The sequence below is a fragment of the Synechococcus sp. BIOS-E4-1 genome (genome assembly GCF_014279995.1).
GTDB lineage: Bacteria > Cyanobacteriota > Cyanobacteriia > PCC-6307 > Cyanobiaceae > Synechococcus_C.
In genome coordinates this window covers 55956-113626 of record NZ_CP047935.1, presented here as the reverse complement: position 1 = coordinate 113626, position 57671 = coordinate 55956, and the positions used below count along the sequence as shown (strand labels likewise).

The 57671-nt window shown below is 58.1% G+C and carries 45 protein-coding genes, 1 tRNA gene and 1 pseudogene (1 of these 47 only partly in view); 21 read left to right on the top strand and 26 right to left on the bottom strand.

Annotated elements, in window-relative coordinates:
- From cysE to SynBIOSE41_RS00505, 6 genes and pseudogenes are all read left to right on the top strand, one after another.
- Positions 1-481 (top strand): annotated as a pseudogene (gene cysE / locus SynBIOSE41_RS00530) (serine O-acetyltransferase) (its annotated part extends 275 nt beyond the left edge of the window); the annotation flags it as partial.
- Positions 478-1323, top strand: coding sequence for an ABC transporter permease (locus tag SynBIOSE41_RS00525; RefSeq protein WP_186539228.1), 846 nt, complete (start codon positions 478-480; stop codon positions 1321-1323). The pseudogene cysE and the gene SynBIOSE41_RS00525, both read left to right, overlap by 4 nt.
- A complete protein-coding gene (locus SynBIOSE41_RS00520) occupies positions 1265-2620 on the top strand; it encodes an ABC transporter ATP-binding protein (protein WP_222930561.1) in 1356 nt (451 codons plus the stop codon). The genes SynBIOSE41_RS00525 and SynBIOSE41_RS00520 overlap by 59 nt, the downstream gene beginning before the upstream one ends.
- Complete coding sequence (locus SynBIOSE41_RS00515; RefSeq protein ID WP_186539226.1) at positions 2620-3810, top strand: rhamnan synthesis F family protein; 1191 nt, start codon at positions 2620-2622, stop codon at positions 3808-3810. Before SynBIOSE41_RS00520 ends, SynBIOSE41_RS00515 begins: the two co-directional genes overlap by 1 nt.
- 327 nt (positions 3811-4137) lie before the next feature.
- Entirely contained in the window at positions 4138-4293 is a 156-nt protein-coding gene (locus SynBIOSE41_RS00510) for a hypothetical protein (RefSeq protein ID WP_186539225.1), read from the top strand.
- A gap of 218 nt (positions 4294-4511) precedes the next feature.
- A complete protein-coding gene (locus tag SynBIOSE41_RS00505; RefSeq protein WP_186539224.1) occupies positions 4512-5690 on the top strand; it encodes a calcium-binding protein in 1179 nt (392 codons plus the stop codon).
- Positions 5691-6732: 1042 nt separating this feature from the next.
- Here SynBIOSE41_RS00505 and SynBIOSE41_RS00500 read toward each other — a convergent pair.
- Positions 6733-7647 (bottom strand): hypothetical protein, encoded by a 915-nt coding sequence (locus SynBIOSE41_RS00500; protein ID WP_186539223.1) that lies wholly within the window; start codon positions 7645-7647, stop codon positions 6733-6735.
- Between the two features lie 68 nt (positions 7648-7715).
- Here SynBIOSE41_RS00500 and SynBIOSE41_RS00495 point away from each other — a divergent pair, with 68 nt between their 5' ends.
- Positions 7716-8951, top strand: a complete 1236-nt coding sequence (locus SynBIOSE41_RS00495) for a glycosyltransferase family 4 protein (protein ID WP_370594162.1) — start codon at positions 7716-7718, stop codon at positions 8949-8951.
- A 123-nt stretch (positions 8952-9074) separates the two neighbouring features.
- Here SynBIOSE41_RS00495 and SynBIOSE41_RS00490 read toward each other — a convergent pair whose 3' ends face one another.
- Both SynBIOSE41_RS00490 and SynBIOSE41_RS00485 read right to left on the bottom strand, forming a co-directional pair.
- On the bottom strand, positions 9075-9725 hold the full coding sequence (locus tag SynBIOSE41_RS00490; RefSeq protein ID WP_186539221.1) for a class I SAM-dependent methyltransferase: 651 nt from the start codon (positions 9723-9725) through the stop codon (positions 9075-9077).
- 64 nt (positions 9726-9789) lie between these two features.
- Positions 9790-10539: a sulfotransferase gene (locus tag SynBIOSE41_RS00485; protein WP_186539220.1), complete on the bottom strand. Its 750-nt coding sequence runs from the start codon at positions 10537-10539 to the stop codon at positions 9790-9792.
- Between the two features lie 31 nt (positions 10540-10570).
- Here SynBIOSE41_RS00485 and SynBIOSE41_RS00480 point away from each other — a divergent pair, with 31 nt between their 5' ends.
- The 3 genes from SynBIOSE41_RS00480 to SynBIOSE41_RS00470 are packed head-to-tail and all read left to right on the top strand — an operon-like array spanning position 10571 to position 16010.
- Entirely contained in the window at positions 10571-11167 is a 597-nt protein-coding gene (locus SynBIOSE41_RS00480) for a hypothetical protein (RefSeq protein ID WP_186539219.1), read from the top strand.
- Complete coding sequence (locus SynBIOSE41_RS00475; RefSeq protein WP_186539218.1) at positions 11164-13680, top strand: glycosyltransferase; 2517 nt, start codon at positions 11164-11166, stop codon at positions 13678-13680. Before SynBIOSE41_RS00480 ends, SynBIOSE41_RS00475 begins: the two co-directional genes overlap by 4 nt.
- Positions 13644-16010, top strand: a complete 2367-nt coding sequence (locus tag SynBIOSE41_RS00470; protein WP_186539217.1) for a rhamnan synthesis F family protein — start codon at positions 13644-13646, stop codon at positions 16008-16010. Before SynBIOSE41_RS00475 ends, SynBIOSE41_RS00470 begins: the two co-directional genes overlap by 37 nt.
- On the opposite strand, the gene SynBIOSE41_RS00465 is transcribed toward SynBIOSE41_RS00470, so the two are convergent.
- The 12 genes from SynBIOSE41_RS00465 to SynBIOSE41_RS00410 form a co-directional block, all read right to left on the bottom strand.
- The gene (locus SynBIOSE41_RS00465; protein ID WP_186539216.1) at positions 16000-16923 is read right to left on the bottom strand and encodes an NAD-dependent epimerase/dehydratase family protein; all 924 of its coding nucleotides are present in this window, start codon (positions 16921-16923) and stop codon (positions 16000-16002) included. The genes SynBIOSE41_RS00470 and SynBIOSE41_RS00465 overlap by 11 nt on opposite strands.
- A 3-nt stretch (positions 16924-16926) precedes the next feature.
- Positions 16927-18204: a glycosyltransferase gene (locus SynBIOSE41_RS00460; RefSeq protein WP_186539215.1), complete on the bottom strand. Its 1278-nt coding sequence runs from the start codon at positions 18202-18204 to the stop codon at positions 16927-16929.
- Positions 18204-19145: a glycosyltransferase family 2 protein gene (locus SynBIOSE41_RS00455; protein ID WP_222930560.1), complete on the bottom strand. Its 942-nt coding sequence runs from the start codon at positions 19143-19145 to the stop codon at positions 18204-18206. Before SynBIOSE41_RS00455 ends, SynBIOSE41_RS00460 begins: the two co-directional genes overlap by 1 nt.
- 17 nt (positions 19146-19162) lie before the next feature.
- Complete coding sequence (locus SynBIOSE41_RS00450; protein WP_255475881.1) at positions 19163-19870, bottom strand: glycosyltransferase family 2 protein; 708 nt, start codon at positions 19868-19870, stop codon at positions 19163-19165.
- 89 nt (positions 19871-19959) lie between these two features.
- A complete protein-coding gene (gene rfbB, locus SynBIOSE41_RS00445; RefSeq protein ID WP_186539212.1) occupies positions 19960-21066 on the bottom strand; it encodes a dTDP-glucose 4,6-dehydratase in 1107 nt (368 codons plus the stop codon).
- Positions 21067-21536: 470 nt separating this feature from the next.
- Positions 21537-22451, bottom strand: a complete 915-nt coding sequence (gene rfbA / locus SynBIOSE41_RS00440; protein WP_186539211.1) for a glucose-1-phosphate thymidylyltransferase RfbA — start codon at positions 22449-22451, stop codon at positions 21537-21539.
- 364 nt (positions 22452-22815) lie between these two features.
- Positions 22816-24012: a M64 family metallopeptidase gene (locus SynBIOSE41_RS00435; RefSeq protein ID WP_186539210.1), complete on the bottom strand. Its 1197-nt coding sequence runs from the start codon at positions 24010-24012 to the stop codon at positions 22816-22818.
- A gap of 94 nt (positions 24013-24106) precedes the next feature.
- Positions 24107-25456, bottom strand: coding sequence for a sugar transferase (locus tag SynBIOSE41_RS00430; protein WP_186539209.1), 1350 nt, complete (start codon positions 25454-25456; stop codon positions 24107-24109).
- Positions 25449-26360: a dTDP-4-dehydrorhamnose reductase gene (gene rfbD, locus SynBIOSE41_RS00425; RefSeq protein WP_186539208.1), complete on the bottom strand. Its 912-nt coding sequence runs from the start codon at positions 26358-26360 to the stop codon at positions 25449-25451. Before rfbD ends, SynBIOSE41_RS00430 begins: the two co-directional genes overlap by 8 nt.
- Positions 26357-26974: a dTDP-4-dehydrorhamnose 3,5-epimerase gene (rfbC, locus tag SynBIOSE41_RS00420; protein WP_186539207.1), complete on the bottom strand. Its 618-nt coding sequence runs from the start codon at positions 26972-26974 to the stop codon at positions 26357-26359. The genes rfbD and rfbC overlap by 4 nt, the downstream gene beginning before the upstream one ends.
- Before the next feature lie 125 nt (positions 26975-27099).
- A complete protein-coding gene (gene secA / locus SynBIOSE41_RS00415) occupies positions 27100-29955 on the bottom strand; it encodes a preprotein translocase subunit SecA (RefSeq protein ID WP_186539206.1) in 2856 nt (951 codons plus the stop codon).
- A gap of 11 nt (positions 29956-29966) precedes the next feature.
- Positions 29967-31193, bottom strand: a complete 1227-nt coding sequence (locus SynBIOSE41_RS00410; protein ID WP_186539205.1) for a glycosyltransferase family 4 protein — start codon at positions 31191-31193, stop codon at positions 29967-29969.
- A gap of 97 nt (positions 31194-31290) precedes the next feature.
- Here SynBIOSE41_RS00410 and SynBIOSE41_RS00405 point away from each other — a divergent pair, with 97 nt between their 5' ends.
- A complete protein-coding gene (locus tag SynBIOSE41_RS00405; RefSeq protein ID WP_186539204.1) occupies positions 31291-31746 on the top strand; it encodes a GNAT family N-acetyltransferase in 456 nt (151 codons plus the stop codon).
- A 7-nt stretch (positions 31747-31753) separates the two neighbouring features.
- Here SynBIOSE41_RS00405 and SynBIOSE41_RS00400 read toward each other — a convergent pair.
- From SynBIOSE41_RS00400 to psbZ, 3 genes are all read right to left on the bottom strand, one after another.
- A tRNA-Gly gene (locus SynBIOSE41_RS00400) sits at positions 31754-31825 on the bottom strand.
- A gap of 73 nt (positions 31826-31898) precedes the next feature.
- Entirely contained in the window at positions 31899-32381 is a 483-nt protein-coding gene (gene ribH / locus SynBIOSE41_RS00395) for a 6,7-dimethyl-8-ribityllumazine synthase (protein ID WP_186539203.1), read from the bottom strand.
- A gap of 77 nt (positions 32382-32458) precedes the next feature.
- The gene (gene psbZ, locus SynBIOSE41_RS00390) at positions 32459-32647 is read right to left on the bottom strand and encodes a photosystem II reaction center protein PsbZ (protein ID WP_011932021.1); all 189 of its coding nucleotides are present in this window, start codon (positions 32645-32647) and stop codon (positions 32459-32461) included.
- A 134-nt stretch (positions 32648-32781) separates the two neighbouring features.
- Here psbZ and mutS point away from each other — a divergent pair, with 134 nt between their 5' ends.
- Positions 32782-35520 carry a DNA mismatch repair protein MutS gene (gene mutS / locus SynBIOSE41_RS00385; RefSeq protein WP_186539202.1) on the top strand — a complete coding sequence of 913 codons (2739 nt, stop codon included), beginning with the start codon at positions 32782-32784 and terminating at the stop codon, positions 35518-35520.
- Here mutS and SynBIOSE41_RS00380 read toward each other — a convergent pair.
- Complete coding sequence (locus SynBIOSE41_RS00380) at positions 35505-36140, bottom strand: precorrin-8X methylmutase (RefSeq protein WP_186540622.1); 636 nt, start codon at positions 36138-36140, stop codon at positions 35505-35507. The genes mutS and SynBIOSE41_RS00380 overlap by 16 nt on opposite strands.
- 69 nt (positions 36141-36209) lie before the next feature.
- Here SynBIOSE41_RS00380 and holA point away from each other — a divergent pair, with 69 nt between their 5' ends.
- Together holA and SynBIOSE41_RS00370 are read left to right on the top strand one after the other, a co-directional pair.
- Positions 36210-37199 (top strand): DNA polymerase III subunit delta, encoded by a 990-nt coding sequence (gene holA / locus SynBIOSE41_RS00375; protein ID WP_066908478.1) that lies wholly within the window; start codon positions 36210-36212, stop codon positions 37197-37199.
- A gap of 30 nt (positions 37200-37229) precedes the next feature.
- The gene (locus tag SynBIOSE41_RS00370) at positions 37230-39032 is read left to right on the top strand and encodes an aspartate kinase (RefSeq protein ID WP_186539201.1); all 1803 of its coding nucleotides are present in this window, start codon (positions 37230-37232) and stop codon (positions 39030-39032) included.
- Positions 39033-39050: 18 nt separating this feature from the next.
- Here SynBIOSE41_RS00370 and uvrB read toward each other — a convergent pair whose 3' ends face one another.
- Together uvrB and SynBIOSE41_RS00360 are read right to left on the bottom strand one after the other, a co-directional pair.
- Positions 39051-41087: an excinuclease ABC subunit UvrB gene (gene uvrB, locus SynBIOSE41_RS00365; RefSeq protein ID WP_186539200.1), complete on the bottom strand. Its 2037-nt coding sequence runs from the start codon at positions 41085-41087 to the stop codon at positions 39051-39053.
- A gap of 73 nt (positions 41088-41160) precedes the next feature.
- Positions 41161-41934, bottom strand: coding sequence for a DUF561 domain-containing protein (locus SynBIOSE41_RS00360; RefSeq protein WP_186539199.1), 774 nt, complete (start codon positions 41932-41934; stop codon positions 41161-41163).
- Between the two features lie 73 nt (positions 41935-42007).
- Here SynBIOSE41_RS00360 and tilS point away from each other — a divergent pair, with 73 nt between their 5' ends.
- Both tilS and SynBIOSE41_RS00350 read left to right on the top strand, forming a co-directional pair.
- Positions 42008-43027 (top strand): tRNA lysidine(34) synthetase TilS, encoded by a 1020-nt coding sequence (gene tilS / locus SynBIOSE41_RS00355; RefSeq protein WP_186539198.1) that lies wholly within the window; start codon positions 42008-42010, stop codon positions 43025-43027.
- A 6-nt stretch (positions 43028-43033) separates the two neighbouring features.
- Positions 43034-44044, top strand: a complete 1011-nt coding sequence (locus SynBIOSE41_RS00350) for a hypothetical protein (protein ID WP_186539197.1) — start codon at positions 43034-43036, stop codon at positions 44042-44044.
- Here the strand turns inward: SynBIOSE41_RS00350 and SynBIOSE41_RS00345 are convergent.
- The 3 genes from SynBIOSE41_RS00345 to SynBIOSE41_RS00335 form a co-directional block, all read right to left on the bottom strand.
- Positions 44030-46090 (bottom strand): ribonuclease J, encoded by a 2061-nt coding sequence (locus tag SynBIOSE41_RS00345; protein ID WP_186539196.1) that lies wholly within the window; start codon positions 46088-46090, stop codon positions 44030-44032. The two genes, SynBIOSE41_RS00350 and SynBIOSE41_RS00345, sit on opposite strands and share 15 nt — an antisense overlap.
- A gap of 68 nt (positions 46091-46158) precedes the next feature.
- Positions 46159-47067: a 4-hydroxy-tetrahydrodipicolinate synthase gene (gene dapA, locus SynBIOSE41_RS00340; RefSeq protein WP_186539195.1), complete on the bottom strand. Its 909-nt coding sequence runs from the start codon at positions 47065-47067 to the stop codon at positions 46159-46161.
- A 5-nt stretch (positions 47068-47072) separates the two neighbouring features.
- Positions 47073-48104, bottom strand: coding sequence for an aspartate-semialdehyde dehydrogenase (locus SynBIOSE41_RS00335; protein ID WP_186539194.1), 1032 nt, complete (start codon positions 48102-48104; stop codon positions 47073-47075).
- A 166-nt stretch (positions 48105-48270) separates the two neighbouring features.
- Between SynBIOSE41_RS00335 and tig the strand changes: the two genes are divergently transcribed.
- From tig to SynBIOSE41_RS00310, 5 genes are all read left to right on the top strand, one after another.
- The gene (gene tig / locus SynBIOSE41_RS00330; RefSeq protein ID WP_186539193.1) at positions 48271-49716 is read left to right on the top strand and encodes a trigger factor; all 1446 of its coding nucleotides are present in this window, start codon (positions 48271-48273) and stop codon (positions 49714-49716) included.
- A gap of 41 nt (positions 49717-49757) precedes the next feature.
- Complete coding sequence (clpP, locus tag SynBIOSE41_RS00325) at positions 49758-50447, top strand: ATP-dependent Clp endopeptidase proteolytic subunit ClpP (RefSeq protein WP_066908872.1); 690 nt, start codon at positions 49758-49760, stop codon at positions 50445-50447.
- Between the two features lie 88 nt (positions 50448-50535).
- Positions 50536-51891 (top strand): ATP-dependent protease ATP-binding subunit ClpX, encoded by a 1356-nt coding sequence (gene clpX / locus SynBIOSE41_RS00320; protein WP_186539192.1) that lies wholly within the window; start codon positions 50536-50538, stop codon positions 51889-51891.
- A 125-nt stretch (positions 51892-52016) separates the two neighbouring features.
- Entirely contained in the window at positions 52017-52721 is a 705-nt protein-coding gene (locus SynBIOSE41_RS00315) for a lecithin retinol acyltransferase family protein (RefSeq protein WP_186539191.1), read from the top strand.
- A gap of 23 nt (positions 52722-52744) precedes the next feature.
- Positions 52745-54685 (top strand): DNA polymerase III subunit gamma/tau, encoded by a 1941-nt coding sequence (locus SynBIOSE41_RS00310; protein ID WP_186539190.1) that lies wholly within the window; start codon positions 52745-52747, stop codon positions 54683-54685.
- On the opposite strand, the gene SynBIOSE41_RS00305 is transcribed toward SynBIOSE41_RS00310, so the two are convergent.
- Together SynBIOSE41_RS00305 and SynBIOSE41_RS00300 are read right to left on the bottom strand one after the other, a co-directional pair.
- Positions 54682-56055: a glycosyltransferase family 2 protein gene (locus SynBIOSE41_RS00305; RefSeq protein WP_186539189.1), complete on the bottom strand. Its 1374-nt coding sequence runs from the start codon at positions 56053-56055 to the stop codon at positions 54682-54684. The genes SynBIOSE41_RS00310 and SynBIOSE41_RS00305 overlap by 4 nt on opposite strands.
- A 7-nt stretch (positions 56056-56062) precedes the next feature.
- Positions 56063-57670, bottom strand: a complete 1608-nt coding sequence (locus tag SynBIOSE41_RS00300; protein ID WP_186539188.1) for a SpoIID/LytB domain-containing protein — start codon at positions 57668-57670, stop codon at positions 56063-56065.
- Position 57671 lies beyond the last annotated feature (1 nt).

Genomic DNA, 57671 nt, shown 5'->3' with positions numbered 1-57671 from the left:
CGGTGAAACAGCGGAAGTGGGAAACCGCTGCCTGCTCTACCAGGGAGTCACCCTTGGAGGCACCGGAAAAGCAAGCGGCAAACGTCATCCCACACTGTGCAGCAATGTGGTGATTGGCGCGGGCGCCAAAGTGCTTGGTGCCATCACGGTGGGCAGCAATACAAGGGTCGGAGCTGGCTCTGTGGTGGTGCGTGATGTGGAAGCGAACTGCACGGTGGTCGGCATCCCCGGACGCGTGATTCATCAAAGCGGCGTGCGCATCAATCCTTTGGCCCACTCAGCACTGCCAGACGCCGAGGCCAACGTGATCCGCAATCTGATGGAACGGATCGATCAACTGGAAAACCAGGTGAGCACGCTCCAGGCATGCCTGAAAGCCATCTCAACGGGTCGGCCGATCAGTGAGGTGCAACCTGGAGAATCCCAGAATCTCAAGGACCGAGAGATCCTTGAATTTCTTGGTGATCGTGAGGACACATGAGCCAAGCAGAACACATCCGGTCCAAGTCACGGCATCCACGCGGCCTGAGTTTTGCCAGGAGTCTTCTGCATCATCGAGAATTATGGCTGCGCCTAAGTGAGCGCGAAATCGCTGGCCGTTATCGCGGTTCAATTCTCGGCTGGGGATGGAGTCTGTTGACTCCATTGATGATGTTGGCGGTGTACACCTTTGTGTTCTCCACCGTGTTCAAAGCACGCTGGGGCGATCTGGAACAAGCAGGATCATTCGGGTTTGCCATCAATTTGTTTGCCGGGCTGATCACATTCAGCCTCTTTGCCGAATGCGCCACACAGGCACCAACACTGATTCTCAAGAATGTGAATTACGTCACCAAAGTGATTTTTCCCTTGGAATCACTGGGTGCCGTATCAGTCGCCGCCGCTCTCTTTCACGCGTTTACCAGCACCCTGGTACTCATTATTTTCGAGCTCATCGCTGTTCGAGAGGTGCCGCTCACCATCGTGCTGCTTCCGATTGTCTGGTTGCCCTTTGTGCTTGGTTGTTTGTCGATGAGCTGGTTGTTATCAGCACTAGGAGTTTTTCTGCGCGACCTGGAGCAACTGATGGGTGTCGCCGTCAGCATGCTGATGTTTCTCAGCGCTGTGTTTTACCCGCTGTCAGCCCTGCCTCCCAGATTGCAAACATTGATGGGACTGAACCCACTCGTTGTGGTGATCGAACAAAGCAGGCGCGTTTTGGTGCAGGGAGACATGCCGAGCCTGAGTTATGTCTTGTTTGGCTCAGTGCTGATGCTGGGGGTCTGTGAATTCAGCTACAGATTCTTCTGCAAAGCTCGCCGGGGGTTTGCCGATGTGCTCTGATCTGGCCCTTGAAGTGGAAGAGCTCGGCAAGCTCTATCCCATCTATGAGCATCCTCGCGATCGACTGCTGCAAGCGATCTGGGGAAAGCGAAAACAGCTGTATCGTCCATTTTGGGCCTTGGAGCACGTGAGTTTTCAGCTCAAACGCGGGCAAACTCTCGGTGTTGTTGGGCGCAATGGATCTGGCAAAAGCACATTGCTCCAGTTGATCTGTGGCACGCTCACGCCAACAACGGGCAGGGTGTGGGTTGAAGGCCGCATCGGAGCTCTGCTTGAGCTGGGTAGTGGCTTCAATCCAGAATTCACGGGCCTGGAGAATGTTTACCTCAACGGCACCCTGTTAGGGCTCACAAAAAGCGAGATCAATGCACGGCTGGACACGATTCTTGAGTTTGCGGGGATCGGTGATTTCATCCATCAACCTGTGAAGACCTATTCCAGTGGCATGGCTGTGCGCCTGGCTTTTTCAGTTCAAGCGCATGTTCAGCCTGATCTTCTGGTGGTGGATGAAGCCCTGGCAGTTGGCGATGAGATGTTCCAGAAGAAGTGCTACACCCACCTGGAGCAACTCAAGGCCAACGGCACATCGATCCTGCTCGTCACCCACAGCTGTCCGCAGATCCTTCAACACTGCGACCAGGCACTGCTGCTCAGCGGCGGAGAACTCAAGCTGATGGGGTCGCCCAAACTGATCACCAGCACCTACCAACGGCTCAACAACGCACCAGCTGATGAGTGGAGCTCCCTACTGGCCCAGGCCGCGGATCGACTCGATGAAGGCAACAGCCCTGGGCCTAAAACAGAGTCGCCTGATCTCAGCAACGCGGAGCATGACGCCAACCTGGTGCCCAGCTCGAGCGTGAGCTACGACGCCCGCGGCATTCGCATCGAAGCTGTGGAAGTGCTCAATCAAGATGGGAATGCGGCCAATCTGATCCCCGTTGGAGAAAGGTTCAGCCTGCGCTTCTCCTACCGAGCCGACGAACCCCAAAAAGATCTTCGTCTTGCCTGCAACATTGCCAACCAGACAGGCATTCGCATCACCGGTCAGCAGCACCAGGGGCCGACCTGCGCCGCAGGCGACACCTTCAGCATGACGTTTCACTTCAACGGCGGCCTGCTGCCGGGTTTGTACTTCATCGGAGGCGGGATCTGGCCCAGCGATCGCCCCGGCGACTTCCTGCATCGCGTCGTCGATGCCTGTGCACTGCGCATCACCACTGAGCAACCAGTGAAAGGCTTTGGCCTCTGCGATCTCAGCGCCGGAGCTCCAACACTGCAGCAGGCATCGCTCTAATGCTCAGCTCAATTGCCTGCGGAGATCTCGAACTGAACATCATGCATCCCAATGGGATGCCCACCCTCGTGCCATCACCAGGACTCGAGCAGCGCTTGGATTGGAGACTGCAACAGCAATCAGAACCAACGCACAAAGGGAGAAACAGTGAGCCTGAAACAGACAAAAGCCCCCTGCCACCTTTGGCAGTGCATCTGCATGTGCACTACCTCGAAACCCTGCCAACGCTGCTTGGCGCCCTGAGCGCTTGTCAGTCGGGACTTGAAGACCTGCGGCTCTGGATCAGCACGGACAGTTCAGCCAAAGCTGACTCCATCACTGCAACACTTCGGCAAAGCCCAATCGCTGAACAAGCCAGATCCACTGACGTGAGGGTTTGCCCCAATCGCGGCCGCAACCTCGGGCCACTGTTGCAACATCTCTGGCCCGAGCTGAGGCAGGAAGCACTCGTGCTGCATCTGCACGGGAAACGCTCGCTTGAAACCGACTTCGGAGAAGCCTGGCTTGCACAACTGCTGAAGCGACTGCTTCCTGACGCAAACACCGTGCTGGCTCTTCGCCAACAGTTCCACAACGTTCCAAAGATGGGTGTGGTCATGCCGCAACCCCCTGAGCTGATCCGCCCTTACCTGAACTGGGGGAACAATTTCGAGTTGGCACATCAACTGCTGAAGCCGCTCGATCAACGCCTTCATCGCGATGCTGTTTTGATGTTTCCAGCAGGTGGAATGTTCTGGGCGCGCCCCGCAGCCCTAGCCCCCTTAACTCAGTGCTTTCAGTCACTACAAGAACTCCCTCCGGAACCACTGCCGATCGACGGCAGCAGCTTGCATGCCATGGAACGGGTGGTGGCCCATGCCTGCGAAGCCTCAGGCCATTACTGGCAACTGTTTTGCGAGAACCCAGGCACTGGCTCAACAACAGGCCCAGCAGCCATCAGCGTGCTGAAGCCTCAGACTGAAACATTCGAACAGGCAACTGCTCTGCTTGCGGCACGGTTGCGTCAGCAAGACGAACAACTGCAATGCGCCCAGGTGAATCTCGATCGCTACATCCAACAACTTGAATCTGCGGAGGCGACCAATCAGCAGCTGATCACAACCACTGAAGAGCTGAACAAGCTGATGGCCAGCTCCCCCATATGGAAACTGCGGCGGTTGTTGAAGCGGCTGCTGCGAGCTGAAGCATGAACATCGACGAGATCATGGTGTGATGGTTGGCTGTTGGGCATCGTCTCGACCACAGGTAATAAGCCTCATACGTAAATTCGGTTAGGTGATCGTTCTGCCAATCACCACAGAGATCGATCCACACGCGATTGAGGCCAGAGCATTGGTGTTCGATCTGACCCTGCTCAGGTCTGCCTTGAGATCCTCAAGCACGTCATTAATTCTGTACGGCAACTGGTCGCCCACCGACGGGAAAACTGACTAGTAACTGGATGTGTCTGACAAACGACGCGGCCGCCATACCCAAGCGCAGACCATTTTGACCACAACAACTCAGGGCTCATCCAGGTGGCCAGTGAGCAGTTCAAGCTCAATAACAGTCAGCAGCTGCCTCTACAAGCGGGCTACAGCGTGAACGCCAACGTCAATCTGGGCAAAGTGACCTCAAAGCAGACCCTGTTGGGCAAATTTGAAGACGAGCTCAATTCTCAACGCCGGAGATAACAAGTTTGCAACTGCTGACATGCACACGGCCCGCATGAGTGTTAAATTGAGTAGTGACATCCCTTGCAGCGCAGGCAGCCTGAAAGCACGTGCCACTGCCGAGACTGGCCACGTCTTGCTCAATCTGCAGACCATCCGGATATTATTTTCGGGATGGAGTTGACAGTTCTCGACGAGTTCTTAGACTTCCTACGACTCTTCTCTTTTCTTGAGGAACCTTGGCTTCTTTCACAACTCTTCCCGGCCCCGGCGGCTCAGACTCGGTCGGCGCAACCTATGTGGGTTCTGACGCGATCGATAACATCGTTTTCGAGGGAAATGCTTCTGACTTTTTCCTTGGCGCCGAAAAGGCCAATGACTTCATCGCGTTTAACAACGTAAATGCCCTGACAACTGGCACCTTCTCTAACGGCTCTATGAGAGGCGGAGATGGCAACGATACATTTGCCATCTTAAACAACCAGGTAAACCATGTTGGCGTCTATTATTCCGGGAATAAGGGCGACGACATTTTTGCAAGCCAAGCTGCGGGCATTGCCGCAGCAAATTCCACAGTGCATGGTGGTCAAGGTGATGACACCCTCAATATTGGCAACTCAACTGGAACTCTCTTCAACGGCAACAAAGGTGACGACAACATAGATGTTATTGGAGCTGCTGCTGGGGGAACCATTGGCGGCGGTCAAGGTGATGACACCCTTCGTTTCGTTGGTGGAACTTCAGCTTCCAATTCTTGGCTGTTAGGCACAGGCGATGACTCTCTAGTCGAAGGAGCAGCAAACCGCTTCCTCGGGGGAAATACTATCGAAGGTGGTGATGGCAATGACACCATCACAATGAATGTAGGTACTACTTCCAGTGCCACTATCAATGGTGGAGATGGTGTTGACGCACTCACCGGTGCCGCTGCTGCTGACAACATCAACGGCGGAGAAGGTAGTGATGTCATCACAGGTCGTGCTAACGCTGACGTTCTGACTGGTGGAGGTGGAGTTGACACCTTCAACTACGCCACTGTTGGCCAGAGTATTAACGGTGCTTCAGCTAATACCAACAGCTCCGTTGATGTTCTTGCAGACTTCTTCTCGGCAACCGACAGGATTGCAACGAGTGCTGCAGGATTGACTATGGCGCGGGCCATTAACAATACTGCTAATGCGACCGATCTTGCTGGTTTTGCAAACTTCGCTGCTGCTTACGACAGAGCTGCGAACCTCAACAACGTAAATGATTCTGCCAGCCTCCTAGCAGTTGGTTCTGGTACCTCCTGGACAGGTTACTTGTTTGGTTCTCGGGCTGCTGGTGCGGCTGATTTCATTGTCCAAATTGGGACAACAGGTTCGTTCGCCACAGCACAGGCGGCTGCAACTTCAGTTACAGCAGCTGATTTCGTCTGATTATCCGATCATTATCGATAACATCAAGACTCCGCGAATGCGGGGTCTTTTTTTTGTAATTGAAAAGCTGCTATATCCATAGATTCAGAACCTCGCTGCCTATTATAACCATGCGTAGATTTAGCGTTTCTAATTGCAGCCTAAAGCTGAACTGAAGTCTTCAAAGACGGTCAAATCTATAAATTTCGGGCAGCGATCGTTCAGCAAAGAGAGATTGTGCGCTCCAACAACAATCTAACAAAAGCGAACGAACATTGAATTCACACTAAACAAAACACTGGCGCTACGTAACCTGCTCTAAAATCAACCATTGAAGTTATCGACAAGATCACACAAATGACATCAAAAAACAATGATGGCATTAATCATGTCAGTCTTCAGTCTGAGCTTTGATGCACGCAGGAGAAGTCGATAAAGCAAATCACCCAAAAATGCAATGACAAAAATCATTCATCAGCATGCATCCAATCGCCGACAAAGAAATCCGAAGGTGATAGGATGGAAAAAATAGTTACGAAGAAGCATGAGCCAAAAATAGCTTTAACTACCAACAAACAACAGACCATTTTCTTCAATATATGCACTACAAATAAATAAGCCACTCTTAATGAGTTCAGAATATCTTTTGTCTTTTGGCCATAAAGAGAAATTTCTTGAGAACAAAAATAAGCCAATTACATCTTAGCTCGTTTCTGTAATTACATGATAGCAACTTCTTAAAGCAAGCATCTCTAGACTTTGAGGAGATCAACAAGTAAAACCTAATACGCATAAGCCATACCGTTTTCTACAGATTGCGAGGAATTATGATTCAAAAGTTCTATTTTTTACAGTTGTATAGCCATGCGAATAGACATCACTTGAACCGAGCTTCTATTTCTACTTTTGGTAAGCATGCGTCGATAAAAAACCATTTGCAAAGCCTGACGCCTTAGCCGTTTGTAAAATCTAACTTTGATAACTATGTAATCTAAGCCACGAGAGGCTACATATTTGAGATCGGTTTGCTCGATTAGGGGTTAACCCATCCTAAGCGCGCAGGTTACGGCCCCAATGGGCGCTCCCGCTGGGGCAGCTCAACTAGTAGCGGCAGGAACGATGGATTGCCGTGCTCGAGAGTCAGAAACTCCCGGCAGGCCCAACTTGTTTTGAGCACCGGGAAACGACCCAGCAGCGTGCCTGTTGCCGCGGTCTCCAGTGGGCCTACAAAATCTGGCGGCGGCCAGGCGGCGCTGCGCAGCTGCTCCAACTGAGGGGCACTTACGCAGAAGCTGCCAGAATGGGGATTCGAGGCCTCCACAAAGCTGAGATCCTGGCCATCCCAGAAGCGACCGCTGGCCACCACTGTTTCATCACTAGCCCACACCGGCTGCATCTCTCCCTCTTTCTTGATTGGCCCATCCACATACAGATGCTGCGGTGCATGGGCCACCGCGAGCTCGTGGCGATGGGGCATCAGCACGCAACGGTGCTCCGTGCGCTTGTGGAACCAGGCCAGCTTGTCGGCATACTGCCGATCTTGAATCACCAGATCATCTTCCAGATACAGCGAAAGATCAGCAGGGGCTGGCATGTCGAGCAGCTGGCGAACCGCCGCCAGGGGCAGCTGACGCGGATCCTCCAGATCCAGATGGTGCAGCTGCAGCCGGGGCGCATACAGCTCCACCACCTCCTGCAGCCAGTGTTCCCCGCACACGAACAGATGCACCTCAACCTGCAGCTCTGCCAGACCGGCCAGGCACGAGGTCGGCGTGAGCTCCATCTGCTCTTCGGCAATGTTGAGAATCCAGTCACGCGGAGCGCGGTTCAGCGCCAGAACGCTTCCCAGACAGCGAGCCAGCGCCAGGCAACGCGGCAGGCGATTGCCGCTGCGCCCGGAGCCATAGCCGCCGCTACCCTCGCTGGCCCCCTCCCGGAAGAAGTGGGGGATCACCACCCGCAGGCGCAGAGCTGACACGATCAAGCCTTAAAGCTGCGGCATCATAATGAGCCACGCCAGAAGCGCTTGCCATGAAGCTGCTGTTCGTGCACCAGGGCTTCCCGGGCCAATACATTCATATTCTGCGGGCACTGGAAGCCCTGGGGGGCCATCAGCTCGTGGGGCTGGGGATCGAGGAGAGCGAAGAGGTGCTGCCCAGCGGCATGCATTACTTCCGCTACCGCCTGGCGCGCGGCAATCAGCCCGGAATCCATCCCTGGGTGCAGGACATCGAAAGCAAGGTGCTGCGTGCCGAAGCCTGCGCTCGCGCCGCCAGCCAGCTCAAACAGAAAGGCTTCACGCCGGATCTGATCTGCGGCCACCCCGGCTGGGGTGAACTGCTCTTCCTGCGCGATGTATGGCCCCAGGTGCCACTGCTCACCTACCAGGAATTCTTTTACAACACGCGCGGCTTCGATTACGACTTCGATCCCGAACTGCAGGGCGAACCCGACTGGGCCGGCTGCGCGCGGCTGCGGATGAAAACCACCAATCAGCTGGTCAATCTGGAAGCCAGCAGCTGGTGCGTGACACCAACACAGTTTCAGCGCAGCAGTTATCCGGCCGCCTGGCACGATCGCATCAGCGTGATTCACGACGGGATCGATACCGACAAGGCCTGTCCCAGCAAGGATCCCAAGGCTGTGACCCTCGCCGACGGCACCGTGCTCAGCCCGGGCCAGAAGATCGTGACCTTCGTGAATCGCAGGTTGGAGCCCTATCGCGGCTGCCACACGATGATCCGCGCGATTCCGCATCTGCAGCAGCTCATTCCGGACGCACAACTGCTGATCGTGGGTGAAACCAGTGGTGTGAGCTACGGCGCCGCTTGCCCCGATGGCGAATGGAAGGATAAGTTCCTGGCGGAAATCGAAGGCCAGTACGACCCGAGCTGCGTGCATTTCGCCGGCAAGGTGCCTTATGAGCAGTTCATCCCGATCCTGCAGCTCTCCCAGGCGCATGTGTATCTCACCTATCCCTTTGTGCTGAGTTGGAGCCTGCTGGAAGCGATGAGCTGCGGCTGTGCCGTGGTGGGCTCGGCCACTGCGCCGGTGCAGGAGGTGATCCGTGATCGCCACAACGGCTTGCTGGTGGATTTTTTTGCACCGCAACAGCTGGCGCAAGCGATTGCCGAACTGCTCAGCGAGCGCAAACTGGCCCAGGAGCTGGGCGAGGCGGCACGGGCCACCATGCTGCAGCACTTCCGGCTGGCCAACTGCGTGCAGCGCCAGCTGGCTTTGATGGAACTGGTGGCCAGCGGTTCGATCGGCGCCTTGAACTGAACTGGTTGGTCTGGACAGGCTCCATCCATTTCAGGTGCCAGCGTTTAAGGCCACACAGTCCTCTCGAAAGCAAAACTGCCCAATCTCAGATCAGGCTCGATGAATGGCTGCGGCTGAGGGCTTTCAACAATCCGGGTGGCGGTAGACCACCATCACCTGGTCGCGCGGATGGCCCCAGTCACCGATGTAGTCCATCTGATAGCCCTGATCCGCGCCAAACGCCTCAATCTGCTCGCGCGTATAGGCGAAATAACCGTGGTCGTGGGGATCACTTGGATTATCCCTCTCCTGCTCCACCTCGAAGAATGTGGCAAAAAAGCGACCATCCGGCTTCAGCCACGGCCGCAGCTTCTCGAGACAATGGCCGATCAGCGGCGGCGGCAGATGGGTAAACAAGGATTGGGCGATCGCCGCATCAACCGGCGTTGCAAACTGCTCAAAAGCAAAATCGGCGGAACACAACAACTTCGGGCGCTGGCTCGCCAGCAACGTCTCCCCCAGCTCCTGGTGAGCACCCGCATCAAGCAGCTGCTGCTCTTTGTCCATCCCCAGGTAATGGCCCGGTTGCAGGTAGGGGATCACCTTGACCCCCAATCTCAGGGATCCACAGGCGATATCGAGCAGCACCTGCTCCGGCCGCAACCCCTGCTGCTTGAGAAAGCTGAACTGGAGCTCACCAATCTCATCCCACAGACCACCCACATAATCTCGATGGCCGATCTGGGTAATGCCTTCAGGCCCCTGGGCCTTGTCCGAGGAAGTCGCGTCAGCCATCCGGTTGCCTCGACGCCACCACCAACCCATGGATCACTGATCTGACGAAAGGGACCTTAACAGCTCACCATTGCAACCCATATCGCCGCTCCATCGCCTCATATGTAGAAGCCAGCTGCCGGCGCAGCCTCTGCACCAGGGCTGGATCCAGATGCTTGGCTTCGCCGGCACCGGCATTGAGCCGCCCTACCTCATGGGGTAGCGGCCAATCTTCAAGCTGCAAATACGCCAGCACTCGCTGCCACAGGCCCTCAGGGTTCCCAAACAGATCCTCACTGCGCAGTAGCAGAAGTTGCTCTCTTGGGAACAACTGCTCGTAGCGCATGAGCTGTTGCTCATAGCGGCTGCGACTCAGATAGCTGTGCACCTGGTGGGACAAGTGGCGACCATCGTTGGCCGCCAGAACAGCCTCCGCCCCCACCAACCTGCCCGGCTCAGCCTCCAGGGCTTGCTCAACTTGCAGCGGCTCAAGGCCCAACCGGCGGGAATGGAACAACCCCGAAAGACAACGCTGCACCGGATCCCTGAGCAGCACGATCAGGCGCGCATCCGGCAGCAATCGCCGGATGCGGGCCGGAGCCTCAGGGTGAAACAGGTAGTAGGGCGTGATCTCGCCGCAGCGCTGCCCCGGCTGCGCCGCCACAAATTGCTGGCGATACCACTCCTCTCCCTCGCCGTAATAAAGACTGAAAAACTGCAGTTCCTTGGCGGGCGGCAGAAAGACCCCAGGATGCTCCTGCAACATGGCCTGCAGGGTGGTGGTGCCCCCCTTCTGCACGCCCACTCCAAGAAAGTCCGGCAGCCGGCCATCCATACACTGCTCCTGCTGGAGGGCTTATCGCGTCATGATCATCGCTGATTCCTTCCTCTGGCTTCATCTTCCCAAAACCGGGGGAACCTCGATGAACCGTCTGTTTCATGAGAGGCAGTTCAGCGGGGTTGAAGTGGACGATGATTCGACGCCCCTCAAGCATGACTCCGTGGCCCTGCGAGAGAGTCGAGGAGTATGGCGTGCCAACGCACGCCAACGTTTCATCACCAGCCGACGTCTGGAAGATTGGTTGATCAGCGACTGGGAACATAAACGCCGGCACATGAACTTGCCGGATCTGGATTTCGAACCCGTGCGCAGTGGTCTGTCCTATTCCTTGCGACTGGGCGGAACCTGGGTGGCTGCCGACTGGTGGCTCCAATACTTTGAAGTCGATCAGCAGGTCACCGCGTTGCGTCTCGAGACACTGCATGACGATCTCAACCGCCTGCTGCTGCCTCTGCTGCCAGTTGGCACAGCACCCTTTCAAGCGCCACCACGGGACAACTCACGGCCAATCAGGCCAGCCGAACCTGGCTTCAGCTCAGCCGAGCGACAGCGCATCGCGGCTGTGAACCCACGTTGGGACGCATGGCAGAAGCGTGTCTATGGAGCAGGAATCGCAGCATGAATCGTGCGCCATTGATCCTGGTGGTGGGCATGCACCGCAGTGGCACGTCCCTGCTGGGATCGATTCTCGAGGCCCTCGGCGTCGCCTTGCCAGGGCCTCTGATCCCCGCTGATGACCACAATCCCGCTGGCTACTTCGAGCGATCAGACATCACGGCCCTGCAGGAAGAGCTGCTGATTGATCTCCAGCGCTGGTGGCCCAGCGAACAGGGCACCCTGGCGCTTCCTCAGGATTGGTTAACAACGCCGCGCGCCCAGCGCGCCGCCATTTGCCTCAAACGGCTGCTGACGGTCGATCAGCAGCAACAATCAGGGCCCTGGGCCATCAAGGATCCGCGCAGTTCTCTGCTCTTGCCGCTCTGGCGAGATGTGGCTGCTGAGCTGAATCTGACCTTACGCTTGCTGCTCGCCTTTCGTGACCCTGCAGAGGTGGTCACGTCGCTCATCAACCGCGATGCAGCAGCCACCGAGATGACCAGCGCGCGAGCGCAGGCACTGTGGATTCGCCATCAGCAGCAACTGCTGGTCGACGCTGGTGATCTGCCTCTGCATGTGGTGAGTTACAGCAGGTGGTTTGATGCGCCCGAAACTCAGATCCAGGCCTTGCAAACCTTCTGCAGGCCAGACAACGACGATCCAACCGCCTTGCAAACGGCATTGGGCTGCATCTGCTCTGACTATCGCCGCAGCCAGACCCACGGCCAATCCCCCCTCCTGAAGCGCAAGGTCAGGCGTTGGCATCGACAACTAGAACAGGCCGCAGCCGGGTCGGTGGAAGCACTGCGGCAATGGGCCAGACGACAACCGGAGCCATCGGCGCGTCTCAACCCCCGGAACCTCTCAACGCCCAATCAGCACCCCTGGAGCCGAGCGCTCACGGCTCTGGGAAGTGATCAAAGTGAACTCCAGGCTGCTGGGATCCAAGCCTGGACCCAAAGCGGCATTGCTCCCATCAGCCTTGCTCAACTGAGATGTCTCAACCATCCAGGCTTCCCCGGCGATGACCCCAGTGCCGACCAGGGAGGGCCTCTCCCTCAGAGACTGAGGCTTGGCTTGATTGGCGGCTCCCTGGAGGACTGGACGACACACCTGTGGATCCACCACCTGCCACTCAGCCCAGGCAGCAATCCTGAGATTTGCTCGGCTGAAGCAGCAAGAGACGCGGCGTTGCATCTGCAAACGCTCGAGATCACGGCGCAAGACCCAAAACAGCTGTTGCATCTCACCAAGGTGGAGCGGGTGTTCGATCCCGATCCCGATCAGGTGAAGCTGTTACGGCTTCTCGGAGTAAATGCTGAACAGCTCAGCATTCACCACACCCTCCACAACGCAGCGTGCGAGGGCTGGCTCAACAGCAACAACGTTGAAGCCTCCGCCCAGTTAGGCCTGCCTTGCCCCGAAGCACTGGTGATGCTTGGCGGGGAGTGGCTCTGTCTGGGCAGCAGCGAACCAGAAGACAGCTGGCAAAGGCTCCCTGCTGCGCTCCTGCATCTGCCTGTCTTTCCCCCCGCGCCGGCCCTCTCTCCAGAGCAAGCCAGGCTGCTCGCGGCATGGGTTCAAGCTTGCTGCAGCGCCGGCCTCAATCTTGTGCGCATCAATCCCCAATCATCAGAGCCATTGCTCTGGAAGAGCCTGGGTGTGCTCTGTTTTCAACAGCCAATCAACCCCGAGGAACTGCTGGAGGAATTGGCTTGGCACAAGGCAGGCAAACCTGCCCCGGGCACGATCCACACACCATCACCAACATCGCAGGTGCTCTGGCAGCACGCCAGTGGCCTGCCGCCCGAAATCTCGATCTGCATCAGCTCCTACAACTACGCCGAACGGATCCCTGCCGCACTGGAGAGCTGTCTAGGTCAATCCCTGCCCGCCGTGGAGTTGTTGATTGTCGATGACGCCTCCACCGACGACAGCCTCAGATGCTGCCATGAATGGCTGGACGCACACGGGCAACGATTCTGCAGCGCGAAGCTACTGAAACACCACAAGAATTCAGGCCTGGCTGCTGCACGCAACACCGCGTTTGCCGTTGCTTCAGCTCCCTGGTGCTGGGTGCTGGATGCTGACAATCAGATCGATGTCAGGGCCTGCGAGCTTTGCCTTGGACTGGCCAAAGCAAGCCCGGACACAACCGCTGTTGTGCATCCGCTCATCCGGATCTGCAATGACGACGGGCAGCCTCTGGGATTGGTGGGAGGCGGCCATCCCTGGCAGCGCGAGCAACTGCGAGCCGGCAACATGATTGACGCGATGGCACTGGTGCGTCGCAGCGCCTGGGAAGCCGTTGGTGGTTACAGCCACATCCCCGGAGGCTGGGAGGATTTCGATTTCTGGTGCAAGCTGATCGAGGCCGGTTGGCATGGCGTGCTGTACCCACAACCCCTTGCCACCTACACCCAGCACGGCACATCGATGCTGCAGAGCCAGACGAATCAACGCCAACGACAACTCAGCCGTCTGCTGCTGCATCGCCATCCATGGCTGCAACTCGCTTTTGCCGCAGAGAATCGCTGATGCCGCGCATCCCAACCGCTCACGCCTTGAAGAACTCCCTGTTTGGACGGCGCATCAAGCACTATTCCCGTCTGGCCTACATCCAATTGCTCACCAGTCTTGGCATGGAGATGCAGGCGGGCGGACAACCTTTCCAGCCCAGCCGACCTACCGCCATCGTGGTGAGTCATGAGGCCTCCGCCACAGGGGCACCGATCCTGGCTCTCAATCTGGTGCAGCAACTCAGCCAGAGCCACAACGTGGTGGTGATGCTGCTGAAAGGCGGAGCCTTACGCCAGCAGTTCCAAGCGAGCGGCACTGCCTTGATCCAGGCAAGGCTGGCGTTTGTGAACCGCAAACTGGTCAAACGTGCACTCAAAACGGCCTGCAAGCAGGGAAATCCTGAATTTGCATTAGTGAATTCAGTGGTTTCAGCTCCTTTTCTGGAGCCCTTGCGCGGAGAGGGGATTGTCTGCCTCTGCCTGTTGCATGAGTTCGTGACTTACGTCAAGCCACTCGACATCTTCAACGAGATTGGCCGGTGGTCCTCGCGCGTGGTGTGTTCAACACCACTGACCTGGCGAGACGTGCTCTGCCATTGCAACGATCTCGCCGATGTCCAGGTGGCCGTGCTTCCCCAAGGGCAGTGCAAGCTGCCCGAAGAGACCCAAACAGACAAACCACAACGAGCCCAACAGAGCAGCAACGTTCAAGACGCCGCAACCTTTCTGCAACAGCTCCACCAGGACACCCTCCTGGTGCTGGGTGCCGGAGCTGTGCAACCCCGCAAAGGTGTTGATCTGTTTGTGGCCATGGCGGCTGAAATCATTCAGCAGGCGCCAGAGCTCAAAGTGAGATTCGCCTGGATCGGCAGCGGTTACGAACCTGACTATGACTTCAACGTCTCGATTTGGTTGAAAGATCAGATCATCCGCAGCGGGCTGACCAACCATCTTGTGATGCTGGATGAATCACCGGCATACCAGGACCTGATCGATCGCAGCAATCTTTTTGTTGTGAGTTCACGTCTCGACCCACTGCCAAATGTGGCGATCGACGCGATGCTGGCAGGAACTCCGGTGCTCTGCTTCGCCGAAGCCTGCGGAATCGCCAATCTGCTGGAACAGCAACCCCTCCTTCACTCAGCCGGCGTGGCCCCTTACTTCAATTGCACCGCCATGGCCCGCAAAGCTGTGGCACTTCTGCGCTCCCCTGAACGGATGAAACAGCTGGGAGCCCTCAGCCGCGAACAGGCCAGACGCTGGTTCCACATGCCCTCCTACATCAAGGCTCTGATCAAGCTGGCTGGAATCAGCCGTACTGAAGTTGAGCAGGAAGAAGCCGAACTCCTTCTGCTGCGTCAGAAGAAGCTTGTGAATGCCACTTTTGCTTATCCGATGCAACGGTTCACTGAGCGGGAGCTGAACCAACATTATTTACTCAGCTGGCGCAGCAATATCCAGGCACGAAAACCTTTTCCAGGTTTTCATCCAGGGATCTACAGGGAGCACCAACTTGTTCAGGGTTCCCGCCGTGACCCGCTCGCACACTGGCATCGAAAACGACAACCCAAGGGTCCCTGGCTGGTGCCAACCATTCAACCCCGAGATGTGATCAAACGCTTGCCCGCTTCCAGCGAGGTCGCCCTACACATACACGTGTTCTATCCGGAGTTACTGGCCCCCATCCTGGATCGCCTTGGTCAAAGCAAAGTGAAACCAGATCTTTTTCTGAGCTTCAGCGATCCAACGATCGAATCACAGATCTGCCAAATCCTGCACAACAACCAGCTGGAAGCCAGCCTTCACCCGGTGCCCAACCGAGGTCGCGACATCGGACCCCTGCTCAGCGAACTGGGCCAAAAGCTTGATCGCGACTACACCATTCACGGGCATCTGCACACCAAAAAAAGTGTGTTGATCGATAGCAGCACAGCCGCGCGCTGGCGTGATTTTCTTCTGGCCAACCTGCTCGGTGATGCCGAGCAACCCATGGCCGACATCATCCTTGCCGCCATCAACAGCGATCCCGATCTTGGCCTGGTGTTTCCCGATGATCCCGGCTGCCTGGGCTGGACTGAAAACCGCGCCCATGCTGAACAAGTGGCTGAGCGTCTTGGGATCCAACAACTGCCGCAAGCGATCAACTTTCCAGTGGGCACCATGTTCTGGACTCGTCAAGGAGCCCTGAGCAACCTCTACAACCTTGGTCTGAACTGGGACGACTATCCAGAAGAACCCCTGGGCTATGACGGCACCATGCTGCATGCCATCGAGCGGCTGCTCCCTCAGATCTGCATGGCCAACGGCAAGCGCTATGCCATGACACATGTGCCTGGGCTCAGTCGTTAAGACTGTCGCAAAGACGCTGAAGCCCCTCAGCGACAGACACCCTGGGCGTCCAACCCAGAGCCTGCTTCGCTCGTTCAATGCAGAGAACGTTGGTGGGAACATCACATCCCCTTGAGGGCAGATACTCAACATTCAGGGATCGCTGCAGCTGGACCTCCAACAGACCAACGAGCTGGTTGAGGCTCAGACCCTGGCCGGAGCCAATGTTGAACAGATACTGATCCGATTGAGAGCGAGCCGCCATCAACAGGGCTTCGACCACATCAGACACATCCAGGAAATCGCGCACGGTTGTTCCATCACCCCAGATCTGCAAGGGGTCGCCTCTCAGGGCTCGGCCAAGGAACACGGGGACCACACCCTGTGTTGCATCCAGGCGCTGACGCGGACCAAAAGGGTTCGCCACCCTCAGCACCACCGCCTCGAGGCCGTGCAACTGGCGATAAAGAACCACATATTTCTCGATTGCAAGCTTGGTGATGCCGTAGGAGCAGATGGGATCTGTGGGGTGGGTTTCTGGAATCGGCACCTCTCGAGGCACGCCATACACCGTTCCGCCCGACGACACCATCACGAAGCGCTTCACATCGGTGAGACGCGCCGCTTCAAGCAAATTCAATGATCCGAGCAGATTGACCTGCACATCCGCCTGTGGATCGCGATTGGAGGTCTGGGGAAGACTCCCGCAAGCCAGATGAAACACAACCTGCGCACCCTCCAGCGTTTGCTGCAGAGCCAGGCCATCTGCCAATGGCACGGAAGACAGCGTCAGATCGGGATGGAGCTGCGCCTCAGCACTGATCAAACCTGGAAGCTGACGCCCCAGGGCCTTGACCCTGTACCCCGCACGCAGCAGACCATCCACCAGATGGGAACCAATGAAGCCACTGGCACCGGTAACAACGGCCTGCATGCCTTAACGCCTGATCACGCGAGCGTAGATCTGTTCGAGCTGATCGCCGTAATCAGCAATCGTTCGTGGAACACCTCCACGATTCACCAAGGCCGCCAGAACCAGAGGATCACGAACAAATTGGCTGAGATCAGCAGCCAATCCTCGACTGTCGCCCGGCGAAAAGAGCATGGCATTCATGCCGGAAGCCACCTGATCTGCCATTCCATCAACATCTGAAAGCAAGAGCGGCAGTCCACTGGCCTTGGCCTGCGAGACAATCAAGGGCGCATTCTCTCGCCAAAGCGAAGGCACAACGAGAACATCGAGAGACGCCAACACCTCAAACACCTGATCTGAAGCGAATACGCCTCCAAAGCGAACCTGTGGCAGTGCTTCAGTCTGCCGCTTCAAGCTATGCCAATAGTCAAGATCATCTGCTGGGTTGCCATAAAGAACGGCTTCCCAAGACTGAATCCCGCTCATCAAAGACAAGGCCTCCAGCAACACGTGGGCACCCTTGGCCTGATTGAAACTACCGATGAAACCCACACGCAGTGATCGCTGCTCCGGCCCGGCCCAGGGCTTCCGCTGCGGCAGTGCATCAAGGCCTTGCAGAGAAATGCCATAGGGGCACAACGCGAAATGATGGGTCGAGACACCCATGTCTGCAAACGTGCTCCACATCAACTGGGAAGGAACCAACACCTGCTCAAATCGCTCAAACGCCTGGGCCATCAACAAAGGGCGCCGCTTGAGAGCCGAAAAAGGACTCCTGGGGATCAACGAGAACAAGGGGTAGAGCCAACGCCAGAGCCAAAGCAAGATGAAGGCCAGTGGAGGACCGAAGCGCCGAGCCAGGTAATTGTCAGGAAACTGCAGTTGGCCGGAGGGGCAGACCATCCAGTAATCAGTCAGGCTGGCCAATACCGGCACGCGGCAACGCTGGGCAGCCTGAACAAGGGTGAGGGTATGCCGACGCAGATGAAACACATGCAACAGATCGGGCTGCAGATCCCGAAGCAAGGCAATGAAGCCAGCTTCCAGTTCAGGCCTCCAATAACTCTGAGCGACTCCCCCCAAAAAAGGAGAAGCCTCAGGAGGTGGATTCAAACGGACCAGCTCAAGCCCTTCCCAGCTCTCACGCTGCCAGGTTGGGCAACCAGGCTCATAAGGGCCAGCGGTGAGAATCCAGACTTGATGGCCACGTCTCTGCAGTTCTTCCGCCGTTCGCCTCGTGAGCGTTTCCGTACCAGCGCGGAAATCAGGAAAAAACTGATGAACAGCGAGAAGAATTCGCATCAAGACGACTCATGTCGTGATGGCCTGGAGCACAACAATGCTGCATAAAAACCCGCTGTACGCCACCAGCCATGTTTGCGTAATCCCAGCCTCAATGCAGTCGACAAACGGACCCAAACCGAAGCACTCCACAACCGTTCAAGCCTGGTTGCACTCTCTGGCGGACCAAAACGGTTCAGACATGCCCGCAACTGCAATAAACCAGGACTGATCAATCGCTGAGCAGAACGCCTGAAGTGCAAAGCATCAACATCTCGAAGTCGTTTGATCAACTGCCTGCGCCATCCCCGCGCGCCCACCACATTGGCCTGATGCTGCCGGTAACTTGAACAAGCTTCGGGCCAATAGAACAAACCACCCGCCTGGGCGGCCACAAGAGCCAGCCACCAATCATGCAGAACCACTTCTGCTGGGAAGGGCAGAGATCGCTCAACCGCCGATCGATTCAGCAGCAACGCACAACCCGTCACCACGTTCTGCAGCCCGATCTCAAACAGGCCATCACGCTCAGGATGCAAGCCCTGACAACGATGAAAGGAAGGGTGAATCTGATGAGCCTCAGCATCAATCAGGCGCTGATCAGCATGCACGAGAAGGGGCTGGTCAGCACCAAGCCGCTGCTCCAGAGCATCCATCTGCTGCAGTAGGCGTGCGGCTTTATCAACATCCCAAACATCATCTTGATCAGACAACATCACGTGAGACGCCTTACTCGCATAGAGAAGTCGTTCAAAATTACGACAACTTCCCAAGCGCCCAGATTCCCTTGTTGTTAAAAGCTCAAGCGGCACATCACTCTTTTTTTGCCAATGGTGCAGTAATTCCAATGTCTGATCCGAAGAACAATCATCAGCAACCAACAAACGCTTAGGCAAAATGGTCTGCCTGCAAATTGATGCAATTTGCTGTTCAAGGAAGCGCTCACCATTACAAGTGGCCATGACGACTTCATAATTGCTCACCAGAACTTCCAACCCCACTTACAAAAATAACGCCAGGCGCTTTGAAAATTCACGACCATCAACCTGAGACTTTTATAATTTCCGCGCCCCCAGGAATGGACAACGGAGGCACCTGAAAAATGCTGACAACGACCCCATAAAGACATCTCACGGGTTAAATCCGCATCTTCCAGATAAAGGAAATAGCGCTCATCAAAGCCATCAATCTGCAAAAAAGGCTTGGATTGCATCACCATGCAACATCCACTCAAATAAGGAACGTCGAATTGATCTTCATACGAAGAATCAGCCATGACATACCATCGGTCATAGCGCTTCAACCAACCAGGCTTGAACCAATCAAGAATGAATCGCCGGCTCAACAATCCCAATACAGTGGGATTTCTCTTGCAGAGCTTCTGTTCATTGCCTGACGGGTCAAGAATCCGAGGCGCAACGAGGACCACATCTGGATGTTGATCCATCCAGGACATCATCGTCGCGAAAGTACCGTTATTCCACTGAAGATCAGTATTAAGAACGCCTAAATACTTGGGAATATTTGGCAAAGTTTTAACCAGGCGATTAACTGCTCTTCCATAACCTGGGTTATCTGAGTTGCATAGCCAACTATCTGCATACTCTGCCAAAAGATCGATCGGCTCACCAGGCAGATAATCATTCGCAACAACTGCATAACCAATATTCTCAGGAAGGGACCTCAAGCATGTGTTCAAACAATTCACCTCCCGCTCAGAAGGATGAAACGCCACCAAGAGCAGGATCAAAGATCGTAATGGAGCTTCTGACTCACTCATGAACCCGAAACAGCGCTCTGATCGGTAATTCCAATCCGCTCACCGTCGTATCCCGATTGTTCACGCACCGCTTGACACCAGTCAAGGTTCTGTAAATACCACTCAACCGTGGCCTGTAAGCCCTCCTCAAAACTGTGCTGCGGCTTCCAACCAAGTTCTCTGGATATTTTGCTGGCATCAATCGCATATCGGCGATCATGCCCTGGCCGATCAGACACACATTTGATCAAGCTTGCATAGGGCTCATTCTGTGGCCTGATTCGATCAAGAATCGAGCAGATCGTTTCAACAACATCGCGATTACTTCGCTCACTCGCAGAGCCATGATCACCGGCCCCTCCGACACAATAGTGATCGCCGATTCGACCGCGCGTTGCTGCAAGCAGAAGAGCATCAACATGGTCTTCAACATACAACCAATCACGGATATTCAAACCATCTCCATAAAGAGGAATAGATTCACCTGCAATGGCCTTGAGAATGACAACGGGAATCAACTTTTCTGGAAACTGCCAAGGACCATAATTATTGGAGCAGTTGGTCAGAACGACAGGCAAACCAAAGGTGTGGTGCCATGCATTAACAAGATGATCGCTAGCAGCCTTACTCGCAGAATACGGACTGCGAGGATCATAAGCAGTGGTTTCAGAAAAGCGTCCCTGATCTCCCAGCGAACCAAACACTTCATCCGTACTGATGTGATGGAAGCGAAAACGATCACGGCGATGGGGCGCCAGCTGCTCCCAGTGGAGACGCACGGACTGAAGTAAATGAAAAGTCCCAACGATATTGCTTTCAATAAATATGCCTGGGCCGTCGATTGAACGATCGACGTGACTTTCTGCAGCAAGATGCATCACGAGATCCGGATCCGCGATTCGGACCGCTTCCTGCGTAGCCTCGGCATTGGCTAAATCCACCCTGAGTAAATGGTGATGGGGATGGTCACCGATGCTTGTGAGGTCACTGGCATAACCAACTTTATCCAGATTGAAGACCTGAACATCTGAGTGATGCAAAAGCCTGCGCACGACAGAACTCCCAATAAATCCAGCTCCCCCGGTCACCAACACACGGAAATCAGCTGGCAGGTGAAAAGACATCACAATTCAAATCCTGATGGAAGGATAAACCCCCAAATGCCCAGAAAGGCGAGCTGCTGTTCAAGCTTGACTTCTTTTGCAAACGCCAATCAACCCATTTTCCAATCAACGATCGAAGCAGAACACATCCCTCCGCTTAAGTGAGACAATCAAAGCCAACAATTACAAAGCAAAAATAGAGAATGTCATGCGCGCCGATCCAAGCCTTATATTACACAATAATATCAGACGGCAATAATGAATCGACAATCAAAACAAGTGCCAAAATATCTAAACCTGCGAGAAAGTTACCGCAACAAACACGCAAAAGCGAGAAAAATTAAACCAACTTCGATTCAGATCATCATATTCGCAAAGGATAACGAACAATCAACCAATTCAAAAAATCAAATGGAAGCTCGCTCTACCCGACTCTCTAGAAGCAGATCATATATCAGTGGATTTGCAAATATCAGTGGCTGATGATCAGCTCAAACTCCTAGGAGACCTGCCTTTGAATCTGGTCGGCATCCGTTTTCCAGAAGCTGCATTAAGTAATTGCCATAACCACTCTTTTTCAAAGGTTCAGCCAAAGCCCGAAGCTGATCATCAGAAATCCAGCCATGCCTCCAGGCCACCTCTTCAGGGCAGCCCACTTTCAAACTCTGTCGATGCTCAAGTGTACGGATATAGCTGGATGCTTCATGCAAAGAATCACAGGTTCCAGTATCCAACCAGGCCATCCCTCGACCCATCAGCTCAACCTTGAGCAAACCATCCTTGAGATAATCACGATTGAGATCCGTGATCTCCAGTTCACCACGGGCAGAGGGTTTGACCTTTTTGGCGCGATCAACAACAGTGCTGTCATAAAAATAGAGACCAGTCACGGCGTAACGCGACTTGGGTCTTGCTGGCTTTTCCTCAATGCTGATGACGTGTCCATCAGCAGAAAAATCAACAACCCCGTAGCGCTCAGGATCTCTCACGGGATAAGCAAAAACGGTGGCACCCTGATCAGATAAATCATCAGGCACAAGATCCTGGCCATGGAAAAGGTTATCTCCGAGCACCAATGCTGCAGGATGACCGTCCAAAAAATCAGCGCCAATCAAGAAAGCCTGAGCCAGACCGTCCGGATCGGGCTGGACCGCGTAGCTCAAACGCATACCCCATTGACGTCCATCACCAAGCAAACTCTGAAATGCCGCTTGATCTGATGGGGTCGTGATAATCAACACGTCCCTGATCCCTGCCAGCATCAGAGTGCTCAATGGGTAATACACCATAGGCTTGTCGTAGACAGGCAATAACTGCTTGCTGACGGCCTTCGTAATCGGATGCAGCCTGGTGCCGCTACCGCCCGCAAGAATGATGCCTTTTCGAGACTGAGCCAACCCATGCATCCTCACTGCATGAATACTGCCACAACAACGGCCGCATGGAAGCCAGAAACAAATCAGTGGATCGATTGGAAAGTGAATGACACTTAATTTTTATCCATCGAAGAAGTGAGCCAACAATGATCTCAAAGTATTGAGAACCAACTCTAAAGTGCATTTAAATCTGTTGCATTGGACCAACTCATTGATCCATCGCTCATGTCACAAGTCGTCCAAAGGCAACGTGCCAGCACTGAATCTGAAATCACGTCACATATCAAGCTCTCACATCATTTAAAACTGAAAGACTGACAGGGCAGCCAAAAACCAAGCCACACAACACAACTCATGAGTCCAATACCATCCAATCAACCAGTCAAAAATAAAATCAAATCTGCTGGACCAGAGAAGACAATGGAATCATCGATCTATCAACATTTTGCAAGTTCAGGGAACCAAAATCAGCAGAAACTTGCAAATCAGCCCCAACTTGAAGAATCCTGAACTCTGATCCTGAAGCAACCAGCACACGATCTCCAGAGAAAAAATCAAAATCTGTCACCACATCGAAACCCTCAGACAGAACAAATGCATCAGCACCAACACCACCTGAAAGCCAATCATTACCTGATCCACCATTCAACCAATCATTGCCGAGGCCACCATGAATCCAATCATCACCCAACTGGCCATCAAGGCGATCATCTCCCTGATCACCATTGATCCAGTCATCACCATCACCAGCAAATAAAGCATCAACACCTAAACCACCGCTCACTATGTCATCTCCGCCCTTGGAGCGGATCATGTCGTCACCCAAACCACCAAGAAAGGCCTCTGAATAATCTCCACCTTCACGAGCTTCACCCAAGCTTGATAATTGCTGTTGCTCAGGCCCCCAAATGGCTGCCAACGCATTGAGGTCATTGGCAGTAAAGAAATCGGGCCATTGCCCAAACAATGGAGATCGATAAGCCATCACAGTTTCTTCTGGGTAGTTACTACTCCATGGATCTGTAATCCCTAGCGAAACATCACCATCGGAAGAATCGAAGGCATGCTCCAAGCCAAGTGCGTGCCCAAGCTCGTGAAGAAACACATAACGACGATAGGCTTCATCATCTTGGAGTGGGGGGTAGTTAACGAATAACTCCCAATCTTGGCCGGATGAAACCGCCAAACCAAGTGTTGTTTCTTGATCACCTAAATCAATGCCAGTGTCGTAAAAAAGATCAATATCAGCGGCTGCGGCACGATCAACAACACGGAAATCCAGATCAATAATTGCATCAAGCCTTGCAATCACCGAGCGAACAAATTCTTGATCGACCAAAGGAATGGGCACAGACTGAATCACTTGCCCACCCGAACTTCCGCCCGATACATTGACAACGCCGCCCGCAGACTGCATGTAGAAATCAAGAAAACCGTCAATTACCACTGCCCGGCGAGTGATGCTGACACTCAACTCATCGATTAATTGTGCAGGAGCAATCGAAAGCCCACTCAAAACACTGGGATCACTTGCTTGAGCAGGAACTGCCTGATGCCCTAATGACTGATGCTGATGGAAATAACTTGACAAAAGGATATTTAAAACTCTCTAACTTCAACCTAGACCAACGATTTGAGCAGGATGTGACCCAAATATGATTGAACACTGAGAATCGTCTGAGCGATCAGCGACCACCTGCTTTAAGCACCGTCTTGATAGTGCGGAACAGGATCACAAGATCCAGCCAGGTACTGAAATTCAAAAGATAATAAAGGTCATAGGACAGTTTGAGATCAGAGTCTTCGACACTGCTTGCATAGGGAGCACAGACCTGAGCCCAACCACTCAACCCCGGTCGCATCCAGTGGCGCTTTCGGTAATGCGGGATTTGTCGTTCGAGCTCCTGCTCCATTTCTGGTCGCTCAGGTCGCGGACCGATCAGACTCATCTCTCCCTTGAGCACATTGAACAGTTGAGGCAATTCATCAATGCGAAACCGTCTCAGCCAACCACCCACGGATGTAATCCGACGGTCTCCAGGCTTGGTCCAGGACGGCGGTTCGTGACTGGGCTGAACGCTCATTGTGCGTAACTTGATCACCCAGAAAGGGCGACCCAGCCAGCCACTGCGCTGCTGCGTGTAAAACACTGGCCCCTGATCTTCGATCCAGATCAACAGGGCGGAGATCACAACGAAGGGGAATGTGATCAGCAGCAGGGCTGCTGCCACAAGCAGGTCGGCCATGCGTTTGAGCTGGGCCTGCACGCTGAAGGTGGCAGCCCAGGGAAGGTCGTCATAGGCCAGACCGTCCTGGCCGATAAAGGCTGGAGGCAAACGCTCCTGCTGCTGTTGAAACAAGCTGAGCAGCGACAACATCCGAATTTCACGAGGATCACTGGTCTCGGAGCACTCCAGTAGCGGCAGCAATTCAGAGTGCTGACGCAGCGCTGGAGTGATCGCAAGCAGCAAAGGCTCGTCCATTCGCTTCATCCGTTCGAGTAACACTTCAGGCTGCGTAGGCCAGAGTCTCTGGCGCTCAGGCACGCGTTTCCAGGCCCGCATGACTTGCGCAATTTCATCGGGCTCCGCCAACAAAAACAAGCGAGGTGATTCCGGTAACAACAGTCCACGGCGCATCGCCAGCCGAACCGCAAACGCCCAGCCACTGACCCCTGTCATCCAAAGGAGTTGAACCCTGCGATGCACGAGCCACAACTCAACTCCAGGGTTCAAAAGCCAACGAACGATGGCAACAACCATCAGTGTCGCTACAGCGGTGAGCAGCAAACGCTGCAAAAGCACGGGCAATGTCAGCCGGCGCCAGCGCAACACGGTGTAGCTGCCAAACAACCATCCCAGGGCTGGATAGAGCAAAACCATGAACAGCAACCAGCCTGTCTGGCTGAACAACGTCATGCCATCACTCGGTAACCCCGCCAGGCGTGGGAACAGCATCACCAGCGCCAGAATCAACAGCTGCCCGAGCCAGTCGAACATCACCGCACGCACGAGCAGCGTGCGGGGATCATTCATTGAGCTCCCCCAGCACCTCATCAAGCATGGATTGCCAATGGCGGGGGGACACTCCCAGGCGTTCGTGAGTCGACGTGCCATCGAGCAAGGAATACGCAGGCCGATGGGCTGGGGTGGGGTAATCACTGGTGCGAATCGGCTTCACCTCAGCAGCTGACGAGATCAGACCCCGTGCTGCGGCTTGAGCCCCAATCGCAACGGCAAAGTCAAACCACGTGGCAGCACCAGCATCACTCCAATGCAGAATTCCAGCGGCCTGACGGGCGATGACAGTCCAGCAGGTCTGGGCCAGGCCAAACGTGGCGGTAGGACAGCCCACCTGATCAGCAACAACCCGAAGCGGTTCCTTGGCTTCTGACTTCAGCTGGTGCAAACGCAACATGGTCAGCAAAAAATTCTGTCCCACCGGGCCGTACACCCAACTGGTCCGCAAAATCGCGGCACGGCCATCCCCTTCTGTGCCCAGCAGCTCACGCACAGCCTGTTCGCCAGACGCCTTGGTGGCGCCGTAAACCCCGAGGGGATCAGGGCGCTCATCCGTTTGATAGGGACGCCCCTGCTCTCCGTTGAAGACAAAATCCGTGCTCAGCTGCAACAGACGACCGCCTGGGCAAAACGAGGCCAGGGCCTGCGACAGAGCACGCGGTGCACCCGCGTTCACGGCCTGCGCCAGCACAGGTTCCGATTCAGCTTGATCCACAGCGGTGTAAGCACCGGCATTGAGAACCCAATCGGGGAGATGGTCCTGCACCGCTCTCTGGCAAGCATCGTGATCCGCCAGATCAAGAGCTTCCAGGCCTTGGCCTCCACTGCGGCTCGTGCTGATCAACTGCACCCGGGGAGGCTTGGATGCAATCAGCGCCTGGCCGAGCTGACCACTGGCACCAGTGAGCAGAACTTTCAAGCAAACACCTCGTTTGCCGCTTCCAAGACCACCAATTTTGGAGCCTCGGCGTCTTTTTCAGCGAGAGAGGGTGCAGCTCCAGAGAGCTGTTCCAGAGGCCACTGAATCGCCAGGGCTGGATCGTCCCAGCGCAGAGAGCGTTCACACTCGCGGTTCCAGAAACCACTGGCCTTGTATTGCACCTCAGCGACCTCACTGAGGGTCAGAAACCCATGGGCAAAACCAACTGGCACCCAAAGCTGCTGGTGGTTGTCGGCACTGAGAGTCGTTCCCACCCACTGCCCGTACGTTGAGGAATGCATGCGTAGGTCAACCGCCACATCAAAAATGCTGCCAAAGCTGCAACGCACGAGCTTGCCCTGGGGCTCGGGAGGTAACTGAAAATGCAAGCCTCTCAAAACACCACGACTTGAGCGAGAGTGGTTGTCTTGCCGGAAGCGGAGGGCCTGAGCCTCATCTGCAGAACAGCCTGAAGCGATCAGTTCGGCGCGGAAACGTCGCTCATTCCAGCTCTCAAAAAAATAGCCACGGCGATCACCAAAGATCTGGGGAGTGATCAGCAACGGGCCCTGAATCGATGCTCCAGAGACGGTTTTCAGAGTTTCAGCCGTCATAAGTCAACTCCGGAACCAGGCTGATCAGGAGAGACGGAGACTACAGCTCGCAAGGAACACTCCCTCACCAACAGCTGACACAAACATGCATTCGAAGCCTTGAAAGCCTCGCATGACGCTCATCCTCAGGCGGTGGCTGTCTGCTGAGCAGCTGGTGGTGCCGGCTGGAACATGAACATGGAGTAGATCACGTTGCGGCGCATGTTGGTCATCATGTCCAGGAACATGTCGTACCCCTCGTTCTTGTATTCGATCAGGGGGTCTTTCTGTCCATAACCGCGCAGACCCACCGATTCGCGCAGGGCGTCCATGGCCTGCAGGTGTTCACGCCACAGCGTGTCAATCTGCTGAAGGATGAAGAAGCGCTCGGCCTCACGCATCAAGCCTGGACGCTGCTGCTCGATCTGACCCTCTTTGAGGTCATAGGCGTTACGCAGCTGTTCCTGCAGAAAGGCCTTGAGCTCCTCCATCGATAGACCCTGCAACTGCTCGGCCTTGAGATCCTCAAGCAGGTAAACAAACTCCTGCACCTTGCTCACCAGCTGCGCCACGTCCCATTCCTCGGGCGGCAGGTCGGGATTCACATAGGCCTCCACGATCTCGTTCATGGTGCGCTCGCCATAGCCCACCACCTGCTTCTTGAGCTCGCGACCATCGAGCACACGACGGCGCTCTGAATAGACCGCCTTGCGCTGATTGTTCATCACTTCGTCGTACTCGAACACCTGCTTGCGGATGTCGTAGTAGTAGGTCTCCACCTTTTTCTGGGCTCCCTCCAGAGAGCGGGTGAGCATGCCGGATTCAATCGGCATATCTTCTTCCACACGGAAGGCATTCATCAGTCCGGCTACGCGCTCACCGCCGAAGATGCGCAACAGGTTATCGCCCAGAGAGAGGAAAAAGCGGGTTGAACCTGGATCACCCTGACGACCGGCGCGTCCACGCAGCTGATTGTCAACACGGCGCGACTCATGACGCTCGGTACCGATCACATGCAGGCCACCCGTCTCTCTCACCCGGCCTTCTTCCTGCTTCACGACCTCGTCGTATTCGGCCTTCACCATGGCGATGGCAGCACGCAGAGCCGCAATCTGGGCATCGTCGGTGGGAGCCTTCTCAGCAGCTGTTGCGATGCGATCCTCCAGTTCGATCACGCTGAGAGCGCGGTCGCCCCAGGCCTTGACCAGATCCCTGGCCAAGCCGGCAAGAGCCTGGTCGGTTGAATCGGTGAGCTGACAGGGATAGAGGCTGCCGATGGCCTTGGCTTCACTGGGGGCACTGCCATGGGGCCCGGAAGCCGGCGCTGCTTTAGCTGCAAAGCCATCACCACCATCGGTGCTGCGCTGCAGCGGCACCGGCGGGCGATGCCCCTCTTCCGGCCGCACAAGCCGGGGCAACAACACCTCCCGCAGTTTGAGACGGGCCATGTAATCGCTGTTGCCGCCAAGGATGATGTCGGTGCCACGTCCGGCCATGTTGGTGGCGATGGTCACGGCGCCGGAGCGACCGGCCTGAGCCACAATTTCAGCCTCCCGCTCCACGTTTTCCGGCTTGGCGTTGAGCAGGTTGTGGGGAATGTTCTGTTCCGCCAGCAGGGAGCTCAGCAACTCACTTTTTTCAACGCTGGTGGTGCCCACCAACACGGGCCTGCCCTGCTGATGCACCTCAGCGGTCTCCTGCGCCACCGCACGCCATTTGGCCTCTTCAGTTTTGTACACCTGATCAACCCAGTCCTGACGGGCACGCACCCGGTTGGTAGGCACAATCGTGGTTTCAAGCTTGTAGGTCTTTTCGAACTCGGTTTCCTCCGTCTTGGCCGTGCCGGTCATGCCCGCCAGTCGCGGATAGAGCAGGAAGAAGTTCTGATAAGTGATTGAAGCCAGCGTCTGGGTTTCAGGCTGGATCTGCAATTCTTCCTTGGCTTCAATCGCCTGATGCTGGCCATCACTCCAGCGGCGACCAGGCATCACACGACCGGTGAATTCATCCACGATCACCGCTTCACCATCACGCACGATGTAATTCACATCGCGCGTGAACAGATCCTTGGCCTTGAGAGCGTTGGTGATGTAGTGAGCCCAGGGATCCTGAGGGTCATAGAGGTCATTGACGCCGATCATCTGCTCGGCCTTGGCGAAGCCTTCATCGGTGAGAGTGCAGCTGCGCTGCTTCTCATCCACCTCGTAATCACCCTCAGGATCAATACCGTCTTTGCCCATTTCAGCTGCACGCGCCAGGGCTGATGCCACCTCAGCAGCCTTCTGGTATTTCTCCTGCGGACGTTCAACCTGACCGGAAATAATCAGAGGCGTACGGGCTTCATCAATCAGAATGGAATCGACCTCATCGATCACACAATACTGAAATTCGCGTTGAACCACTTCACTGATATCTGCGGCCATGTTGTCGCGCAGATAATCAAACCCGAGCTCGGAATTAGTGGCATAAGTGATATCGCAGCCATAGTTGATGCGACGCTCAGCAGGAGCCATATCCTGCTGAATCAGGCCCACTGAAAGGCCCAGGAAACGGTGCACCTGACCCATCCACTCGGCATCACGACGGGCCAGATAATCATTCACGGTCACGACGTGAACCCCACGGCCCGTTAAAGCGTTCAAGTAGCTGGGCAGGGTGGCCACCAGGGTCTTGCCCTCGCCGGTCTTCATCTCACCGATCTGGCCCTCGTGCAGGACCATCCCGCCGATCAACTGCACATCGAAATGACGCATGGCCAGCACCCGCTTGGCGGCTTCGCGCACCACGGCGAACGCCTCGGGCAGGATCTCGTCGAGAATCGGGCGCTGATTCTCAAGGCTTCCGGCATCGGCCAGACGTTGCTGAAACGCAGTCGTCTTGGCGCGCAGCTCATCATCAGTCAGCGGGGCGATCTCCTCCTCCAGCAGATTGATGTCAGAAACAATCGGCTGATACCGCTTCAGCTTGCGGGCATTGGGGTCACCCAGCAGGAGCTTGAGCATGGTGTCGACAACTACCCTCGGACCCGAAAGCCTACCGGGGTCTGGGAACGATTCAGGGGTTTGCTCCAGTGGTTGAGCCGATCCAGCCAGATGCTGCGGCAGAACAATTGCTCGTAGCGAAGGCGCGCCTGCACTCCGAGATGGCACAGCAGAGCCGGGTCATCAGCAAGCTTTTGCAGCACCCGCGGCAAATCCTCCGGCGTCTGAGACCAGTCGAGATCAGCCAGCTGACAGACCCAACCCATACCCGAACGCCAACGCTGAAAGGCGAGAGCGGGCAAACCAGCAGCCATCGCCTCCAGTTGAACGATGCCAAACGCCTCATTGGAGCTTTGCGAGGGCAGAACAAGCAGATCGGCCTGCAGCAGCTGAGTCAGTTTGTCGGCCTCCGACAAGCGGCCATGAAATCGCACGACCCGATCACGATGAGTTGAAGTCAGTTCACGACTGAGTGCTTCAAATTCAGCCCGCCGCGGCCCATCACCGACAACATCCAGCGACCAGGAGCCCTTGACACTGGCAAGACTGTGCAACAGCCAATCCAGTCGTTTGTAGCTGCCTAAGCGGCCGATGAACAGCACCCGCATGGGCCGATTGGCTCGCGGTTGAGACATCGATCCGGTCGCCACTTGTGCCGCAGCTTCCTGGTCGTGGCTGAGACAACAGCTCAGAACCGCAACGCGTTCAGGCCGGCAACCGCAACGCACCAATTCGGCTTTCAGCAACGGCGAAGTGGTGATCACCCCCGGAAGCCAGGACACAACCCTGAGTGCCAGCCACTGGTAAACGCTGAAAAAGCATCCCTTAAAGCCTGAAGCAGGTTCGAAAAAGAAGTGCCAGTGCGCCGTAACACGACGCCGGGGGCGGCCCAAATGGGCGAGCAGCAGCACCAGAAGCACCCCGATGGAAGGCAGATGACCATGCAGAGGCTGATCAGAACGCAACAACGACCACAGTTCAGGCGAAGGCAGCGGCAAGACCAGACGTCCAAGGGCTGGCGTGCGCGCCAGTCGTCTGCGCGGGTAGTGGGCAGGGATGGCGTCGTGCTCGCTCAGGCTGCGGTTTTGCGCATCCAGGCTCCAGACCGCCCCTCCCCAGACCATCGCCAATTCATGAGCCACCCGTTCAACACCGCCATAACCCGGTGGCCACTCGCGCAACAACTGCTGGATGGTCTGGGGCCGCTGTTCAGGAAGCCGCTGTTCAGGAAGCCGCTGTTCACCAGGCACTGACGTCATGACCTCGGCGCATCAAAGCCTTGGAACAAATGAATTTTGGTGCACACAACAAGTGAGGTCGCAGTGAGACGGATGATGAGGCCTGCATCAGAAGACGATGGCCCGCATCCATCTGGTTGAACATGCACCAGGAGCCCCAGGCCTGCGCCTGATTGGGCTGGGGCCAAACCTACGCCCGACGCGCGGTCTGCTCAAACTGCGGCGCTTACTCAATAAACACGCCTTCTGGGCCCAGGGCCGCAGCCGTCAACAACTGCGTCGGATGCTGCAAGGCAGCCCGGTGGTTGTGAGCCTTTGGCGCGGCAAACGCATGGTGGGCTTCGGCCGAGCCAGCAGCGACGGGATCTACAGGGCCGTGCTCTGGGATGTGGTGGTGGCCGGAGACCTTCAGGGACGTGGGCTTGGACGGCGGGTCGTTGAAGCGCTGCTGGCTTCCCCAAAACTGCGTGAGGTGGAGCGTGTGTATCTGATGACCACCAACAGCAACGGGTTTTACGAACAAATGGGGTTCAGAGCCGTTTCCTCTCAGCAGCTGCTGATCCGAAAACAATGATTCAACAAGCGGATGAAGAGATTCGAACTCTCGACCCTCTCCTTGGCAAGGAGATGCTCTACCACTGAGCTACATCCGCAGGCCAGCAGGTGAATGTCACCTGACGACCCGAGAAGCATGCACCACCAAGGGGCAGTTGGTCAATCCACCGTTCAAGCCGCTGGCAATGCCTTAACAAGAGACCCCATTTCCAGAGCCTGCAGGGCATAGCTCCATCCCAGATTGCTCTTGATCCCTGCCCGCTCAAGGGCCTGTTGCATCGTGTCGGTTGTGAGCACACCGAAAATCACCGGCACACCGGTGTCGCGGGACACGGTGGCAATCCCCTTGCTGGCTTCGGCCACCACCACATCGAAATGGGGCGTGTCGCCCCGAATCACTGCGCCAAGGGTGATCACCACCTGATAGCGACCGCTGCGAGCCAACTGCTGGGCCACCAGCGGCAACTCAAAGGAACCAGGCACCCAGGCCGTATCGAGCTGGTTGCTGTCTGCTCCGGTATCAATCCCATGGCGTCCAAGACAATCAAGGCAGCCGCTCAGCAACTTGGCTGTGACCAGATCGTTGAATCGAGCAACAACAACGGCGATGCGCAGGCCCTGCACATCAGTGAACCGTCCTTCAAAGGTGGCCATGACGCCTTGATCGGTTCATTCCATGTTCACACCCAGCCGACGTGAACTGGACAAAAAAGATGCTCGCCGACCTGGCTTCAGACCACGAAGAAGCTCATGCCCCAGTTCACGAGCACCAAGGCCACCCAGGCGATGCCACCAAGCAGGATCAGGCGGTTGGAGCGGCCGCTGTCCTCATTCGAGGCGTAAAGGACGGGCACAGCCACGATCAGCGCAAAGGACATCACCACAAGTGCCAGAACGGTGAGGGTGTTAAGGATTTGCATGGTGAATCGGTCGACGCCAGGTCGTTCCCGGGGATTCTCACACGTTGGGGAGAGCCCTCTCCGTTGCCTGCGCATCAAGCTTCACAGCTTGTGTTGAACAGGATCGGTACGATCCAGCCACTTCCGGATGTCCCATGCCCCTCACCTGCCCCCAGCCCGAGGAGCAGTCACTGCAGGGGAATCTGTTCGGGGCTCCGGAACCGACCAAAGGGCCCTCGCCCTCACCTGCCAATGCCTCACAGGCACTGGCAGGCGATGCATTGTCAGAGGTCAGTGACGCCGACCTCAGCGCTGATGCAGCCTCTCGCCCCAGACAGCGTCAGAGCAGCGGTGATCCCGACCAGGCCTCCAACCCGGACGACGACCTGACCAGCTCAGACAACGACGACAGCGAGGCCCCGGCCTGGGCCCACCACAGCCAGGTGGATCCGATCCTGCTGACGCCGATGTTGCGCCATTACGTGGAGCTCAAGGCCGAACACCCTGAACGCGTGCTGCTGTACCGACTCGGCGACTTCTTTGAATGTTTCTTCGAAGACGCCGTCGAGCTCTCGCGAGTGCTGGAACTCACCCTCACCGGCAAGGAAGGGGGCAAGGCGATCGGACGTGTGCCGATGGCGGGAATTCCCCATCACGCCGCCGAGCGTTACTGCGCTGAGCTCATCCGTCGTGGTTACTCCGTGGCGCTGTGCGACCAACTGGAAACCACCCCCGCCAAGGGAGCCCTGCTCAAGCGGGGCATTACCCGGGTGCTCACTCCGGGCACAGTGCTGGAGGAAGGCATGCTCGCTGCCCGCCGCAACAACTGGCTGGCCGCAGTGGTGGTGGAACCTGCCAGCGGCAAGCAACCCTTGCGCTGGGGTCTGGCCAGCGCCGATGTGAGCACCGGTGACGTTCAGGTGCTGGAACGCAGCGGCAGCGATGCCCTGCATCAGCAATTAGCCCAGCTGGAGGCCTCGGAACTGCTCTGGGCAGCCACGGACGACGCCGGCACGCAGCGACCTGCCTGGTGTCCTGAACGGCTGATGCTCAGCCCGATGGCGCTCACACCCTTCAGCCGCCCCCAGGCCGAACAGGCCCTGAAAACGCACTACCGGCTGGCCGGGCTGGATGGCCTTGGCCTGCAGGAACTACCCCTGGCCCTGCGGGCCTTTGGTGGGCTGCTGCAGTACGTCAATGACACGCAACCGCTCGAGGAGGCAGCGCGAGTCCCCCTTGATGTGCCGAAGATCGTGCAGGCCGGTGATGCCCTGGTGCTCGATGCCCAGACCCGCCGCAATCTGGAGCTGACGGCCACCCAACGCGACGGACAACTCCAGGGTTCGCTGCTCTGGGCGATCGACCAGACCCTCACGGCCATGGGTGGGCGATGTCTACGCCGCTGGCTGGAGGCGCCGCTGATGACTCTCACCACAATCCGGGAGCGACAAAGCGTGGTGAGCTTGCTGGTGAGCCAGAGGCCCCTGCGCCAGGGCTTGCGGCGTCTGCTCAGACCGATGGGGGATCTGGAAAGGCTGGCGGGTCGGGCCGGCGCCGGACATGCAAGCGCCCGTGATCTGGTGGCCATCGCCGATGGCCTGGAGCGGCTTCCCCGCCTTGCCAGTCGCCTGATGGGAACCCTGGAAACATGGCCACGCGTTCTTGAGGCACTGCTGCAGCCGGATCCAGCGCTCGCTGAACTGGCCTCCGCCATTCGCCATGCCTTGGTGGACGCTCCGCCCCTTTCCCTCAGCGAAGGCGGGCTCATCCATGACGGAGTGGACCCGCTGCTGGATGGCCTGCGCAATCAACTCGATGACCAGGACGCCTGGCTGGCCGAGCAGGAACGGTTGGAGAAAGAGCTCAGTGGCATCAGCAACCTGCGTCTGCAGTACCACCGCACCTTCGGGTATTTCCTGGCGGTGAGCAAGGCGAAGGCGTCCTCCGTGCCCGACCACTGGATCCGCCGCCAAACCCTTGCCAATGAAGAACGCTTCATCACTCCTGAACTGAAAGAGCGGGAGGGCCGCATCTTCCAGCTGCGGGCAAGGGCTTTTCAGCGCGAATACGAGCTGTTCTGCAAGTTGCGCGACCAGGTGGGCAGCATGGCGACACCTATCCGCGAAGCAGCACGCGCCACGGCCGGATTGGATGCACTCTGTGCCCTGGCTGACACGGCCGCCACCGCAGGCTGGTGCGCCCCCCAACTGAGCGACGACCGTGAGCTGGCGATCACAGCTGGCCGTCACCCAGTGGTGGAACAGTTGTTGGTGGAAGCGCCCTTCACCCCCAACGATCTGGCTCTCGGACGTGACACCGACCTGATCGTGCTGACGGGACCCAATGCCAGCGGCAAAAGCTGCTATTTGCGCCAAATTGGCCTGATCCAGCTGTTGGCTCAGATCGGCAGCTGGGTGCCTGCCTCCGCCGCTCAGATCGGCATAGCCGATCGCATCTTCACGCGGGTGGGAGCCGTGGACGATCTGGCCGCAGGCCAGTCCACCTTCATGGTGGAAATGGCCGAAACCGCCAACATCCTTCACCACGCCAGCGACCGCTCCCTGGTGCTTCTTGATGAAATCGGCCGCGGCACAGCCACCTTTGATGGCCTATCCATCGCCTGGGCCGTGAGCGAACATCTGGCCGGCGATCTCAAGGCGCGCACGGTGTTCGCCACCCACTATCACGAGCTGAACAACCTGGCGCAGGAGCGGCCCAACGTGGCCAACTTCCAGGTGATGGTGGAGGAAACCGGCGAGGATCTCGTGTTCCTGCATCAGGTGCAGAGCGGCGGTGCCAGCCGCAGTTACGGCATCGAAGCGGCCCGCCTTGCAGGGGTCCCCTCCCCCGTTGTGCAACGGGCCAGGCAGGTGCTCGATCAGCTGGCGGCCTGAGCCGCTCGCAGCAGGGCATTCGCCGCCGCCGCCGCCAAACCTGCACCGCCACGGGTACCCTCCAGGCGGATCTGAGCCAGAGCCGTCGCCGCCAGACGACGCTTGCTTTCAGGGACACCAACGAAACCAACGGGCATGCCGATCACCAGCGAAGGGGCCGCGGCCCCGGTATCGAGCTGATCCAGCAACTGTTCCAAAGCCGTGGGCGCACTGCCCACAAGCAGCACCGGCATGGGCTGCCCGCTCGCGTTGGCCGCCTGTGTGAGCTCCGGCCAGGCCCTCTGCATGGCCGCAGCGGAACGGGTGGACTCCTGCGGTGAAACCTCAGGAGCCCAGTCGAGCAGGCAGCGCACGGTCGTGCCCAGTGTGCGCATGGCCATGGGCGTCACGGCAGCCGCGGCCATGGCTGTGTCGGTGAGGATCGCTGCTCTGCCCTGCAACGCCGCAAGTCCCTGCTCGCAGGCCCCCTCGCTGAACCGCAGCAACGGCTGCAGGCCTGGATCTCCGCTGCTGTGCACCAGACGCTCCAACACCTGCTGCTGCAGAGGATCGAGTCCCGTGTACCCCATCAAGGCCCGAATTCGACGGATGCTTTCCGTGAAGATCGGATGGTCAGCCATTGCAGCAAGTTCCTCTGACGGGGGCTGCCAGTCAGGGCAGACTTCGACATTGTGCGACGACACGCCTCAATGCCGATCCAGTTGTTCTGGGGCGATGATTCCGCCGCGCTGGAACGGGCGGTTCAGGCCTTGATCGAGAAGGCAGTGGATCCAAGCTGGGCGAGCGTGAACGTGAGTCGACTGGATGGCAGCGAAGCGGGACAGGCCAGGCAGGCACTGGAAGAAGCACGCACGCCACCCTTCGGCGCTGGATCCAGGGTCGTGCTGCTGCAGCGGTCTCCCTTCTGCAACGCCTGTCCCAGCGAGCTCGCCGATCGCTTCGAAGCTTCTCTGGATGGCATCCCTGAAAGCACCCAGCTGCTGCTCTGCCATCCCTCCAAACCTGACGGTCGTCTGCGCACCACCAAAGCCCTGATCAAACGCATCAAGGCGGGAGAAGCCTGCGAGCGCAGCTTCAAGTTGCCTGCGGTCTGGGACGGCGCCGGCCAGCGCCAGCTGGTGGAGCGAACCGCTGAGGAACTGAACCTGAGGCTGGAGCCCGGTGCTGTGGATGCCTTGATCGATGCCATCGGCAACGACAGCGCAAGGTTGACCATGGAACTGCAGAAGCTGGCTCTGCATGCTGAAAGCAGCGGAGAGGCACGCATCAGTGCCAGCTCGGTTGACAGCCTGATCGAGGGTCTAAGCACCAACGCTCTTCAGGTGGGTGATGCCCTGCTGGCAGGTGATCCAGGCGAGGCGATTGCCTTGCTGGATGCCCTGAACGATGCCGGCGAACCGGCCCTGCGAATTGTGGCCACACTCACCGGTCAGATCAGGGGGTGGCTCTGGGTGATGCTGCTCGAACAACAAGGAGAGCGGGACGTGGGGGTGATCGCCAAAGCGGCAGGAATCGGCAACCCCAAGCGCATCTATGTGATGCGCAAACAGCTGCAGGGGCGTTCACCCCAGCGCTGCCTCAACCTGCTGGGCCGTCTGCTGGATGTGGAAGCAGCCCTCAAACGCGGCACCCAGCCGGGAGATGCGTTCCGCGATGGGCTGCTTGGAGCAGCACAGTGAGACAATCTCCTGCGACATGAGGCGGCATGGATGGCCCTTCTGGTGCAGAAGTTCGGCGGAACCTCCGTCGGCAGCGTGGAGCGCATCCAGGCCGTGGCCAGGCGTATCGCCAGCTGCAAGGAGGAGGGGCACGATCTGGTGATCGTGGTCTCGGCCATGGGTCACACCACCGATGAATTAACCGCCAAGGCCAACGCCATCAGCAGCAATCCACCCCAGCGGGAAATGGACATGCTGCTGGCCACCGGTGAACAGGTGTCGATTGCGCTGCTCTCCATGGCGTTGCATGAGCTGGGCGTCCCTGCCATCTCCATGACCGGCACCCAGGTGGGCATCGTGACTGAATCCGCCCATGGCAAGGCACGCATCCTCGATGTGCGCACAGATCGACTGCGCAGCCGACTGGCCGAAGGCCGCGTCGTGGTGGTGGCCGGTTTTCAGGGCACGAGCCAGAGCAGCGGAGGCACCGCCGAAATCACCACACTGGGGCGCGGAGGCTCCGACACCTCTGCTGTAGCCCTTGCGGCAGCCCTGGGTGCCGCGGCCTGTGAGATCTACACCGATGTGCCAGGGGTACTGACCACCGATCCGCGCAAGGTGGAAGACGCCCAGCTGATGCCTCAGGTGAGCTGCGACGAAATGCTCGAGCTGGCCAGTCTCGGCGCTGCCGTGCTGCACCCGCGTGCCGTGGAGATCGCACGCAACTACGGCGTCACGATGGTGGTGCGCTCCAGCTGGAGTGATGAACCCGGCACAACCCTCACCAGCCGCAACTCCCGGCCCATCGGCCGCGAAGGTCTTGAACTGGGCAGGCCGGTGGACGGCGCCGAACTGGTGGAACACCAGGCGGTGCTGGCTCTCTCCCACGTGTCCGATCAGCCCGGCGTTGCCGCCCAGCTTTTCGAAAGCCTGTCTGAGGGAGGCGTGAATGTGGACCTGATCATCCAGGCCACCCACGACGGCAACAGCAACGACATCACCTTCACCGTGGCTGAAACCGACCTGGAGAGAGCTCGCAGCATCTGTGGATCCCTGATCCAGAAGCTGGGCGGTGAGCTGGTCGCCCAGTCCGGGATGAGCAAGCTGAGCATCAGCGGCGCCGGCATCATGGGCCGCCCGGGCATTGCCGCCGGTCTGTTCCAGACCCTCTCCCGGGTGGGCATCAATCTGCGTGTGATCGCAACCAGTGAGGTGAAGGTGAGCTGTGTGATCAACGCCGACGTGGGCAGCAAAGCCCTGCAGGCCATTCAGGAGGCCTTCAAACTGGAAGCCGGTCAGATCAGCCTCAATCCCAGCGCGAGCGGCGAAGCTGAGCCGGAAGTGCGTGGAGTGGCCCTCGACCGTGACCAGGCCCAGGTCAGCGTGCGCCATGTACCCGATAAACCCGGAACCGCCGGAGCCCTCTGCAATGCGCTGGCCGACGCGGGCATCAGCCTCGATGCCATCGTCCAGTCGGAACGCCAGCACGCAGATGGCAGCCGAGATATCAGTTTCACCTTGAAACGTGACGACCGCACTGCGGCGGATCGCGCCCTGAGTGCTTTGCTGGCTCAGTGGCCTGGAGCCCTGCTCGAAGACGGTCCAGCCATTGCCAGGGTCAGTGCCGTGGGCGCGGGCATGCCTGCAACGGCGGGCACCGCAGGCCGGATGTTCCGTTTTCTGGCGGAAGCAGGCGTCAACATCGAAATGATCGCCACCAGTGAGATCCGCACCAGCTGCGTAGTCGCTGAGGCCGATGGTGTGGCAGCACTTCAGGCCGTACATGCCGGTTTCAAGCTGGGCGGCAGCACCCGACATGCAGCCGAGGGAAGCGAATCACCCCTGGTGGCCTAGCGGAGGAGCCTCAGCAGCTCAGCTCTGACCCACAAGCTTCTGACGCAGCTTCTTGATCCGATCACGAAGGTTGGCAGCCTCCTCAAAATCAAGCTTCTTGGCCGCATCCTTCATCTTGACCTCGAGCTGATCGATCAGTTCGGGCAAGGCATCGAGAGCCAGGCCATCAGTGTCATCTTCCAAGGCCTGAACTGCCTTGCCGGCCACTTGCACCAGGTCTGCGTCGGGGCCATCGGTCTTGAGTTTTCGCGAGAGCTCCAGAAACGAAAGGATTGAATTGCTGGCCTTTTTACCAGCCGCCGTCGGCACAATTCCATGCTGTTCGTTGTGGACCTGTTGGATCTTGCGCCGCCGTTCGGTCTCCTCGATCGCCTTCGCCATCGAATCCGTCATGTTGTCGGCATACAGCAGCGCAACCCCCTCCACATGCCGTGCAGCCCTGCCGATCGTCTGAATCAGTGAACGCTGGGCTCGCAGGAAGCCCTCCTTATCAGCATCAAGGATCGCCACCAGGCTGACTTCGGGCAGGTCGAGGCCTTCCCGCAGCAGGTTCACACCCACGAGCACGTCGTACTCACCCAGGCGCAGATCCTGAATGATCTCGATGCGCTCAATCGAATGGATCTCCGAGTGCAGGTAGCGCACCCGCACCTTGTTCTCGGCCAGATAATCCGTGAGGTCTTCCGCCATGCGCTTGGTGAGCGTGGTCACCAGCACGCGCTGCTGTTTCTCGGCCCGCGTGCGGATCTCTCCCAGCAAGTCGTCGATCTGACCTGTTGTCGGCCTCACCTCCACAACCGGGTCCAGCACTCCCGTGGGACGTATGACCTGCTCTGCCACCTGGCCATCACTCACCTTCACTTCCCAGTCACCAGGCGTGGCACTCACAAACACGGTCTGGCGTGCCTTCGTCCAGAACTCTTCGCCTTTGAGCGGCCGATTGTCGGCTGCACTGGGAAGACGAAAACCGTGATCGATCAACACCTTCTTACGAGCCTGATCGCCGTTGTACATAGCCTGAAGCTGTGAACAGGTGACATGGCTCTCATCAACAATCAGCAGCCAGTCGTCGGGGAAGTAATCGATCAGGCATTCCGGCGCGGAGCCCGGTTCACGTCCTGCCAGATGACGGGCGTAGTTCTCAACGCCATTGCAATAGCCCACCTGCTGCAGCATCTCCAGGTCGTAGGTGGTGCGTTGCTCCAGGCGCTGAGCTTCCAGCAACTTGCCTTCGGTTTGCAGAAACTCCAGTCGGTCTTTGAGCTCATGGCGGATATCCTTGACAGCCGAATCCAAACGATCCTTTGGCGTCACAAAGTGCTTGGCCGGGTAGATGTTGATGGAGTCCAGGCTCTGCAGAATTTCGCCCGTGGTGGGGTCGACATAGCGGATCGCCTCCACCTCATCACCGAACAACTCCACCCGCACTAAACGATCTTCATAAGCAGGACCGATTTCCAACACATCGCCCTTCACGCGAAAGCGACCGCGGGTGATGTCCATGTCATTACGGCTGTACTGGTTATTCACCAATTCGCGCAAGGAGCCTCGTAAATCGAGAGACTCGCCCACCCGGAACTGCACCGATGCCTTCAGGTATTCGCTGGGAATTCCCAGTCCGTAGATGCAACTGATGGAAGCCACAACAATCACATCGCGCCGTTCAAACAACGATCGCGTCGCTGAGTGGCGCAGCATGTCGATCTCTTCATTGATCGATGCTGTTTTGGCGATGTAGGTATCACTCACCGGCACATACGCTTCCGGCTGGTAATAGTCGTAATAGGAGATGAAATATTCCACAGCATTGTTGGGAAAGAATTCCCTCAGCTCATTGCAAAGCTGTGCCGCCAGAGTCTTGTTATGAGCCAACACCAGGGCAGGACGTCCGGTCTGAGCAATGACATTGGCCATCGTGAACGTTTTTCCCGTGCCGGTCGCACCCAGAAGAGTCTGATAACGACGACCACCATTCACACCTTCCACCAGTTGAGTGATCGCCGTCGGCTGATCACCTTTGGGGGCATAGGGCGCAGTCAGGTCGTAGGCAGGCATGGTCCTCGCGCTTTAAACCCTGAATTGGGCACTCACGTTACGGGGCCCATTGGCGCGCGCGTGTCCGCAGCAATCAGACGCGGCTGGCGACCTCACGACCTAAGGCTTCACGCAAACCACGCACCACAGCAACCATGGACAACTCATCATCGAGGCGGTTCACCGCGGAACCAACGCCCACACCCGCTGCGCCAGCTGCGATCGCCATCGGCACGGTGACAGCTGAAAGACCCGATGCACACAGCACCGGTGCCGTCTCACCGGCATCCTGCAAAGCAGCACTGATGCTGTGAGCCGCGGCCAGAGTGGGAGCTGCCTTCTCAATCAGGCCAAGGCTGCCGGCGCTGAATGGTTTGGCACTGGTACCACCCTCGGTCTGGATCAGATCGGCACCGGCCGCCACCAGATCCACGGCCAGCTGTTCCTGCTGATCCATCGGCAACACGTGGGGAACGGTGACGCTCAGCACCACCTCAGGCAGCAATCCACGAGAGCGGCGTGTGAGTTCCAGCACCTCGTCGGCTCCGAAGATGCGCCCCTGGGGATAGAAGCAATCGAAATTACCGATCTCCACCATCGCAGCTCCTGCAGCAACAGCAGCGGGAAACTGCTCGGGCTCAACAGACGACACGCAGACCGGCAGGCCAGCGGATGCCTCAACCGCCAGCTTCACCAGTTCCGCATCACAGGCCACATCAATCAAATTGGCCCCACCCAGACCAGCGGCACGGGACACACGGGCGACCGATTCCGCGTCGAAGTTCATCAGACCGGCAATCACCTTCAGCGAGGAACGCTGTTCCAGGCTGCGGCGGAGAGCAGCAGGCAGCAGAGAAAGGCGGGACATCAAGCTGACATCAGATGGATAAATTCTCCCACCGCATGAACAGCCAGGATCGAAGCCACACCCAACCAGAGCAATGACAGCCGGCGAGCCTTGGCTGAACTGGCACGACAGGCTTCACCGCCAACTTCTACAAAATCCCCAGCTGTTGCCCAAAGGGGCAACCCTTTTACTGGCGATTTCCGGCGGTCAGGACTCGATGGCTCTGCTGGGGCTGCTGAGGGATCTGTCCAGTCGACATCACTGGACTCTGCAGCTCTGGCATGGAGACCATGGCTGGCATCCAAGGTCCGCTCGCATTGCCGCAGATTTGACCAGCTGGTGCCAGAGGCATCAACTGCCCCTGCTGGTCAGTACCAGCACATTCAGCACCACCGGCAGCGAAGCCAAAGCTCGTGCATGGCGTTACGCCCAGCTGCATCAGGCCTGTCAACAGCTCAACCTCAACAAGACAGGCGAACCGTGCCGCACGGTCGTGACCGCACACACCGCCAGCGACCGAGCCGAATCCTTGCTGTTACAACTCAGCCGAGGAACGGATCTGGCCGGGCTGGGCAACATGCGTTGGCAGCGGACCCTGAATGCCGATGCAAAGGATGACATTCAACTGGTCCGACCATTGCTGCATTTCAGCCGTGACGACACGTCCGCCATCTGCCGGGACCTGCAACTGCCGATCTGGACAGATCCGAGCAACAGCGATCCACGCTTCGATCGCAACCGCATCCGTGAGGAGGTCCTACCGGTGCTGGAGGCCCTGCACCCCGGCTGCAGCAGGCGGATGGCTGAGCTGAGCGAGCGAGTGTCCCAGCTGCAGGACACCCAGAACGCACTGGTGAAGATGAGTCTGGAGAATCTGAAGGGTGCTGACGGTGCCTTGAAGCGAACGCCCCTACAACAACTCCCCGATTCGGCAAGACGACTGCTTTTGCACGGATGGCTTCAGGCCCAGGGCATGCCAGCACTCTCGGCCCGACAGCTTGAAGAACTGAGCAGTGCCATCGGTCCCAGCCAACCGCCCGGCGAGCGCCATCTGGCAGGGCAGAAGCGACTCCACTGGTGCCGGAACTGGGTACAACTGGAGAACAACCGCTGAACCCCATTGGACGGCGACTTCCAAAGCAAGTACCTCGCCGCTGAAAAAGCCTATGGCGCTGGTGATTTCGAGGCTGCGCAATCGATCACCCTTGAACTGCTCAGTCAGCTGGAACCAATACCGGAAGAGGGTGCTGAACGGGATGCGGTTCTGGCATGGCGAGCCTTCGTGGCTCTGCTGGCAGGTCACATTGACCTGTATGGCTTTCAGGAGCCTGCTCAAGCTCGGAAGTTTTACCAACTGGTACTGGCCAGCAACCCCCAAGACACATTGCGGGAACTGGCGGAACAAGGCCTTGAACGGACCCGTGGCACGCCGGAGTTGGTGACCGGATCGGAGCAGGTGATTGATCAAGGTGAGGATCAATGCACGCAGCCTGCACAAACAACAGGCTCGCTGGCCTTGATCGCTGACCCCTTTCTCAGCGCGGCATCCGCCGAGGAGGACTCTCTGCAGCCGACGGTGATCGCAACCGCGATGCCCTGGCTCAAGGACGAGCAAATCGTGGACAGCCACGACCAAACACCCTCCAACCAGATCAACGCTCTGGCTGAGCCTGAGCCCGAAGCGGAAGCTCAGCCCATCACTGAACTGGAACCTGAACCTGAGCCTGAGCCTGAGACAACATCCACGATCACCGAGATCAGCACTGTGATCAACGACGAGCCATCAGACAGCATTCTTGACCAAACACCCTCCAACCAGATCAACGCTCTGGCTGAGCCTGAGCCCGAAGCGGAAGCTCAGTCCATCACTGAACTGGAACCTGAACCTGACTGCGAATCTGAACCCAGCGGTGAGCTCGCCCATGGAACAACAATTGAAGTCGTCCCCATCGCAACCAAGCCCAAAGCCGATCCGGAGATCAATGAAGCCTTCATCAAACGGCTAGAAGCGGGGAATTTGCTGGTGAAGCTCCCAGATACGGCACTGGTGGAGCCCACCAAGAAAAGCTCGGTGGGCGACCAGCCCAAAAGCCGTTGGTCGTGGCTGCGAACAGCCTTACGCAGCCGCTGAGCGGCGACGACGGGTGCGGCCAGCGGGCATGTCCTGATCGACTGCTGGGGCTGGAGCGGCGGGCGCAGGCACCTTGGCTGGCTCAGGGGCTTTGGAAGCTGCAACCACAGGTTGCTTCGCTGCAGCCGACTTGGCCTCAACAGCAGCTGAGCGAGCTGTCGTGATCACCCGCGCTGGCGTGGCTTCCCGGTTGCGATCTCGACCACCACCGTCACGACCTCCACCGTGGCGACCAGCTCCATGACCACCACCATGGCGACCACCACGTCCACGCGGCGCCGGGCGATCATCGGGCTCGGAGTCCGCTCGACCCTTGTACACAGGTGTTCCTGCCGGTGCGGGCTGTACCAGACAGAGAATCAAGGGCTCCACCTGAAGTTCACGGCGCATTCGGCGGCTGAGGCCGACCTCCACTTCCCGCTGTACACCCATCCAGTCCACATCAGGGGCTTTGCCACCGGTGTTGCGGGTCAGCTGCTTCCAGCGATTCTCGAGCACCCACTTGATTTCGCGTTCAGTCCACAGCGACATCTTGCGGGCGTCGGCAGTGGTGACGACACCGCGAAGATTCACGCGAGGCGGGGCCACCATGGCGCCGTCGGTGCTGATTGCAGCCAGGATCGTGACGATGCCGTCTTCCGCCAGTTGCTGACGCTCCTTGAGCACGCGAGCGTCAACAATGCCGTTCCGTGACTGATCGAGCAGCTCGATACCAGCCTTCACCGGGTCCGACTTGGTGATGGAATCAGCGGTGAGCTCAACAACATCGCCGTTATCAATAATCAGCGTGTTGTTCTCGGGAACGCCCATGGAATGACCGGTCCTGGCATGACGCACCAGCATGCGGTGCTCACCGTGCACGGGCACGAAAAATTTCGGACGAGTGAGCGCCAGCATCAGCTTCTGGTCCTCCTGGAAGCCGTGGCCAGAGACATGGATACCTTCGCCTTTGCCGTACACCACCTTGGCTCCCAGCATCATCAGCCGATCGATCGTGTTCACCACGGAAATGGTGTTTCCGGGAATCGGACTCGCCGAGAAGATGATCGTGTCGGAGCTCTTGACTCTCACCTGCGGGTGTTCACCACGGGAGATACGGCTCAGCGCTGCCAAAGGCTCACCCTGACTGCCGGTCATCAGCAGCAGGGTCTCGCGATCGGAGACATTGTTGATCTGCTTGATCGGCACAAACAGTTCATCAGGCGCACGCATGTAACCCAGTTCACGGGCCTTGGCGATCACGTTGAGCATGGAGCGTCCCAGCAAGCCAACCTTGCGCCCGTTCTTGAGGGCGAGCTCAAGGATCATCGACACACGATGGATTGAACTGGCAAAGGTGGTGACGATCACTCGCCCATCGGCCTCGGCGATGTGACGGTCAAGGTTGGAGAACACAGACCGCTCGGGAGGACAGAAACCCGGCACCTCAGCATTGGTGGAATCGCTGAACAAACAGAGAACTCCCCTGTCGCCATGGTGAGCTAGACGGGCCAGATCGAAGTGCTCGCCGTCAACAGGGGTGTGATCGAACTTGAAGTCGCCTGTGAAAATGATCGTTCCGACAGGCGTGGAGATGGCCAGCGAAAAGCTGTCGGCCATCGAGTGGGTGTTGCGGATGAACTCCACTGAGAAGTGCTGACCCACCTTCACCACGTCGCGAGGTCCGACGGTCTGCAGGGTGGTGCGATCGGCGACGCCGGCTTCATCCATCTTTCCGGTGAGCATCGAAAGAGCCAGTCGAGGCCCGTAGATCACCGGAATATTGAAGTGCTTGAGATGGTGGGCGATCCCGCCGATGTGGTCTTCATGACCATGGGTGACGATCATGCCGCGGATACGCTTCTGGTTCTCGCGCAGGAAGCTGGTATCAGGCAGAACGACGTTCACGCCGTGCATGCCATCGCTGGGGAAGGCGAGGCCGGCATCAACCAGCATCAGGTCATCGCCGTATTCAAAAACGCAGGTGTTCTTGCCGATTTCATGCAGTCCTCCGAGAGGGATCACTCTCAGGGTTGGTTGCTTGGTCTGGGCAGTTGTGACGGTCATGGGATCGCTTGGGTATGGAGAAAATCAATCAGGGAGGCGCACTTCAGCGCTGGTCAACAGCCTTGGCGTCAGGTCTGACGCAGGGCATCAAGGGCTTCGGAGAGGGCAGCGCGCATGGCAGGCTCCAGCGGAACGAGGGGAAGTCGGGGAGCACCCACCGGCCAACCACTCAACTCGAGAGCGGCTTTGACCGGAATGGGGTTGGTAGTGGCGAAAAGGGCCTTGAACAACGGCAGTAACTGCTCGTGATGTGAAAGAGCGACTGCGTTCTGACCAGCCAGATAAGCCTCAATCATGTTGCGCAGTCGACGCCCCACCACATGGCTGGCCACACTCACGACACCCACAGCGCCCACAGACAGCATCGGCAGTGTGAGGCCATCATCACCGCTGTAGATCGCCAGGCGGTGACCACAGGCCTGTCGTAACTGGGACACTTCTTCGGTGGTTCCACTGGCGGCCTTGAAGCTCACTACATTGGCGCAATTCATCAGCCTGGCAACTGAGTCCGGTTGCATGCTGCAACCTGTCCTGCCGGGAATGTTGTAAAGCATCAGCGGCAGGTCATCAGCAGCCTCAGCGATGGCGCGGAAATGGGCTTCCATCCCGTCCTGAGGGGGTTTGTTGTAGTAGGGCACCACCACTAGAGCACCATCAGCACCGGCTGCCGCAGCCTCGCGGGTGGCCTCAACCGCTTCGCGGGTGCAATTACTGCCGGTTCCTGCCAGCACATGCACACCGGGACCAACGGCCTGCCGCACGGCCTCGAACATCTTCAGTTGCTCGCTCCAGCTGAGCGTGGGGGACTCTCCGGTGGTTCCACACACCACGAGACCTTCCGAACCCTCATTCACCAGGTGACGGGCCAGACGACCTGCGAGCGCCAGATCCACGCCGCCTTCTGCATCGAAGGGGGTGACCATGGCCGTCACCAAACGACCGAAAGGAGTTGGGGAGAGTTCTGCAGCGGTACTCATAACGTTCAGGCGGCGGGCAACAGCAATTCGGCGATCTGAATGGCGTTGAGGGCCGCACCTTTACGGATCTGATCTCCACAAAGCCAGAATTCGAGTGCTTTTTCTTCACTGATGTCCTGTCGGATCCTCCCCACAACAACGGGATCACGACCAGTCACGTCCGTAGGCATGGGAAAACGATTGCTGGCAGGGTCTTCAAGCAGTTCCACACCCGGCGCAGCAGCGAGCAGCTCCCTGGCTTCAGTCACGGAAAAGGGCTCTGTGAATTCCACATTGACCGCTTCTGAATGGGCACGAAGGACCGGCACCCGCACACAGGTTGCCGTGAACCGAAGCTGTGGCAAACCCATGATCTTGCGGGTTTCATGGACCATCTTCATTTCCTCTTCGCAGTAACTGTTGGACTGCAGTGGTGAGTTGTGCAGAAAAAGGTTGAAGGCCAGCGAGTGGGGAAGCACCTCACTTTTGGGGGTGCCGCCATCGAGCACAACCCGGGAGAGATCCTTCAGTTCCTCCATGGCCCGGGCACCGGCACCACTGGCTGACTGATAGGTGCTCACGACAACCCTGTGCATCGGACGCTTGGCAGCAAGAGGGGCCAGAGCCAGCGTGAGGATGATCGTGGTGCAGTTGGGGTTGGCGATCACCCCCTTGTGCTCAGCAGCAGCCTCCGGATTCACCTCAGGAACCACCAGGGGCACGCCGTCTTCCATGCGGAAGGCACTGGAGTTATCCACCATCACGGCACCTGCGGAAACAATCGCTTCTCGCCATTGGCGCGACACCGAACCGCCAGCGGATGCCAGCACCAGATCAACTCCCTGGAAGGAGGACTCAGAGACTTCCTGAACCGTGATCGTCTGTCCGTTCCATTGACAGACCTGCCCTGCTGAACGGGCCGAGGCCAGCAGACGCAGCTCGGCCACTGGGAAATTGCGCTCCTGAAGCAGCTGAAGCAACTCCTGCCCCACCGCACCACTGGCACCGAGGACGGCCACCGTCAGAGGTCGATTCGGTAACTGGTTAACGGGGGTCAAACGGACGGGGACTCAGATACAGACGGGCAGGTGGTGCAACCACCGGCTGCAACAACCCTGAACACTTGAAGACAGGGTGTGGCTTTTCCTACAAAGCAGCTTACGCGGGGGTGATGGTCAGGCACTTAATTAATGTGTTGGGCTGCTTGTACCTGCGACCCAGCCGATGAGTGCCGCCAGCCTGAAGGTTTCCACCTCCTCCCGTCCCGGTAGCCGACTGGCAGTGGAGGTCGCTGTTCCTGCAGAACGCTGTGAGGCCAGTTACGAGGAAGCAATCAAGCGGCTGAGCCGCAGTGTCAATCTGCCGGGCTTTCGCAAGGGCAAAGTTCCCCGCACCGTTCTGTTGCAGCAGCTGGGTGCTCTGCGGATCCGCGCTACAGCACTGGAAACACTTGTTGACAGCGTTTGGCGTGATGCCCTCGAACAGGAAACGATTGAAGCTCTCGGCCAGCCCGAACTGAGCGGCGGCTTCGATGAACTGCTCGAGAGCTTCAAGCCTGGAGAAGGCCTCACTCTGACGTTGGAAACCGACGTCGCCCCAACACCGAAGCTGAAGAGCACGAAGGGGCTGAAGGCCGAGGCCGAAAACGTCAGCTACGACCCGGCGCGCGTGGACGAAATGCTGGAGGACTCACGCCGCCAGCTGGCCACCGTGGTTCCCGTTGAAGGACGCAAGGCGGAGAAGGGAGATATCGCTGTTGTGGGCTTTAAGGGCATCTACAGCGATGACGGCAGTGAGATCGAGGGCGGCAGCGCCGATTCCATGGATGTCGATCTCGAGCATGGGCGCATGATCCCAGGCTTCATTGAAGGTGTGGTGGGCATGGCAGTCGGAGACAGCAAGACGGTGGACTGCACATTCCCTGAGGACTATCCCAAGGAAGATGCACGCGGACGCAAGGCCAGCTTTGACATCGAACTGAAAGACCTCAAGACTCGCGAGCTGCCTGAACTGAACGATGAGTTCGCGAAGCAGGCCAGCGAGCAGGAGTCCCTGGCGGATCTGCGCAGCGACCTTGAACAACGTCTCAAGGATGACGCCGAACGCCGCGCACGCAGCAACCGCCACGACGCTCTGCTGGCCGCTCTGGTGGAACAACTGGAAGTCGAACTTCCCGAAAGCCTGATCCAACAGGAGGTTCGCAATCTGGTGGAACAGACCGCTGGACAATTTGCCCAGCAGGGAATGGATGTGAAATCGCTGTTCACTCCCGAACTGGTCCGCAACCTGATGGACTCCTCACGCCCTGAAGCTGAGGAGCGCCTGCGCCGAAGCCTTGCTTTAACAGCCCTGGCAGAGAGTGAAAAGCTCACTGTCGAGGACAGCGAGCTTGAGGCCAAACTCGAGGATGTGAAGCAACAGCTTTCCGGCGAGCGCGACATCGACCCCGAGCGCCTTCGTCAGGCTGTGCTTGATGATCTGCTTCAAGAGAAGCTTCTGGGCTGGCTGGAAGAGAACAGCACCATCACCGACAAAGCTCCGGAAGACTCTGAGAAAGAAGACAAGGGATCAGCCAGGAAGGCCGCAGCCAAGAGCGACAAACCCGCTGCAAAGAAAAAAACAACCAAAGCAAAAAGCGCCAAGAAGGACAGTGATGGCGCCGAAGCCTGATCTGCAGCCATAGATTGCTTGCAAAGCCCGCTAGCCGCCGAGTGATCGACGACCGCATTCACCATCCGATTCAGAACCGCTGGCGGGGGATTCAGCCTGTCTCGCAGCATCCTCAGGCAGCTCCTGGCGTGCTGCCGACAGTGGTTGAGCAGTCCGGTCGAGGTGACCGTGCCTTCGACATCTATTCCAGATTGCTGCGCGAGCGGATCATCTTCTTAGGCACCGGTGTGGACGATCAGGTGGCGGACGCCCTGGTGGCTCAGCTGCTGTTCCTGGAAGCGGAGGATCCCGAGAAGGACATTCAGATCTACATCAATTCCCCAGGCGGCTCTGTGACTGCCGGCCTGGCGATTTACGACACCATGCAGCAAGTGGCGCCTGACATTGTCACCATCTGCTACGGCCTGGCAGCTTCCATGGGAGCCTTCCTGCTGTCCGGAGGTGCCAAAGGCAAGCGACTGGCGCTTCCCAATGCTCGAATCATGATCCACCAACCCCTTGGTGGTGCTCAGGGGCAAGCAGTGGATATTGAAATCCAGGCCAAGGAGATCCTGTTCCTCAAGCAAACCCTCAACGGTCTCATGGCCGATCACACCGGACAGCCACTGGAGAAGATCGCTGAAGACACGGACCGTGACAACTTCATGTCTCCCGCCGAAGCCGTCACTTACGGCCTGATTGATCGCGTCGTGGACAGTTTCGGAGACGGAGAAATCGTTACGGAGGGCTGACATCAGCCCGTTCTGTCGCGATCCTCAGTACCTGGGCCGAGTTCCATTCGATCCAGCTCTGTGTTCCGACTGACCTGCGAAGCGCCCGATGGCCAAGTTCGACGCCCATCTGAAGTGCTCCTTCTGCGGAAAGTCCCAGGAGCAAGTGCGCAAGCTGATTGCAGGCCCTGGCGTCTACATCTGTGATGAGTGCATCGATCTCTGCAACGAGATCCTGGATGAGGAGCTGATCGATGCTCAGGGTGGTAGCCGGCAGGGCAATGAGCCGACCAGGAAGAGCGGCTCAAACCAGCCCCGCAAGACCTCCAAGCCTGCGCCGACCCTCGCCTCCATTCCCAAACCACAGGAGATCAAGGGTTTCCTGGACCAGCAGGTCGTGGGACAGGACGCTGCCAAGAAAGTCATGTCGGTGGCGGTTTACAACCACTACAAGCGCCTGGCCTGGCAGGGAGACGGCAAAGGGGAGACTGAACAGACCGCCACCAGGCTGCACAAATCCAACATTCTTCTGATCGGCCCAACGGGCTGTGGCAAGACGCTGCTTGCCCAAACCCTCGCGGAGATGCTGGATGTGCCCTTCGCCGTGGCCGACGCCACCACCCTCACGGAAGCGGGCTACGTCGGTGAAGACGTGGAGAACATCCTGCTGCGGCTGCTCCAGAAGGCCGACATGGATGTGGATCTCGCCCAACGGGGGATCATCTACATCGACGAGATCGACAAGATCGCCCGTAAGAGCGAAAACCCATCGATCACCAGGGATGTTTCCGGTGAGGGAGTGCAGCAGGCTCTGCTCAAGATGCTTGAAGGCACTGTGGCCAACGTTCCGCCCCAGGGCGGCCGCAAGCATCCCTATCAGGACTGCATCCAGATCGACACCAGCCAGATCCTGTTCATCTGTGGTGGTGCCTTCGTGGGATTGGACGATGTGGTGCAGAAACGCATGGGTCGGAACGCCATTGGCTTCGTGCCCAGCGACAGCCGCGGTCGCGGCAAGGCCACGCGCGATCTTCAGGCTTCACAAGTGCTGCGTCACCTCGAACCGGATGATCTGGTGAAGTACGGGCTGATCCCCGAATTCATCGGTCGCATGCCCGTGAGCGCTGTCCTGGATCCGCTGGACAAACACGCTCTTGAATCCATCCTCACCGAACCGAGGGATGCCCTGGTCAAGCAGTTCCGAACCCTCTTGAGCATGGACAACGTGAAACTTGACTTCGAGGCAGGAGCCATCGAAGCCATCGCTCAGGAAGCGCATCGTCGCAAGACCGGCGCCAGAGCTTTGCGCGGCATTGTGGAAGAGCTGATGCTCGATCTCATGTACGAGTTGCCCTCTCGCAAAAACGTGCCTGACTTCACGATCACCCGCGCCATGGTGGAGGAACACACGGGCGGCAAGGTGCTGTCTCTGCCCGGCAAGGATCGCCAGCAGGAATCAGCCTGATCGCCATGGCCAACTCTTGATGGTTCTGAACACAACTCATTCAGACCCAACCACTGCGGTTCGGAAGCCCCCAGTTCCTGAGAAGGAACTGCGCGACAGACTTAAGCGAGCCCTTCTTCACGGCCATGGCCACCGCCGACCATCTGAGGGTCCCTCGTCAGCACGGTTTGTTTCTGCACCACGGGATCGATCTGGGCGATGGAACGGTCGCCCATTACCTGGAGGGTCGTGAAATCCTGCGCAGCTCCCTGGAAGATTTCAGCCGCGGTGAGGAGGTGAGCATGGTCAGCCATGAACAGGCCTCACCTGCTGGGGTGACCCTGAGAAGGGCCATGAGCAGGATTGGCGAACAGAACTACAACCTGCTGTTCAACAACTGCGAACACTTCGCCAACTGGTGCAAAACGGGACGGCACAGGAGCGGTCAAGTGGAGGACTGGCTCCACACAGGCAGCCTCGGTGCACTCGCATTCGGCCAGCTGATGCCTGCGGCTCTGCTCACCGGACTGGGTGTGTTGCTGCGTAAAGGGGCGATCGATGAACAGTCACGCCAACGCGCCCGGCGAGCTCTGGAACACCTGCAGAAACTGCGAATACGCCTGATGCAGAAACTGGACAGCACCCTCGAGCAGGCGGAGACCTGGATGCAAGGCATGCCTGGTCAGGGAGCCGATGAACGGGTGGATCGACGCAGTCGGCAGCTGTTGCTCACGGGCCGGGGCATCGCCGATGAACTGGCAGCCGTCGAAGACATGGAAGACAAGCTGCATTCACTGCTGGATGAGACCTCTCAAGAAGAAGGCACAGTTTCAGGACCAGAACCTCGGTAGCCTCAGAATCCTGCCGGCAGTGCATGAGCCAGCCGTACCAGCCACTGCATCACAAGTACCGGCCCCAACGGCTTGATCAGCTGGTGGGTCAGGAAGCGATTGCAGCCACCCTCGGCCATGCCCTGCGAACCGGACGCATTGCACCGGCCTATCTGTTCAGCGGACCTCGAGGAACGGGTAAGACCTCCAGCGCCCGCATCCTTGCCCGTTCACTCAACTGCCTCAGCAACGACGGCCCGACGCCGGAACCCTGTGGCAACTGCGAACTCTGCAACTCAATCGCCGCAGGCACAGCACTGGATGTAATCGAGATCGATGCCGCCTCCAACACCGGCGTCGACAACATCCGCGACCTGATCGAGCGCTCAAGATTCGCTCCTGTGCAGGCGCGCTGGAAGGTGTACGTGGTGGACGAGTGCCACATGCTCTCCACAGCCGCATTCAACGCGCTGCTCAAGACCCTGGAGGAACCGCCTCCACAGGTGGTGTTCGTGCTGGCCACAACTGACCCACAGCGGGTTCTGCCCACCATCCTCAGCCGCTGTCAGCGGTTTGACTTCCGTCGAATCCCCCTCGAGGCACTCGAGCAGCACCTTCAGTGGATCGCTGCGGAGGAATCGATTCCGATCCAACCGGAAGCTCTGCATGTGGTGGCCCAACGAGCCCAGGGCGGCCTGCGTGATGCAGAAAGCCTGCTGGATCAGCTGAGCCTGCTGCCCGGACCGATCGAAGCCGGCGCGGTATGGGATCTCTTGGGAGCAGTACCTGAACAGGAGTTGCTGGAGCTGGTGAAAGCCATGAGCACCAGTGAGCCGGTGACATTGCTGGAAGCCAGCCGGCAACTGCTTGACCGCGGCCGCGATGCCGGATCGGTGCTGCAGGGAATGGCAGGGATCCTGCGGGATCTCGTGCTGATGGCCGCTGCTCCAGATCGACCTGAGCTCACAGGTGTCTCTCCACAGTTCCGCGATCAACTGCCTCCCCTGGCCAAATCCATTGGCCGGACACGACTGCTGCAATGGCAGGGCCAGTTGCGAGGTGCTGAACAACAGCTTCGTCAGAGCGTGCAGCCTCGCCTTTGGCTGGAGGTGCTGCTGCTCGGTCTGCTGGCTGAACCAGCCGCCGCGACAGTCGCAGCAACTCCAGCACCGGCAGCAACTCGCGTGAGCTCTGCAGCTCCGGTGTCCTCATCAGCTGTTCCACCGCCAGCTCCTGCCCCGGTTCCAGCTGTTGCTTCAACAGCCGGTGCTTCAACAGCTGTGCCAGAAGTGAGCCTTCCCGACACATCTACAACCCCTTCGCCACCAAAGCAGTCCACTAGTGCATCCGAACCGCAGGCACAAGAAGCTGCAACGACTGCTACTGCAAGCCAAGACCTCGGCGAGCTCTGGCAGCAAATTCTGGCCAGCCTGGAACTTCCCTCCACGCGAATGCTGCTCTCGCAGCAAGCCCGACTGACTCGGATCGACAGCCACCGCGCTGTGGTGCAGGTGTCCGGGAACTGGATGGGCATGGTGCAGAGTCGCGCAGCCTTGCTGGAGAAGGCAATTGCAAGTGCCATGGGAGGCAACCGTCAACTGGTCCTCGAAAACCATGGAGGAGCAGCACCCATGGCAGCTATGCCGAGCGCACCTGCACCCAAACCTGCACCAGCGCCGGCAGCAGTTCCCAGCAATGGCGCTCAGCTTCCTTCACCCGCTCAGTCGGCCGCTGTTGTTCCGAACAATGCAGCATCTTCAGCACCCCCATCAACAACAGCGCCTGCCCAGCCACCGCCTGCAGCTGCAGCTCCCTCGATGGCAAGCGGCCAGGCTCCTTCCGTGCAGACAGGCCATGCGACGGTGTCTTCTCAACCAGCAACGGCTCCACCAGTCCGCTCTGAGCCTTCAGCCATGGATGACAAAGTGAAACGCTTCGCTGACTTCTTCAACGGTCAGGTTCTGGACGTGGACCTCAACAGCTAGATCCCAGGCTCTGAAGCCTGAAGTGTCTCTCCCTCTCCGCTGTGCGTGGTCTTGGCCCAGACCAGTCGTTTGGGAAGAAACGCCATGCGCAGGGTGACCCAGGGGATCACAAGGAACCAGTGACTGAGATAGGCGATTCCAAGCAGAAGATTGAAAACACCTGGCGAAGGCAAATCGGGCCCTTCGCTGGGGCGTCGACAGCCACGCCAGTAGGCAACACCGGACACGCTGAAGGCCACGATCGACAGAGGCCAGTAAGCGGGCGTGGTGCGGCTGATCACACTCGTGAGCAGATCCGCCCAGGAGACCACGGGAAGGGCATACTGAAGCAGGAAGAAACAAGCCACATCGCTGCGCTGAGCAGGGGTCAGACGCGACGAAATCAAGCCAGGCCAGTAGTCGAGAAAGCGTTGCAGTCCTCCTTCGGCCCAACGCTGACGCTGCTTCCAGAGTGCCTGAAGCGACTCAACAGCCTCCTCCTGCACGGGTGGATCCCAGAGAATGCCGATCCGAGCTCCCTGCAAGATCAAACGAAAACTCAGATCCAGATCGTCGGTGACGGTGTCCTCGTTGAAACCACCGCAGGCCTCCAGCAAATCGCGGCGCAACAGCTCGCCATTGCCACGAAGTTCAGCCACTCCACCACCGGCAAGCCGTCCATCCTGAAGCTGGGCATCAAAGGCCATCTCCATGGCCTGAGCACGGGTTAACCAGTTGCTGCTGGCATTGGTGACTGCCTTGCGCATCTGGACAGCTGACCACTCGCCGCTGGTTGCGAAGGGCATCAACCGTTCCAGCTGATCAGAACCCAGCTGTGCATCCGCGTCAAGAATCAGCAGCCATTCACCCTTGGTCTGAGCCAGGGCGGCATTGAGAGCACCGGACTTTCCTCCACCGGCATTGCGAGGGCGGCTGATCACCTGTAGGGACGGGAATCGGATCTGAAGCTCTGCGAGGCGGTCGGGAGTGCGGTCTTCGCTGCCGTCATCCACCACACACAAGCTCAGACGACCATCGGGGTAGCGCAAGGCACTGAGCCGCTCTACAAGCCGGGTGACAACCGCTTCCTCATCTCGGGCAGCAACCACCACATCCACTGTGGGGAATAACTCTGCAGCCTTTGAAGGGGAATCGTCCGAATCCCTGCCGTTGTTCTGCGTGGTCTGCTGATCATGACCTCGCATCAAGGTGCGCAGGGCATACCCCCCGAGCAGCATCGCCAGAGTGAAGGCAGGGATCAGGCTCCGGGATGGATCCAGCCAATGGGGCACCGCACCGGCCCAGCCACAGGCCGCCAGGAAGAAGACCGTCTTGCCGCGTCGGTGATCTCCAGTCCCTGCGGCCACAGCCCTCCCACCACGACGAAACATTGGGACTTTAGGGGGCCTCAGCAGGTACGGACCCGGCAGGCACTGTGAATGGCCCCAACTGGGTTCCGGGGTAATAGTGCTGAAGGATCCGCTGAGCACTCCAACCGCGATCGGCCAGATCGATTGCACCTGCCTGGGACAGCCCCACTCCATGGCCAAACCCTCCGCCTCGGAAGCGCCAGACCCCCGCCCCTTCAGCTTCAACAACAAACAACGTGCTGGGCAAACGGCGAAGGGTGCGCCGGATGGCATCCAGTTTCAGAACCACAGGCGCCGCTCCACGATCCCGGTCAAGTTCAAGCGAGAGCACCCGGCCACTGGGCCCGCGCTTCTGCACGCTGATCGATGTGGGAGCAGCATTCCCCTGACCGGCAGCGGCAAGTGCCTGACCAAGCTGTCCTGCGGTGTAGACGCGACTCCAGCGAAACCGGGGATGACCTGCTCCATAAGCACCATCCCCGCCTTTCAGCAGAGACTGCACACCCTGGTTGCTGCTCAGAGGCAGGGAGAGCGACTGACCCCAGGAGCTCAGGCCATCCGCCTGCACCCTCACGTAGGGCAGTGGCTCCATATCCCAGGCCTCCTCAGCGTGAGCACTGACTCCGCCATTGGTGGCGTGATACACGGCATGAATCGGCTGCCCATCCCACAACAAAACCTCACCAGCCGTGGCACGGATGGCCTGTCGCACCGATGGGCTGGCCATCCGTGGATCGCTGTACACCTGGCATTGGGTGTCACTGCAGAGGTGATATCCATCCAGAGCGAAGCGATGGCTGTTGGCCAAAGCCCAGGTGCGGGCCAGCACGGCCTGGGCCTGTAACGCCGCCGCTGGGGATCCGGCTCCGATCTCGTGGGGCACCACACCCTCGAGATAACGCTCGAGCGGAAGCTTCTCCAGCAACGTCCAGCTGCCGTAGGCATCCGCCTGAAGACGGAACGGTCCACGCAGAACCCCACCCTTCCAGCGCATGCCGTCGGAAGCTTGCACCTGCAGAGGCCCCTGCAGGGTTCGACCACCCGTGGGGCCCTCGAGCACGGGCATCACCACACTGCTGATGCGCTCACTGACATCGCGCAATGACACACCTGAAAGATCCTGCGCATCAGCAGGAGCCCAAACCTCCCATTCGCCTGGATGGGCCACCTGAGCCTTCACCCCCTGAGCACCCCATCGCTGGGCGATCTGGTCCGCAGACTCGAAACTCGCGAAGGGTCCCGCAACACGTCGGGCCACGTCGAGAGGTTCCGGAAGAGCAACCAGTCGCCAGCTGAAGCGCAGCCGGTCAGCCGACGACACAAGCTTTCCGGTCCGATCACGCAGTTGCAGAGGAGCCGCTCCCGCGCTGATCAACGTCAATTGAGCAGCCGATCGATCGGGCCGCGTTCCCACCCCGAGATGATCATCGAGTGATACCCAGAGAACGGAATTCCTGGCCGAGGGCGGCAAGGGAACGCCTCGATGAGTCGGAACCGCAACAACCTCAGACTGAGGAGAAGGCTGCTCAATTACCTGCTGCTCAATGACCTCGGCCTGACAGCCCAGGGCAGCACAGACCGGAAGCCAGATCCAGGGGAGGAGTCTGAAGACTGCATCTGGTGCAGAACGAGACATG

Coding starts and splice junctions, on each gene's coding strand:
- SynBIOSE41_RS00515 (WP_186539226.1), top strand. CDS start 2,620: ATGCTCAGCTCAATTGCCTGCGGAGATCTCGAACTGAACATCATGCAT.
- SynBIOSE41_RS00405 (WP_186539204.1), top strand. CDS start 31,291: ATGGCCCGCATCCATCTGGTTGAACATGCACCAGGAGCCCCAGGCCTG.
- SynBIOSE41_RS00460 (WP_186539215.1), bottom strand. CDS start 18,204: ATGCGAATTCTTCTCGCTGTTCATCAGTTTTTTCCTGATTTCCGCGCT.
- uvrB (WP_186539200.1), bottom strand. CDS start 41,087: ATGCCTGCCTACGACCTGACTGCGCCCTATGCCCCCAAAGGTGATCAG.
- clpX (WP_186539192.1), top strand. CDS start 50,536: ATGGCCAAGTTCGACGCCCATCTGAAGTGCTCCTTCTGCGGAAAGTCC.
- SynBIOSE41_RS00370 (WP_186539201.1), top strand. CDS start 37,230: ATGGCCCTTCTGGTGCAGAAGTTCGGCGGAACCTCCGTCGGCAGCGTG.
- ribH (WP_186539203.1), bottom strand. CDS start 32,381: ATGGCCACCTTTGAAGGACGGTTCACTGATGTGCAGGGCCTGCGCATC.
- SynBIOSE41_RS00410 (WP_186539205.1), bottom strand. CDS start 31,193: ATGACGTCAGTGCCTGGTGAACAGCGGCTTCCTGAACAGCGGCTTCCT.
- rfbA (WP_186539211.1), bottom strand. CDS start 22,451: ATGCATGGGTTGGCTCAGTCTCGAAAAGGCATCATTCTTGCGGGCGGT.
- tig (WP_186539193.1), top strand. CDS start 48,271: ATGAGTGCCGCCAGCCTGAAGGTTTCCACCTCCTCCCGTCCCGGTAGC.
- psbZ (WP_011932021.1), bottom strand. CDS start 32,647: ATGCAAATCCTTAACACCCTCACCGTTCTGGCACTTGTGGTGATGTCC.
- rfbB (WP_186539212.1), bottom strand. CDS start 21,066: ATGTCTTTTCACCTGCCAGCTGATTTCCGTGTGTTGGTGACCGGGGGA.
- SynBIOSE41_RS00485 (WP_186539220.1), bottom strand. CDS start 10,539: ATGGATGGCCGGCTGCCGGACTTTCTTGGAGTGGGCGTGCAGAAGGGG.
- SynBIOSE41_RS00315 (WP_186539191.1), top strand. CDS start 52,017: ATGGCCACCGCCGACCATCTGAGGGTCCCTCGTCAGCACGGTTTGTTT.
- dapA (WP_186539195.1), bottom strand. CDS start 47,067: ATGAGTACCGCTGCAGAACTCTCCCCAACTCCTTTCGGTCGTTTGGTG.
- SynBIOSE41_RS00490 (WP_186539221.1), bottom strand. CDS start 9,725: ATGGCTGACGCGACTTCCTCGGACAAGGCCCAGGGGCCTGAAGGCATT.
- mutS (WP_186539202.1), top strand. CDS start 32,782: ATGCCCCTCACCTGCCCCCAGCCCGAGGAGCAGTCACTGCAGGGGAAT.
- rfbC (WP_186539207.1), bottom strand. CDS start 26,974: ATGACGGCTGAAACTCTGAAAACCGTCTCTGGAGCATCGATTCAGGGC.
- SynBIOSE41_RS00430 (WP_186539209.1), bottom strand. CDS start 25,456: ATGAATGATCCCCGCACGCTGCTCGTGCGTGCGGTGATGTTCGACTGG.
- SynBIOSE41_RS00360 (WP_186539199.1), bottom strand. CDS start 41,934: ATGTCCCGCCTTTCTCTGCTGCCTGCTGCTCTCCGCCGCAGCCTGGAA.
- secA (WP_186539206.1), bottom strand. CDS start 29,955: ATGCTCAAGCTCCTGCTGGGTGACCCCAATGCCCGCAAGCTGAAGCGG.
- SynBIOSE41_RS00465 (WP_186539216.1), bottom strand. CDS start 16,923: ATGCAGGCCGTTGTTACCGGTGCCAGTGGCTTCATTGGTTCCCATCTG.
- SynBIOSE41_RS00310 (WP_186539190.1), top strand. CDS start 52,745: ATGAGCCAGCCGTACCAGCCACTGCATCACAAGTACCGGCCCCAACGG.
- SynBIOSE41_RS00525 (WP_186539228.1), top strand. CDS start 478: ATGAGCCAAGCAGAACACATCCGGTCCAAGTCACGGCATCCACGCGGC.
- holA (WP_066908478.1), top strand. CDS start 36,210: ATGCCGATCCAGTTGTTCTGGGGCGATGATTCCGCCGCGCTGGAACGG.
- SynBIOSE41_RS00455 (WP_222930560.1), bottom strand. CDS start 19,145: ATGGCCACTTGTAATGGTGAGCGCTTCCTTGAACAGCAAATTGCATCA.
- SynBIOSE41_RS00470 (WP_186539217.1), top strand. CDS start 13,644: ATGGCTGCAACTCGCTTTTGCCGCAGAGAATCGCTGATGCCGCGCATC.
- SynBIOSE41_RS00345 (WP_186539196.1), bottom strand. CDS start 46,090: ATGACCGTCACAACTGCCCAGACCAAGCAACCAACCCTGAGAGTGATC.
- SynBIOSE41_RS00380 (WP_186540622.1), bottom strand. CDS start 36,140: ATGGCTGACCATCCGATCTTCACGGAAAGCATCCGTCGAATTCGGGCC.
- SynBIOSE41_RS00305 (WP_186539189.1), bottom strand. CDS start 56,055: ATGTTTCGTCGTGGTGGGAGGGCTGTGGCCGCAGGGACTGGAGATCAC.
- SynBIOSE41_RS00480 (WP_186539219.1), top strand. CDS start 10,571: ATGATCATCGCTGATTCCTTCCTCTGGCTTCATCTTCCCAAAACCGGG.
- tilS (WP_186539198.1), top strand. CDS start 42,008: ATGACAGCCGGCGAGCCTTGGCTGAACTGGCACGACAGGCTTCACCGC.
- SynBIOSE41_RS00300 (WP_186539188.1), bottom strand. CDS start 57,670: ATGTCTCGTTCTGCACCAGATGCAGTCTTCAGACTCCTCCCCTGGATC.
- SynBIOSE41_RS00475 (WP_186539218.1), top strand. CDS start 11,164: ATGAATCGTGCGCCATTGATCCTGGTGGTGGGCATGCACCGCAGTGGC.